This window comes from Microbacterium sp. NPDC079176 (genome assembly GCF_040686675.1).
GTDB lineage: Bacteria > Actinomycetota > Actinomycetes > Actinomycetales > Microbacteriaceae > Microbacterium.
In genome coordinates this window covers 56623-113538 of the sequence record NZ_JBFBLM010000002.1, presented here as the reverse complement: position 1 = coordinate 113538, position 56916 = coordinate 56623, and the positions used below count along the sequence as shown (strand labels likewise).

Here is a 56916-nt window from a genome sequence, read left to right as displayed (position 1 = left end):
TCGCGTGCCCGTGACCGGTTCGAGCCGTCCAGCGCTGATCACCTCGTCTCCGGCGACGGCGGTCCACAGCTCCACCGTGTCGTCCTCGCGGATGCGCTGCAGCGTCGTCTCGACCCGCACCCGCCACCGGGGATCGCCGAACACCCTGCCCTGCATCTCCTCCATCGCGAACACCTCGGTCTCCGTTCGCGCGCGCCGAAGCTCGACTCCGGCGGGGAGCGACACCGGCTGGGCGAGCAGCTCCGCCTCGCCGATCATCACCGACTCCGTCTCCTCCGGCACGAAGCCTCGGCTTTCGAGAGTCCCGCCGAGCCCCGGTGCCCGGTCATGCCCGCGCGTCTTCCACTCGATCGAGTCGATGTCGCTCCGCCTCCCGAAGTGCGCGAGCGCGGCATCGACGAGCGCCTCGATGCCGCCCTGATCGACCCCGCCGAGATCGGCGTAGGACACGAACCCGCGCCCGCCCGGAAAGGCGGCGAGACGCAGCGGTCCGTGCGTCGCCACATCGAGGGCATGCACCACTTCCGCATCCGTGCGCAGCTCGTGGTCGTACGCTGCAAGATGCCTCATGCGCATGGTGCTGGTCCTTCGGGTCGGTCGCGCCGACGAGCGGCTGCGCGGCGGTGCCGCCTCGCGATCATATGCGTCCAGTCGGCGACGACCGGAGCGCGCGCGCCGCGAGTGCCGCCGACACCGCGCACATCGTGATGATCGCGCCCACGAACCACGCCCAGTCCGCCCTGCCGAACACGATTCCCAGCGCCCATCCGAACAGGCTCGAGCCCGCGTAGTAGCCGAAGTAGTAGAGCGACGATGCCTGCGCACGACTGTCCGGCGTGGCAGCGGCCGGAGCCCACCCCGACGCAACCGCATGTGCGCCGAAGAAGCCGCCCGTGAAGAGCAGCAGTCCGAGGACCACCGGCAGCGCGGCCTGGCTGAGCATGGCGAGCGCTCCGATGCCCATCATCGCGATCGAGCACAGCAGCACCGGGTACCGACCGAAGCGAGATGCGAGAGCACCGGCGGTCGGTGACGAGACGGTGCCCGCGAGGTAGGCGAGGAAGAGCAGGGTCACCAGCCAGCTCGGAAGAGAGAACGGCGCGTCGATGAGGTGGAATCCGAGGTAGTTGTACACCGCGACGAACGCCCCCATGAGAAGGAAGCCCTGCGCGTAGAGGGCGAGTTGCGGTGCGGAGCGCATCGGCGACACGAGACGCGCGAGCATCCCGCTTGTCGCACCCTGGCGAAGCCGACCGGGCACGAACCCCCGGGCCTTCGGCGTCAGCCAGAGGAAGAGAGCGGCCGCCATCGCGCAGACACCGGCCACGACCCAGATTCCCGCACGCCACCCCCACTGCTCGCCCGCCAATCCGGACACGACGCGACCGAGCAGACCACCCACGGTCGTCCCGGCGATGTAGCTCCCCGCGGCCGCCGCGGCATGCCGCGCACTCACCTCCTCGCTGAGGTACGCGAGCGCTACGGCCGGCACGGCGCCGAGTGCGATGCCCTCGAGCAGGCGCAGCGCCAGCAGCATCTCCATGCCGGTGCTGAGCGGAGCGACCAGACCCAGAACGGTAGCGGCGAGGATGCCGGTCCCCATCGCCGGCACTCGGCCGATGCGATCCGCGACCATCGACCACGGGATCACCGCCGCCGCGAGACCGAGCGTCGCGGCCGATACAGCGAGTGCCGCGGTGGCAGGCGTGATCCCGAGATCGGACGAGAGCTGCGGCAGAACGGCCTGCGGCGAATAGAGCTGGGCGAATGTCGCGATGCCGGCGAAGAAGAGCCCGACGATGAGACGCCGATAGGCAGGGGATCCGGGTGCGTGACCGGTGAAGGTCACGACGAGCGGATCCGCTCCCACAGGGCATCGGTCTGCAGCATCGTCTGCTCCAGGGATCCGGATGTGTCGACGACCTCGTCGGCGATCGCCAGCCGACGCTCGTCCGAGACCTGCGCATCGATCCGCTCCTGCGCAGCCTGTTCCGCCATGCCGCGCAACTCCACGAGCCTCCGTCTGCGCTCCTGGGCAGGCGCATGGGCGACGACGATCAGGTCCCAGGGGTCATCGACGCGCGCCTCGACCAGAAGGGGCACGTCGTACACGACCACACCGTCCGGATCGGCGGCCGCTGCCGCCTCGAATCGTCGCTGCGACTCGGCACGGACGGCCGGATGCACGATCGCGTTCAGCCGCGCCAGCCGCTCCGGATCGCCGAAGACCTTGGCCCCCAGGGCGGCGCGGTCGAGTGCGCCGTCCGCCGAGATGACGTCCGCGCCGAAGGCATCCTCGATCCGAGCCAGAACCTCGGAGCCGGGCGACTGCACGTCACGGACGATCTGATCGGCGTCGACGACCACCGCGCCGAGCTCTGCGAGTCGTCGTGCGATGGTCGACTTGCCCGAGGCGATGCCGCCGGTGAGCGCGATGAGAGGCATCTCGCCAGTCTAAACGGGGCTGAGATCGCGGATCAGCGGGCCAGCAGCTGCCGTCGCGAGCTGATGACGCCGGTGTCGAAACCGGCCAGGTGGAGGCCTCCGTGGAACCGGGCGTGCTCGATCTTGATGCACCGATCCATCACCACGGAGAGCCCCGCGCCCTCGGCGATCGCCGCGGCATCCTCATTCCACGATCCCAGCTGCAGCCACAGGGTCTGTGCCCCGGCTTCGATCGCCTCCTGGGCGACGCCGGGCAGGTCGTCATGGCGGCGGAAGACGTCGACGATGTCCGGAACCACGGGCAGGTCGGACAGCGAGGCGTAGACCGGCTGACCGAGGATCTCCGATTCCCGCGGGTTGACGAGATAGACGTCGTATGCGGTGCTGGAGAGCAGGTACGTCGCGACGAAATACGAGGCGCGCGCGGGATTGTTCGACGCGCCGACGATGGCGACCGACTTCGCGCGTCGCAGTATGCCGAAGCGCTGCTGCTGGCTGGGGCCCTCCCAGGTCCGATCCGGGTGCGCCGGCGCGGATGCGGGCAGGGCGCAGGCCACAGAATCCTGGGCGGTCGGCAGCGCGCAGGCGTCGGCGCCGGTGGTCTCGATTCCGCTCATCGAGTGGCTCCTGTCGCTGTCGTGAGGGCCTGGTCAAGATCCCAGATGATGTCTTCTGCGTCCTCGAGGCCCACCGAGATGCGGATGAGGTCCGGTCGCACGCCCGCCGCGACGAGCTGCGATTCCGTGAGCTGACGGTGGGTCGTCGATGCCGGGTGGATGACGAGCGTGCGCGCGTCCCCGATGTTCGCGAGGTGCGATGCCAGCTGAAGATTCTCGATGAGCGTCTCGCCCGCCGAGCGACCGTCGTCGGCCTTGACCCCGAACGCGAACACCGAACCAGGACCGAGCGGCAGATACTTCGCTGCGCGCTCGTGGTGCGGGTGATGCTCGAGACCCGCCCACGTCACATACTCCACCCGGGGGTCGGAGTCGAGCCATTCGGCCACGATCCGCGCGTTCGCAAGGTGCGCATCGATCCGCTGCGGCAGCGTCTCGACTCCCTGAAGGAGGTTGAACGCCGACTGCGCGCTCAGCGCCGGGCCGATGTCACGCAGCTGCTCGGTGCGGAGCTTGGTGAGGAAGCCGTACTCGCCGAAGTTGTCCCACCACTTGATGCCGCCGTACGACTCGACCGGCTCTGTCATCTGCGGGAAGCGGCCGTTGCCCCAGTCGAAGGTGCCCTTCTCGATGACGACGCCGCCGAGCGTCGTCCCGTGTCCGCCCAGGAACTTGGTGACCGAATGGATGACGATGTCCGCGCCGTGCTCCAGAGGGCGCGCGAGGTACGGGGTGGCGAGCGTGGCGTCCACGACCAGCGGCACACCTGCGGCGTGAGCGACCTCGGCCAGCCCCTCGATGTCGGCGATCTCACCCGAGGGATTGCCGATCATCTCCACGTAGACGACCTTGGTCTCCGGACGGATGGCGGCGGCATAGTCGGCGGGATCGGTCGACGCGACGAATGTCGTCTCCACGCCGAAACGACGCAGGGTCACGTCGAGCTGGGTCACCGTGCCCCCGTACAGCTGCGCCGCGGCGACCACATGGTCGCCCGCTCCGACGAGCGCCGCGAACGTGATGAACTCCGCGCTCATCCCCGAGGCGGTCGCGACCGCGCCGATGCCGCCCTCGAGCGAGGCCAGACGTTCCTCGAGCGCGGCGACGGTGGGGTTGCCGATGCGCGAGTAGATGTTCCCGTACTTCTGGAGGGCGAAGAGGTTGCCGGCGTCCGCCGCGTCGTCGAACACGAACGACGTCGTCTGGTAGATCGGCACGGCCCTGGCGCCGGTCGCTGCGTCGGGAGTCCCGCCGGCATGCAGCGCCCTCGTGCGAAACCCGAAGCGATGTTCTTCCGTCATGATGTCCTCAGTTCAGCGTTCTCGAGCACGGCGGCGATCTCGCCGACGGCCCACGGATTCTGCAGCGATGTCGTGTCTCCCAGCGGAGCTGGGGCTCGTCCCGAGCGACGATCCTGCTCGGCCTCCCACAGCTGGGCGAGAAGTCGGCGCATGATCTTCCCCGAGCGGGTCTTCGGCAGGTCGGCGACCACGACGATGTGCTTCGGCTTGGCGACAGGACCGATGGCAGCCGCCACCTGCGATCGCAGCGCGGCGACCGACACCTCGGATCGTCCGGAGGGAGTCACGAAGGCGACCACCGCCTGGCCTGTGATGGGGTCTGCGACGCCGGCCGTTCCCGCTTCGCCGACCGTCTCGTGCGCCACCAGCGCCGACTCGATCTCGATCGTGGACAGCCGGTGGCCCGACACGTTCACCACGTCATCGAGCCGCCCCAGGATCCAGATGTAGCCGTCGGCGTCTCTCGTCGCACCGTCGCCCGCCACGTAGTAGCTGCCGTGTTCGCCGTGCCCGGCGTAGGCGGACCAATACGCATCGCGGTAGCGCTGAGGGTCGCCCCACACCGTCCTCGCCATACCCGGCCACGGGCGGCGCACCACGAGGGTGCCCGACCGACCGGGAGCGACCTCGTGGCCGTCCGCGTCGACGACCGTCGCATCGATGCCGGGCAGCGGCACGGACGCGGACCCCGGCTTGAGGGTCGTGACTCCGGGCAGCGGCGCGATCATCGCCGCCCCGGTCTCGGATTGCCACCAGGTGTCGATGACCGGCAGCTCATCGCGTCCGAAGTTCCGGCGGAACCAGATCCAGGCCTCCGGATTGATCGCCTCGCCGACGGTCCCGAGCAGACGGAGGGTCGAGAGATCGTGACCCGACGGGAGTTCGGGCCCGAACCAGGTCATGAAGGTGCGGATCAGCGTCGGCGCCGTGTAGTACACCGTCACGCCGTACCGCTCGATGATCTCGAGATGACGTTCGCGATCGGGGGTGTCCGGCGTTCCCTCGTAGATCACCTGGGTCAGCCCGTTGGAGAGAGGCCCGTAGATCTCGTAGGTGTGAGCGGTCACCCACGCGAGATCCGCCGTGCACCAGTGCACGTCGTCGGGCTTCGCGTCGAAGTGCGCCCAGTGTGCCCAGCTCGCATGCGTCAGGTAGCCACCGGAGGTGTGCACGAGGCCCTTGGGCTTTCCGGTGGTCCCCGATGTGTAGATGATGAACAGCGGATGCTCGGAGTCGAACGCCTGCGCGATGTGGTCGGACGAGGCTGTGCCGACCGTGTCGTGCCACCAGACGTCTCTGCCGTCGGTCCACGGCACGTCCTGGCCGGTGCGCCGCAGGACCAGCACATGCTCGAGGTCCGGCAGATCCGCTGCGGCGATGTCGGCCGTCGACTTCACCTCGGTCGCGGTGCCGCGGCGGAACTGCCCGTCGCTCGTGACGAGCAGCTTGGCGCCGGTGTCGATCAGACGGAAGCGCACCGCTTCGGCCGAGAAGCCGCCGAACACCAGTGAGTGCACGGCGCCGATCCGCGCGCATGCGAGCGTGATCACGACCGTCTCGATCAGCACGGGCAGGTAGACGACCACCCGGTCGCCCGGTTCGATGCCGAGCGCGGTCAGCGCGTTCGCCGCCTGCGAGACGCGACGCTGGAGGTCCGCGTACGTGACCGAAGCCCTGTCCCCCGGCTCTCCTTCGAAGTGGAGGGCGATCTTGTCCCCGCGCCCGGCGTCGACATGACGCTCGACGCAGTTGTACGCCACGTTGAGGCGCCCGCCCACGAACCAGCGCGCCGCCGGGACGGCATCGCCCGCAGGCGGATCCCACTCGTGGGCCGTGTGCCAGTGCTCTGCCCAGTCGAGTCGGGACGCGGCCTGCTCCCAGAAGGCCGTGGGATCCGCGGCGGCCCTCGCATACGCCTCATCGGCGACGTTCGCCTGAGCGGCGAACGCAGCAGGGGCCGGGTACGCACGGGTCTCGTGCAGGCGCGCCTCGGTCATCGTCACATCCACCGACGGAGCAGGTACTTCTCGACCACCACGAGGATCGCGTTGGTGATCGTGCCGAGCAGCGCCAGCAGGACGATCGAGAGGATGATCCGATCGACGCGGCCGCTGTTCTGCGAGTCGGTCAGCAGGAAGCCGAGTCCCATCGACGACGCGATCAGCTCGGCGGCGACGAGGAACAGCCACGCCTGCGCGAGCGCCAGCCGGAGCCCCGCGGCGACCGACGGCACGACGGCCGGCAGCTGCACCGTGCGGAAGAGAGACCATCCGCGAAGACTGAACGAGCGTCCCGCCTCTACCAGCTGCGGGTCGACGTGGCGGAGTGCGGACGCGACAGTCGTGTAGACCGGGAAGAAGGCGCCGATGGCGATCAGCGTCACCTTGGACTCCTCGCCGATCTGCATCCACAGGATCAGCAGCGGCACCCAGGCGAGCGACGGCACCGCTCGGATCGCGGAGAGCGTCGGACTGAGCAGCACGTCGCCGACCCGTGACAGACCGACGATGCCGGCCACCGCGAGTCCGATGACAGAACCGACCGCGAACCCGAGCAGGACCCGTTGCACCGAGATGGCGACGTGCGTCCACAGCGTGCCGCGCTCGGCCAGCTCGACCCCCGCGGTGAAGACGGATGCCGGCGAAGGGAGCAGGTAGGGCGCGACGAGCCCGGTGGTCGTGACCAGCTGCCAGGCACCGACGATGATGAGCGGAAGCAGCAGTCCGCCGACGAGACGCACCGCGGGTCGATCCCACGCATGACGGGCACCGGCCTCGTCACGACGCCGGACTCCGCGCGCCGCGTCGATCGCGTCCTGCGCATCCGCGGGCACCACCACGCGCTGGTCGGGAGTGATCACTCGCCGCCGACCGCCTTCTCGGCGAAGGTGGCGTTGATGAGGGAGTCGAGCGCCTTCTCGACCGAAGCCTCGCCACCCTGGACATCTCCGGATTCGACCAGCACCGGCGCGATCTTCTCGAGCACGGCGATCTGCGCCTCACCGGGGATGCCGCTGACGTCGAGGTTCGACCGCTCCTCGATGACGGTCGTCGCGACCGCGGGGTCGATCCCTGCGACCTCGGCGAGCAGCGCCGCGGTCTCGTCGGGGTTCTCGAGGGCCCACTCGCGCGCCTGCTCGTATGCGTCGACGACCGCCTGCGCGAGGTCCGCGTGGTTCTCGATGAAGTCCTCGGTGGCGTTGAGGAAGCCGTAGGTGTTGAAGTCCACGTTGCGGTAGATGAGCTCATCGCCCGATTCCACCTCGGCCGCGGCCATGATGGGATCGAGGCCCGCCCAGGCGTCTACCGAGCCGCTGTCGAGAGCGGCACGGCCGTCGGCGTGCTGGAGGTTCTGGACCTCGACGTCGTCGACCGAGAGGCCTGCTTCCTCAAGAGACTGGAGCAGGAAGAAATAGGGGTCCGTTCCCTTCGTCGCCGCGACCGACTTGCCCGCGAGGTCCTCGACCGAGGTGATGTCGCTGCCGGGGCCGACGACGATCGCCGACCATTCGGGCTGCGAGAAGATGTCGATGACCTGGATCGGTGAGCCGTTCGATCGGGCGAACAGTGCCGCCGAGCCGGCCGTGGAGCCGACGTCGATCGAGCCGGAGCGCAGCAGCTCGTTCGCCTTGTTGGATCCCGCGGACTGCACCCACTCGACCTCGACATCGTCGCCGAGGATCTCCTCGAGGATCCCCTGGTCGCGGATCACGAGGCTGAGCGGGTTGTAGGTCGCGAAGTCGATGGACAGAGTGTCCGCCGACCACTCCCCCGAGGCTGCCGCGTCGTCGGACGACGAGTCCGAGGCGGTGGCGTTCTCACCGGCGACGCAGCCGGTGGCGACGAGCATCATCGTCCCTGCGATCGTGATCGCGGGGATGATTCGTCGGGTGATGGTGCTCATCGGGTCTCCTCGGTGGCGGTGCGGTGGTGGGTGTCCACGCCGAGTCCTTCGAGGAGCTCTGCGCGGAGGTCGGCGAGACCGCGATCGGCGCGGTCCCGGGGTCGGATGCCGGGGACGGTGATCGCGCGCACGATGGACGGCGCTTCCGTGTCGGCGTCGCCGAGCGTGCGCAGCAGCAGCACACGATCGGCGAGATAGAGGGCTTCTTCGACATCGTGCGTGACGAGGAGCACGGTGGTCGGCTCAGCCGCATGGATCTTGAGGAGCAGATCGTGCATCCGCAGGCGGGTGAGCGCATCGAGCGCACCGAACGGCTCGTCGAGCAGCAGCACGCCGGGATTGCGAGCGAGGGCGCGTGCGAGCGAGGCGCGCTGCGCCATGCCACCCGACACTTCGCGTGGCCGCTGATCAGCGGCCTTCTCGAGGCCGACGAGCTCGATGAGCTCCCGCACACGTTCCCGGCCTTCGCGGCGCGCGGTGCCACGGGGCAGACCGAGTTCGATGTTCTGGGCGATGGTCCGCCATGGCAGCAGGCGGGGCTCCTGGAACGCGACGGCGGTGCGCTCGTCGACGTCGGCCACGCGCGTGTCCTGGATGCGGATGCTGCCGCCGGTCGGCGCATCCAGTCCCCCGACGAGCCGCAGCAACGTCGACTTGCCGCACCCGGAGGGACCGACGATGGCGACGATCTCACCGGCGGCGACGTCGACGTCGACCGCGCGGAGGACGTCGCGCCGGCCGCGGGAGAGCGTGAAGCTGCGCTCCACCCCCTGCAGGCGCACCGGCTGTGCGGTGCCGGCGATCGCCGACGCGCCGGCCGTCGAGGGCGCCGAGAGCAGAGAGGTCATGTCCCCATGCTGTCCAACCCGCCGGAATGTGACGAATGCGAGCGTAATGATCGGTCATGGAGATCCGAGGACGCGTCGAGACGCAGAACGGGCCGCCATCCCGAAGGATGACGGCCCGTTCAGAGCGTGATGCTTAAGCGTTGCCGCCCGAGAGCTTCTCGCGGAGAGCCGCGAGAGCCTCGTCATCCGCGAGCGTGCCCGCGCCTGCGGCCTCGCTCGAGAAGACCTGACCACCGAAGTCGTCGCCAGCGGCCGCCTCGGCCTCGGCTGCCTTGGCAACCTGAGCCTTGTGCGCCTCCCAGCGAGCCTGGGCTGCAGCGTACTCCTGCTCCCATGCCTCGCGCTGGGTGTCGAAGCCTTCCTTCCACGCACCGGTCTCGGGGTCGAAGCCCTCCGGGTACTTGTACTCGCCGGCCTCGTCGTACTCGGCGAGCATTCCGTAGAGCGCCGGGTCGAACTCGGTGCCGTTGACGTCGACTGCCTCGTTCGCCTGCTTCAGCGAGAGCGAGATGCGACGACGCTCGAGGTCGATGTCGATGACCTTGACGAAGACCTCTTCGCCGACCGACACGACCTGCTCGGCCAGCTCGACGTGCTTGCTGGAGAGCTCGGAGATGTGGACGAGGCCCTCGATGCCGTCTGCGACGCGAACGAACGCACCGAACGGAACGAGCTTGGTGACCTTACCCGGCGTGACCTGTCCGATCGCGTGGGTACGGGCGAAGACCTGCCACGGGTCCTCCTGCGTAGCCTTCAGCGACAGGGAGACGCGCTCGCGGTCGAGGTCGACCTCGAGGATCTCGACGGTGACCTCCTGGCCAACCTCGACGACCTCAGAGGCGTGCTCGATGTGCTTCCAGGACAGCTCGGAGACGTGCACGAGGCCGTCCACGCCGCCCAGGTCGACGAATGCACCGAAGTTGACGATCGACGACACGACACCCTTGCGGACCTGACCCTTGTGCAGGTTGTTCAGGAACGTGGTGCGCGACTCCGACTGCGTCTGCTCGAGCAGCGCACGGCGGCTGAGCACGACGTTGTTGCGGTTCTTGTCGAGCTCGAGGATCTTGGCCTCGATCTCCTGGCCGAGGTACGGCGTGAGGTCGCGGACGCGGCGCAGCTCGATGAGCGAGGCCGGCAGGAAGCCGCGGAGGCCGATGTCGACGATGAGTCCACCCTTGACGACCTCGATGACCGTACCGGTGACGACGCCGTCGTTCTCCTTGATCTTCTCGACGTCTCCCCAGGCACGCTCGTACTGAGCACGCTTCTTGGAGAGGATCAGACGGCCTTCCTTGTCCTCCTTCTGGAGAACCAGGGCCTCGACCTCGTCGCCGACCTTGACGACCTCGTTCGGGTCGACGTCGTGCTTGATCGAGAGCTCGCGCGAGGGGATGACGCCCTCGGTCTTGTATCCGACATCGAGGAGGACCTCATCGCGGTCGATCTTGACGATCGTGCCTTCGATGATGTCGCCGTCGTTGAAGAACTTCAGGGTCTTCTCGACCGCGGCCAGGAAGTCCTCAGCAGATCCGATGTCGTTGATGGCGACCTGCTTGGTGGCCGGGGCGGTCGTTGCGGTAGTCATGTAGTGGGTTGTCCTTGTGAATGGAGACTCGGGCTGAGGGCTCCGGCCGCGCACGGCCGATCATGAGCTCTGCAGCGATTGATTGGTTTCTGCCTCCCGGGCATGCATAGGCACGCCACGAGTGACAGTCAAGGTTATCAGATCCCGAGACGATATGACGGACTCGATACCATCCGCGTTCGGCGCGCTGACAGACTGTCTGCATGCCCCGCGCCGACAAGCTCCTCCTGCTCGACACCGCAAGCCTCTACTTCCGTGCGTTCTACGGGGTGCCCGACAAGGTCACGGCGCCGGACGGCTCCCCGATCAACGCCGCACGAGGACTCCTCGACATCATCGCGAAGCTGGTGACGCTGTACGAGCCGACCCATGTGGTCGCGTGCTGGGACGACGACTGGCGACCCCAGTGGCGAGTCGACCTGATCCCCAGCTACAAGGCGCACCGTGTCGTCGAGGTCGTGCCCGCGGGGCCCGACGTCGAGGAGGTCCCCGACCCCCTCGAGGCGCAGATCCCCCTCATCCGCGAGACTCTCGCCCTGCTCGGCATCCCGATCATCGGCGTCGCGGAGCACGAAGCGGACGACGTGATCGGCACGCTCGCGACGCACGCCACCATGCCGGTCGACATCGTCACGGGCGATAGAGACCTGTTCCAGCTCGTCGACGACGCGAGGAACGTGCGCGTCATCTATACCGCACGAGGCATGAGCAATCTCGAGATCGTCACGGATGCCGTGGTCGTCGCGAAGTACGGCGTGCTGCCGAGCCAGTACGCCGACTTCGCGACGATGCGCGGCGACGCATCGGACGGACTTCCCGGCGTGGCCGGCGTCGGCGAGAAGACCGCGGCCACGCTCCTGCAGGCCCATGGCGATCTCGCCGGCATCCGCGCGGCTGCCGAGGCGGGTGAGGGGATGAGCGCCGGGGTCCGGGCGAAGGTGCTCGCCGCCGCGACGTACCTCGAGGTCGCCCCCACCGTCGTCGCCGTCGCGACCGACCTCCCGATCACCTCGCCGAGCGACCCGCTGCGTCCGCTCGACCCGTCCGAGGCGGATGCTGCGACCGCACTGGCTGAGCGGTGGAACCTGGGCGGCTCGATGACCAGGGCCGTCGCCGCGATCGCGACGATCGACGCCTGACTCAGCTCGCCCAGGCCAGCAGTCGGTCGAGACCCCAGGTCGTGATGATGCGGGAGGCAGGCACCCCCGCCTTCTCGGCACGCTCGGCACCGTGATCGAGGAGCGAGAGCTGACCCGGTGCGTGCGCATCCGAGTCGATCGAGAAGAGGCAGCCGGCCTCGAGGGCGATCGCGATCAGATCGTCGGGCGGGTCCTGACGCTCCGGCCGGGAGTTGATCTCGACCGCGACGCCGTTCTCGGCGCATGCGGAGAAGACGGCACGGGCATCGAACTGCGATTCCGGACGAGTGCCTCGGTCCCCCTGCACCAGCCGTCCGGTGCAATGCCCGAGCACGTTCACGCGCGGGTGGCTCACGGCGGCGATCATCCGTGCGGTCATGGGCCGGGCGTCCATCCGCAGCTTCGAATGGACGGATGCGACCACGATGTCGAGCTCCCCGAGGAGGGCGTCCTCCTGATCCAGCGCGCCGTCTTCGAGGATGTCGACCTCGATCCCCGCCAGCAGCGTGAACCCGTCACCCGATTCCGCCCTCACGAGCGGCATCTGCTCGCGCAGCCGCTCCGCGGAGAGTCCGCGGGCGACCCGCAGACGCGGCGAATGATCTGTGATCGCCTGATACTCGTGACCGAGAGCCCGCGCCGCTGACGCCATCACGCCGATAGGCGTGGTTCCGTCCGACCAGTCGGTGTGCGCGTGCAGGTCCCCTCGCAGCTTCGCTCTCAGGGCCGACACGCGCTCGGGCTCCACGTCGCCTCGGAGCTCCACGAGATAGTCGGGAACCTCTCCGCTCTGCGCCTGTCGGATGACTCCGAAGGTCGATTCGCCGATCCCTGTCGCCGCGCGCAGCCTCGTCGGATCCGAGCGCACGTCCTCCGGCAGCTGCTGCAGGGTCGCAGCTGCCTGACGGAAGGCCTTCGCCCGGTACCGCGACGCGCGTTCCCGCTCCAGCAGCGAGGCGATCTCGAGCAGGGCGGCGATCGGGTCCATCACATCTCCTATGCGGATGCCAGCTCGCGGCTGACGCCGATCCATTCGTCGAGCTTCGCTATGGCGCGACCGTCGTCGACCGCCGCGGCTGCCCGCTCGTAGCCCTCGCGGAGACGCTCGAGGATCGGTCGCTGTACCTGAGTCGCGTCCTGGGACAGCTCGAACGCGACGATCCCGGCCGCCGCGTTGAGGAGCACGATGTCTCGCACCGCGCCCGTCTCCCCCTCGAGCGTCCGGCGCAGCACCGCCGCGTTGTGGTCGGGCGTTCCGCCGATCAGATCCGCGAGGTCCGCGATCGGGATCCCGAGATCTCGAGGATCGAGATCGTGCTCGTGGATGTCACCGCGCGTGACCTCCCAGATGCGGCTGTGCCCCGTGGTCGTCAGCTCGTCGAGGCCGTCGTCTCCGCGGAACACCAGGGCCGTGGCGCCCCGCGTCCGGAACACTCCCGTGATGAGGGGGACGCGCTCGAGCTGCGCCACCCCGACGGCGTTCGCCTCGGCCCGAGCCGGGTTGCAGAGGGGGCCGAGCATGTTGAAGATGGTGGGGACGCCGAGTTCGGCACGGACGGCGCCCGCGTGCTTGAACCCGGGGTGGAAGGCGCCCGCCCAGGCGAACGTGATGCCCGTGCGGTCGAGGATCGACGACACCGCCGCAGGATCGAGGGTGAGCTCCAGCCCGAGCGCGCTCAGCACGTCGGATGAGCCGGAGGCGGAGCTGGCTGCGCGGTTGCCGTGCTTGACCACCGGGATGCCGGTCGCCCCGATGATGACCGCCGCGGTGGTCGACACGTTGACCGTGCCGACACGGTCACCGCCGGTGCCGACGATGTCGAGGACGTCGGGCGACACGGGCAGCGGGACCGCCGCCTCGAGGATCGCATCACGGAATCCGACGATCTCATCGATCGTCTCTCCCTTGGCGCGGAGGGCGACGAGGAAACCGGCGAGCTGCGCCTGCGTGACGTCGCCGCGCATGATCTGACGCATCGCCCACGTCGATTCCCAGACGCTGAGGTCGCGACGCTCCAGGAGAGTGGTGAGCACGTCGGACCAGGTCAGGGAATCAGCCATGTGTGCGATCCTATCGGCGCAGGGAAAACGTGCAGACTCTTGCAGAACGGGCGCCGGGCGTCGATCATCCCTCGTTTCCCGCGTATTCACCGAGGATTCGCAGCGTTTTCTTAGGGTCCCCTAAGTCGTTCGCGGGCGAAACGAGGGCCTCCGGTGCGAGAATCACGCCCGGAGATCGGCCATAATGGAATGGTGACGACCTCAGCGACGTATGCCCCGGCGGCAAGAACGATCAAGCGCCCCAACCCGGTAGCTGTCGGCACCATTGTGTGGCTCGGCAGCGAGGTGATGTTCTTCGCGGGACTCTTCGCGATCTACTTCACGCTCCGCAGCACCTCCCCCGAGCTCTGGGCCGACCGCACCGAACTGCTGAACGTCCCGTTCGCGTTCGTGAACACGGCGATCCTCGTGCTCTCCTCGTTCACGTGCCAGATGGGCGTGTTCGCGGCCGAGGACCTGCAGCCGTACCGCATCACCAAGGGACAGAAGAACGGCGCCGGCCGCCGTCGCCTGTTCGGCTGGGGCATGGTCGAGTGGTTCTTCCTCACCTTCGCCCTCGGCGCGATCTTCGTCTCCGGGCAGGTCTGGGAGTACGCGCAGCTCGTCGCAGAAGGCATGCCGATCAGCGCTGACTCCTACGCATCCGCGTTCTACCTGACGACCGGCTTCCACGCCCTGCACGTCACCGGCGGTCTGATCGCCTTCCTCCTCGTCATCGGCCGTGCGTACGCCGTCAAGAATTTCCGGCACAAGGAGGCGACCTCCTCGATCGTGGTGTCCTACTACTGGCACTTCGTCGACGTCGTCTGGATCGTGCTGTTCGTCGTCATTTACTTCCTGAAATAAGAGCGGAGCTGATCCCCGAGATGGCACGAGAGAAGAAGCGCCGTTCGAATGGCCGTCGCAGTCCCCTGGCTGCGGCAGCCCTCATCGGAGCAGGCCTCATGATCACCGGCGCCGTGTACGCCGGAACGTCCGCAGCCTTCGCTGCGACCGACACCCAGACCACCGCGGCGAGCACGCTCACCGTCGAGGACGGCGAGAAGCTGTTCACGGCCAACTGCGCCACCTGCCACGGTCTCGATCTGCAGGGCACGGCGAACGGACCGAGCCTCTACGGCGTCGGCGAGCTCGCGGTCGAGTTCCAGATGTCGACCGGCCGCATGCCGCTGCAGATGCAGGGGCCCCAGGCGCCGCAGAAGGAGCCGCAGTTCACCGAGGAGCAGATCCTCGCGATCTCCTCCTTCGTGCAGGAGTCGGCTCCCGGCCCCACCTTCCCCGAGGACCACATCCTCGACGGTGAAGGCGACGTCGCCAACGGCGCGGAGCTGTTCCGCGTCAACTGCGCGATGTGCCACAACGTGGCGGCCGCCGGAGGAGCACTCACCGAGGGCAAGTACGCCCCCGCACTGACCGAGACCAGCGCGCTGCACATGTACGCGGCCATGGTCACCGGCCCCCAGAACATGCCCGTCTTCGGCGACATGAACCTGTCGGACGAAGACAAGCGCGACATCATCTCGGCTCTGCTCTACCAGCAGCAGTCCGTGCAGATCGGCGGTTTCTCGCTCGGTTCGCTCGGTCCCGTCTCCGAGGGCCTGTTCGTCTGGATCTTCGGCATCGGCGCGCTCGTCGCCATCACCGTGTGGATCACGGCGAAGTCCAACTGACGCTTATTCATCGAAGAGGAACGTACGAGGAGCACCATGGCACACGACGACGACTCGCAGGCTCTTGACAGGGCCTACCAGCCCTCTCCGGGGCTGGGTGTCGCAGTCAGCGATCCCGTGCAGAACCCGGGGCTGCCGCCGCACCGCGCGCGGATGACCGACAAGGACCCGCGCGCTGAGAAGGCTGCAGAGCGCACGGTCTACACGCTGTTCTATCTCTCGCTGGCAGGAAGCATCTGGGCGGTCGCCGCCTACATGCTCTTCCCCATCGAGAGCGGCGCGCTCATCGACATCCGTCAGAACAACCTCTTCATCGGTCTGGGCATCGCACTCGCGCTGCTCTCGATCGGCATCGGCGCGATCCACTGGTCCAAGGCGCTGATGAGCGACAAGGAGCACATCGAGCACCGTCACCCCACCCGGGGCAAGGACTCGACGCGAGAGGCCGTCGTCGAGGCGTTCGCCACGGCCAACGAGGAGTCCGGTTTCGGACGACGGACGATGATCCGCAACTCGCTGTTCGCGGCGATCGTGGCCTCGATCATCCCCGGTGTCACGCTCTTCCGCGGTCTCGCTCCGCACAGCACACCCGACGACCCCACCGCGGGCGATCCGGTCACGCTGCTGAAGCACACCATGTGGGAGAAGGGCCAGCGTCTCGTGCGCGACCCCGACGGCACCCCGATCCGCGCAGCGGATGTGACCCTCGGATCCGCATTCCACGTGATCCCCGAGGATCTCGCAGAGCTCAGCCACCACGACGGCTACCTCGAGGAGAAGGCCAAGGCCATCGTGCTGATGATGCGCCTGCGCCCCGAGCAGCTCATCGAGGCCGAAGACCGCAAGGACTGGTCGTACGACGGCATCGTCGCGTACTCGAAGGTCTGCACGCACGTCGGATGCCCGGTGGCACTCTACGAGCAGCAGACGCACCACCTCCTCTGCCCCTGCCACCAGTCGCAGTTCGACGTCACGGATCACGCCAAGGTCATCTTCGGACCTGCCGCGCGTCCGCTGCCGCAGCTGCCCATCACCGTCGACGACGAGGGCTACCTCGTCGCACGCAGTGACTTCACCGAGCCCGTCGGCCCGAGCTTCTGGGAGCGCCATTGAGCACCGCAACGCTGTCCAAAGAGGACAAGGACAACAAGGCGCCTCTCGGCGGCCGATTCGTCGGCGCCGCGTCGAACTACATCGATGAGCGCACCAGCATCTCCGGCTTCGTCAAGGAGCTCGGACGCAAGATCTTCCCCGACCACTGGTCGTTCATGCTCGGCGAGATCGCGCTGTGGAGCTTCGTGGTCGTGTTCCTGTCTGGAACCTTCCTGACGTTCTTCTTCCAGGCCTCCATGGTCGAGACGCACTACACGGGCGCCTATGCTCCGATGCGCGGCATCGAGATGTCGGCGGCACTCGAGTCGTCGCTGCACATCTCGTTCGACCTCCGCGGTGGTCTCCTGGTTCGCCAGATCCACCACTGGGCCGCACTCGTCTTCGTCGCGGGAATCGGCGTGCACATGCTGCGCGTGTTCTTCACCGGCGCGTTCCGCAAGCCCCGCGAGCTCAACTGGGTGATCGGCTTCGTGCTGTTCGTCCTGGCGATGGCCGAGGGCTTCACCGGATACTCGCTTCCCGACGACCTGCTCTCGGGCAACGGCCTCCGCATCATCGACGGCATGATCAAGGGCATCCCCCTGATCGGCACCTGGACCTCGTTCCTCCTCTTCGGCGGCGAGTTCCCGGGTACGGACATCGTCGGACGCCTGTACACGCTGCACATCCTGCTGCTGCCGTTGCTGGTGATCGGCCTCATCGCCGTGCACCTCATGCTGATGATCGTCAACAAGCACACGCAGTTCGCCGGCCCCGGCCGCACGAACGACAACGTCGTCGGCTACCCGATGATGCCGGTGTACATGTCGAAGATGGGCGGCTACCTGTTCATCGTCTTCGGCACGATCGTGCTGATCGCGACGTTCTTCCAGATCAACCCGATCTGGAACTACGGCCCGTACGACCCCTCCCCCGTCTCCGCCGGTACTCAGCCTGACTGGTACATCGGATTCGCGGACGGCGCCCTGCGTCTCGCTCCGTCCAACCTCGACGTGGTCTTCCTCGATCGCACCTGGTCGTTCGGGATCCTGCTGCCGCTGGTCGTCCTCGGGCTCTTCATCGTGCTCGTCGCGATCTACCCCTTCATCGAGGCGTGGATCACGGGAGACAAGCGCGAGCACCACATCGCTCAGCGCCCGCGCAACGCGGCGACCCGCACCGCGATCGGCGTCGCCGGCGTGATCTTCTACGCCGTCCTGTGGGCTGCAGCATCCTCCGACCTCATCGCGACGCACTTCATGCTGACCATGGAGGGCGTGATCCACGCGCTCCAGGCGCTGCTGTTCGTCGGACCGGTCCTCGGCTACTTCATCGCCAAGCGGATCGCCCTCGCGCTGCAGAAGAAGGACCGCGAGATCGTGCTGCACGGTTTCGAGTCCGGCCGCATCGTCCGCCTTCCCGGCGGCGAGTTCATCGAGGTGCACCAGCCGGTCGACACGTACGACCGCTGGAAGCTCATCGATGTGGACAACTACGAGCCTCTGGTCGTGCGTCCGAACGCGAAGGGACGAATCTCGTGGACGGAGAACCTCCGTTCTTCCATCTCACGGTGGTTCTTCGAGGACCGGCTCGCGCCGCTCACGCAGGCGGAGATCGAAGCTGCGGACGCTCACCAGCACCACGTCACGGCTCAGAACGATGAGACCGAGGCGGCGGAGATCCAGGGCGCCCATGAGCGCGCCGGCGTCCCCGACGCTCCGATCACCGTCAGCGAGACGCACGTCGACGAGACGGCGAACACTCCCAGCACGGTCATCGCGACCGAGCCGGTGAAGAAGCCTCGCAAGAAGAAGTCCGAGGACGACGAGTAACATCGCCGCTCCCCCACAAGAAGGCCCTGTCCGTTTCGGACAGGGCCTTCTTCATGTCCGGGAGGGTCTCAAGTGAACGTGGAAGGATCGTGCCATGAGCTCCGCAGTCCAACTCATCCGATCCGCCGATCTCGCTGCCGCCCCCTATGCCTACGCCGCCACTGCTCCGGCGGGCTCCCGACTCATCTTCCTCGCGGGCGCCTGCCCGCTCGAGGACGACGGATCCACCACGGCCCCCGGCGACTACGCCGCGCAAGCGTCACGTTGCCTGGAGACCCTCGATCTCGCGCTGCGCGCCAGTGGCGCCACGATCGCCGACGTCATCAGCACGCGGGTCCTCGTGGCGTCGTCGTCTCAGGCTGATCTGGTCACGGCATGGAACGTCGTTCACGAGGCCTTCGCGGAGCACGACGTACCGAGCACACTCATGGGCGTCACCGTGCTGGGGTACGACGACCAGCTGGTGGAGATCGAAGCGGTCGCTGCGATCGCGGAGGCGAACCGATGAGCGCTGCGATCAGGCCCGCCACGTCCGAGGATGCGGAGCTCCTGACCGCCATCGAGGCCCAGGCTGACGCTCTCCTGATCGACAGCCTGGGGGCGCCAGTCTGGCCTCCCGCTGCGAACGGTGCCGAACGCCTCGCCGAGCCGGGATTCGTTCTCGTTCTGGAAGAGTCAGAGGGCTCCTCCCCTGTGGGTTTCGTCCATGTCCTGGACTCCGACGGTCATGCGCACCTCGAACAGCTGTCTGTCCTCCCCACCGTGGGACGACAGGGATTCGGTCGCCGCCTTGTGAGCGCTGCACTCGATGAGGCGCGGGATCGCGGCTACACGCGCATGACCTTGCGGACCTATGCCGAGATCCCGTGGAACGCGCCCTTCTACGCGTCGTGCGGGTTCCTCGAGAGCATCCCCGAGACGCCGTTCCAGCGCGGCCTGGTGGAGACCGAGGCCTCCCTCGGCCTCGACCGATACGGACGCCGCGTCCAGATGACAGTGGAGCTCTGAGCCTGCAGTCCACATTGGCGGATTCCAGTGCGCCGCCGTCCGGATGATGACGGCGGGACCTCGCGCCGTTGCCTAGGCTGAGCGCATGATCGATCGCGCTGACTACTACGCCGCCAAGCTCACCTACGAGACCGATGCGAGCGATGTGTATGCCGCTCTCCGCTCCGAAGACGACATCGTCATCATCGATGTCCGCTCAGAGGAAGCGTGGGCGCAGGGACGCGTCGCTGGAGCGACACAGATGCACTACAGCGAGATCGCGAGCCGCGCTCCTGCCGAGATCCCCCTCGACGCCGCCGTCGTCGTCTACTGCTGGAGCCCGGGGTGCAACGCCGGCGCGAAGGGCGCTCTGGAGTTCGCGAAGCTCGGCTACGCCGTTCGCGAGATGATCGGCGGGTTCGAGTATTGGGTCAGGGAGGGCTATCCCGTGGAGGACGCCGACGGCGTCCACCGTCGGCCTGTCGACCCGCTGACGGGCATCGCCCGTGTCCGCAGCCGCGCGTAGCGACAGGACATGCAGAAAGCCCCTGGGATGGAGATCCCAGGGGCTTTCTGCATGCAGATCAGCGGGCGAAGTTCCCGCGGTAGTACTCGTAGACCCAGCCGACGATCGCGACGACGAAGATCGCCAGGCCGATCGGAAGCAGGAAGTGTCCGACGGCCAGTCCCACGACGAAGACGGCAGCGGAACCCGCGAGGACGATCGGCCACCAGGACCAGGGGCTGAACTCGCCGAGCTCGGGGTCTCCGTCGTCGATGTCGCTCGTGAGGATGTCCTCAGGCAATTCGCCGTTCTGAGCCTTGTGCGTGCGGTCGAGGTAGAACGCGATCATCGCGCCCATGAACGCGGCGAAGAACAGCGCCACGGTGCCGACCCATTCGATCCGCGCGGCGAAGTTGTCCGACGGCGTGGCGAGGATATGCCAGCCGGTGTAGACGACGCCGACCAGGGCGAAGAAGGCGGTCAGGACCCACCAGAGGATGACATTGTCGCGCATGGCTCAGTGGCCCTCTCGCTCGCCGGGCGCAGCGGGCGTGAACTCCGCAGCCTCGGGATGGTTCAGGTCGAACGCGGGACGCTCACTGCGGATACGCGGGATCGACGTGAAGTTGTGACGCGGCGGCGGGCAGGACGTCGCCCACTCGAGCGAAGCGCCGTAGCCCCACGGGTCGTTCACCGTGACCTTCGGAGCCTTGCGAGCCGTGATCCACACGTTCAGGAAGAAGGGCAGCATCGAGGCACCGAGGATGATCGCGCCGATCGTCGAGACCTGGTTGCCCCACGTCCATCCGTCTTCCGGCGAGTAGTCGGCGTAGCGACGCACCATGCCATCGACGCCCAGCCAGTGCTGGATGAGGAACGTCATGTGGAAGCCGATGAACAGCATCCAGAAGTGCACGTAGCCCAGGCGCTCGTTGAGCATGCGTCCGGTCCACTTCGGCCACCAGAAGTAGAACCCGGCGAACATGGCGAACACGACGGTGCCGAAGACGACGTAGTGGAAGTGCGCGACCACGAAGTACGAGTCGGACAGGTGGAAGTCCAGCGGCGGAGCCGCGAGGATGACACCGGTCAGGCCACCGAAGACGAACGACACCAGGAAGCCGAGTGCGAACACCATCGGGGTCTCGAAGGTCACCGATCCACGCCACAGCGTGCCGATCCAGTTGAAGATCTTCACACCCGTCGGCACTGCGATGAGCATCGTCATGAGGGCGAAGAACGGCAGCAGCACAGAGCCGGTCACGTACATGTGGTGAGCCCACACGGCGACGGACAGTGCGGCGATCGCGATCGTCGCGTACACGAGCGTCTTGTATCCGAAGATCGGCTTGCGGCTGAAGACCGGGAAGATCTCGGAGACGATGCCGAAGAACGGCAGAGCGATGATGTAGACCTCAGGGTGACCGAAGAACCAGAACAGGTGCTGCCAGAGCAGGACACCGCCGTTGGCCGGGTCGTAGATGTGAGCGCCGAGCACGCGGTCCGCACCTGCGGCGAAGATCGCGGCGGCGAGCACCGGGAAGGCCATCAGGATGAGGAGGCTCGTGATGAGCGTGTTCCACGAGAAGATCGGCATGCGCCACATCGTCATACCCGGTGCGCGCATCGTGATCACCGTGGTGATGAAGTTCACGGCGCCGAGGATGGTTCCGAAGCCCGAGATGCCGAGACCCAGCATCCAGAGGTTTCCACCGGCACCCGGAGAGAAGGACGCACTGGCGAGCGGCTGATAGGCGAACCATCCGAACGAGGCCGCACCCTGCGGGGTGAGGAAGCCGGCGACGGCGATCGTCGAGCCGAAGAGGAACAGCCAGAACGCGAACGCGTTCAGACGCGGGAAGGCGACGTCCGGGGCGCCGAGCTGCAGCGGCAGGATCGCGTTGGCGAAGCCGGCGAACAGCGGTGTCGCGAACATCAGCAGCATGATCGTGCCGTGCATCGTGAAGAGCTGGTTGTACTGCTCCTTGGTCGGGATGATCTGCATTCCCGGAGCGAAGAGCTCAGCACGGATGACGAGTGCCATCACGCCGCCGAGGAGGAAGAACAGCACCGAGGCGATGAGGTACATGTACCCGATCGTCTTGTGGTCGGTGGAGGTGATCCACTTGACGACGATGTTGCCCTTCTGCTCGACACGCGACGAGCTCATGAGAGCAGCCTGACGTGCGGGCAGGGTGGTGGGTCGAGAGCGAGGGGCCTCGTCGGTGCGGGGGGCTTCAGTGGTCGACATGGCTTACTCCTCTCCTTCCTCGGAGGTCGGGGCGGTGGTCCCCGGGTAGTTCGACAGACGGTCGTACGCGTCCGTGATGTCTCCCGTGTTGCCTTCCTCCTCGAGAGTCTGGAGGTAGGCGTCGTACTCGTCCTGCTCGACGACCTTGACGTTGAAGAGCATCATCGAGTGGTACTCGCCGCAGAGCTCGGCGCACTTGCCGGCGTACTCGCCGACTCGGGTCGGGATGAAGGACCAGGAGTTGTCCTTCCCGATGTACATGTCCTTCTTGTACAGGAAGTCGATGATCCAGAACGAGTGGATGACATCGCGGGACTGCAGGTTGATCGTGACCTTCTGGTCGACCGGCAGCACCAGCGTCGGGAGCTGCGCCTGATCGATGGTGCCGTCCGCGTCCGGCTGGGCCTGGATTCCCATCGTCCAGACGGCGTCGGAGTTGTCCTCTTCTTCCCCGTCGTACTGGAAGTCCCACGCCCACTGCTTGGCGATGGCCGTGATCTCGACGTCGGGTTCGTCCCACTTCGTCTCGATCGCCGACTGGTCACGCGCGGTGAAGAAGAACATGCCCAGCACGAGGATCAGCGGCACGACCGTGTAGAAGATCTCGATCGGCATGTTGTACCGCATCTGCACGGGCAGTCCGGTCTGACCCTTCCGGCGACGGTAGGCGATCGCGGCCCAGGCCATCAGGCCCCAGGTGATCACGCCGACGGCGAGGAGGACGATCCAGGAGTTGACCCAGAGCGACGAGACGCGCTCGGTCTGGTTGGTGGCCGCAGGCTCACCCTCCACGAAGCCCGGGAGGTAACCGTTCAGCTCAGTGGCAGTACATCCCGCCAGGGCCACGGCTGCCGCTACTCCCAGGGGGAGAGCGGCCCAACGAAGGCGGCGTTTCGAGGGCACGATGCACCTTTCAGATTGCGGACAGGGCACACCCAAGTCTAGGGCAACCTCACACCTGATTCATGCCAACCACGCAGGTTGGCGGAGGGGTTCGGATCAGTGGAAGCTGTCTCCGCAGGCGCAGCTGCCTGCGGCGTTGGGGTTGTCGATCGTGAAGCCCTGCTCCGAGATCGTGTCCTTGAAGTCGATGGAGGCGCCGTCGAGGTACGGGACGCTCATGTTGTCGATGATGACCTCGACGCCGTCGAAGTCGACGGTCTCGTCGCCCTCGAGGAATCGCTCGTCGAAGTACAGCTGGTAGATCAGGCCGGAGCATCCGCCGGGCTGAACGGCTACGCGCAGACGCAGGTCATCGCGGCCCTCCTGCTCGAGAAGGTTCTTGACCTTCGTGGCCGCGGCATCGGTCAGCTTCACGCCGTGCGCCTGGGTGGTCTCTGCCGAAGTCAGTGTGGTGTCGCTCATGTCGCTCCTTGTGACGGGCCGTGCTCGCACGGCTGGTATCTCGATTTTACCCTCAGGCTCGCGGATACGGCTCAGATGATGATGTCGTTCATGCGCGAGAGCAGCAGAGCCTCGGTCGCGACCGCATGGCGGAACGTGTCGAGGTGCAGCGATTCATTCGGGCTGTGGGCACGCGAGTGCGGGTCCTCGACGCCGGTCACGAGAATCTGCGCATCGGGGAACTCCCGCACCAGATCTGCGATGAACGGGATCGAACCGCCGACGCCGAGGTCGACCGGCGGCACACCGTACCCGTCGCGCATCGCATCGCGGGTGAGGGCGACCGCCCAGCCGCTGGTGTCGACGAGGAAGCCGTTTCCCAGGTCGACGTCGGTGAAGGTCAGCTCCGCACCGAACGGCGCGTTCGCGCGCAGATGCGCCTCGAGGGCGGCATACGCCTCCTCCCCCGTCTGACCTGGCGCGACGCGCGCGCTCACGACCACCGTCACCTCGGGAAGGAGGGTGTTCGACGCCGCGGCGACGCTCGTCGCATCGATCCCGATGACCGTGACCGCCGGCTTGTTCCAGATCCGGCTGAGAATGCTGCCGCCGCCGACCGGAGACGTGCCAGGAAGAAGACCCGCTTCATCGCGGAGCGTGTCCTCGGTGTACTCCGGCGTCGGCGCGTCGCGCTCGGTCATCCCCTCGACGGCGACGGAGCCGTCCTCGTTCCAGAGCGTGGCGAGCATCCTCACCGTGGCCATCATGGCGTCCGGAACCGCTCCGCCGAACATGCCCGAGTGGGACGCGTGGTCGAGGGTGCGCACGCGCACGGTGAAGCGCGCATTGCCACGGAGCGAGACGGTGAGGCCGGGGGTGACCGAATCCCAGTTGCCCGAGTCGGCGACCACGATCGCATCCGCCCGGAGCGCTTCCTTGTTGTCCGCGAGGAACTGAGCGAAGGAGCGCGATCCGTACTCCTCCTCCCCCTCGATGAACATCGCGATCCCGAGCTCGAGATCGTCGCCCACGACCTCGGCCACAGCGCGGATCGCGGCGATGTGCGCCATGATGCCCGCTTTGTCATCGGCGGCTCCGCGCCCGTACAGGCGTCCGTCGCGCACCGTTGGTTCGAACGGCGGCGTCTCCCACAGCGCGTCGTCTCCCGGAGGCTGCACGTCGTGGTGCGCGTAGAGCAGGATCGTCGGCTTGCCGTTGCGCGCAGCACGCGTCGCGAGCACGGCAGGCTGCCCGTGCTCGTCGGTGCCCGGGATCGCGGCGCGCAGCACCCGCACGTCGTCGAAGACCCCCGTCGCCGTCGCGAGCGCGGCGACCGCCTCCGAGCTGCGTTCGAGTTGCGTCTGGTCGAACGCAGGCCAGGCCATGCCGGGGATGCGGACGAGTGCGCCCAGGTCGCTCAGCGCGGCCGGGAACCCTGTGGCTGCGGCCTCGAGGACGGCCGGCTCGCGTTCGCTGGACAGATTCTGGTCACCGGGCTGGGCAGGAGATGTCATGCGAGTAATCTTAAGGTGATCCGCCTTCACTGAACCGAGGAACCTCGTGGCCACTACCCCTGTCCCCCCTTCGACGAACGACGACGCCGCCGAGACGACCGCGTCGGGCAAGGGACGCGCGACGCCGACCCGGGCCGAGCAGGAAGCGGCCCGCCGCCGTCCTCTGGTCGCGAACACCAAGGAGGCCAAGGCCGCAGCGCGCGCCGAGCTCAGCGAGCGACGCAACCGCGCGCAGGCCGGTCTGGCGGCCGGCGAGGAGAAGTACCTCCCGGCTCGCGACAAGGGCCCGCAGCGCCGCTGGGTCCGCGACTACGTGGACGCCGGATGGCACCCCGCTGAGTTCGTGATGGGCGTCATGGTGCTCGTCATCCTCATCTCGCTCCTTCCGGCCAACCTCGCCATCGGCGGCTTCGCGATCGCCGGCTGGGCGTACCTGGTCATGATGGCGTACCTGATCCTCGCGATCGGCGGCATGATCCTGCTGGGGATGCGCGTCAAGCGCAAGGTCGCCGCGAAGTTCGGCAAGGACCGCATGGAGCGCGGTCTCGGCTGGTACGCCGCGATGCGGTCGCTGCAGATGCGGTTCATGCGTCTGCCCAAGCCGCAGGTCAAGCGCGGCGACCGCCCCGCCTGATCCCCTGAGTAATCGAGAGAGGCGCCTCGTGCTCTATGAGCACGAGGCGCCTCTCTCGTTCGTATGCGCAGCTTCTCAGCGTGCGACCAGGCCCCGGTTGATCTCGCGTCCCCAGAACGGACCGCGGTACAGGAACGCCGTATAGCCCTGCACGAGCGTCGCGCCCGCTTCGAGTCGCTCCTGCACGTCCGCGGGCGTCTCCACTCCCCCGACGGCGATGACGCAGAACTCGGCGGGCACGGTCGAGCGAACCAGACGCAGCACCTGAAGCGAGCGCTCCTTGAGGGGCGCGCCGGAGAGGCCGCCCGCTCCGATGCCCGCGACCGTCGCCGCGTCCGTCGTGAGTCCATCCCTGCTGATCGTGGTGTTGTGCGCGATGATGCCGGCGAGGCCCTCGGCGACGGCGAGCTTCGCGATCGCGGCGATCTCGTCGTCAGCCAGATCGGGGGCGATCTTGACGAGCAGCGGAGTCTTTCCGGATGCCGCGCGCACCGCCCGGAGCAGCGGAGCCAACGTCTCCACCGCCTGCAGTCCCCGAAGACCCGGGGTGTTCGGGGACGAGACGTTGACGGCCAGGTAGTCGGCCAGCGGGGCCAGCCGCGTCGCCGAAGCGACGTAGTCGGCAGTGGCGTCCTCGACGTCGACGACACGGCTCTTGCCGATGTTGACTCCGATGACCGTGTCAGGGGCGCCGCGACGCAACCGCGCGAGGCGCCGGGCCGCGGCATCCGCGCCCTCGTTGTTGAATCCCATGCGGTTGATGACCGCACGATCGGCGATCAGCCGGAACAGTCGGGGCTTCGGGTTGCCCTCCTGCGGGATCGCGGTGACGGTGCCGACCTCGACGTGGCCGAAGCCGAGCGCTGCAAGGCCGCGGACACCGATCGCGTTCTTGTCGAACCCGGCGGCGATGCCGAAGGGCGAGGAGAAGCTCAGTCCGAGTGCGTCCACCCGCAGCGACGGGTCCGGCTTCGTCAGTGCCCGCGTCGCCCAGGAGAGCGGCGGCACTCCGAGCACGCGGATCACCGCCATACCGGCGTGGTGGGCGAACTCGGGGTCGAAGCGCGACAGGACAGCGCGAAAGAGCAGCGGATACATCCCTGCCAGATTACCGGTCGGCAGGCTCCGGCTTGACGTGGTCGGCACGCAGATCCGTGATGGCGCTCTCGAAATCCTCGAGCGAGTCGAAAGCCTGGTACACGCTCGCGAACCGCAGGTATGCGACCTCATCGAGGTCGCGGAGGGGTCCGAGGATGGCCAAGCCGATCTCGTTCGTATCGAGCTGCGAGACACCTGTCTGCCGCACGGCCTCCTCGACACGCTGAGCGAGGACCGCCAGATCGGCCTCGGTCACGGGGCGCCCCTGACACGCCTTGCGCACGCCGGAGATCACCTTCTCGCGACTGAACGGCTCCATGACGCCCGAACGCTTGATGACGTTGAGGCTGGCCGTCTCGGTGGTCGTGAAACGCCCGCCGCACTCAGGGCACTGACGACGGCGCCTGATCGAGAGACCGTCGTCGCTGGTGCGGGAATCGATGACGCGAGAGTCCGAGTGACGGCAGAAGGGGCAGTGCATCTGACCGATCCTACGCGGTGAAACGCGCCTCGATCGCCTCGCCGTGCGCGGGGAGCACTTCGGTCTCGGCGAGGGCGACGACCCCCTCACGGACCTCGGCCAGGGCGGCCCGATCGTAGGAGATCACCTGCTGCGGACGAAGGAACGTGTAGGCGCCGAGTCCCGGCGCATAGCGCGCCTGTCCCCCGGTCGGCAGAACGTGGTTGCTGCCCGCCATGTAGTCGCCCAGACTCACCGGCGTGTGGTCGCCGACGAACACCGCACCTGCGCTCGTGAAGCTGTCGGCGGCGTCCTCGGCATCCTCGAGGTGAAGTTCGAGGTGCTCGGGAGCGTAGGCATTGCTGAACGCCGTGGCCATGGCACGGTCGTCGACGAGCACGATCGCGGACTGCGGTCCGTCGAGAGCTGCGGCCACCCGGGTCGTGTGACGGGTCGCGCCGGCCTGCTGCGCCACCTCTTCGGCGACACGATCGGCGAGCTGAGGCGAGTCGGTGACGAGGACGGCCGAAGCCTGCTCGTCGTGCTCGGCCTGACTGACGAGGTCGGCGGCGATGAGACGCGGGTCGGCGGCGGCATCTGCGACGACGAGGATCTCGGTGGCCCCCGCCTCGGAGTCCGTGCCGACGACCCCCGCCACCGCCCGCTTGGCGGAGGCGACGTAGTTGTTGCCGGGCCCTGACAGCACGTCGACCGGGTCGAGTCCGATGCCGGCGACGCCGTGCGCGAAGGAACCGATGGCGCCGGCGCCGCCGATGGCGTACACCTCCGTGATGCCGAGGAGGCCTGCCGCGGCGAGGATCGTGGGGTGGACGCGACCTCCCTGGTCCGCCTGGGGCGGTGAAGCGAGCGCGATCTGCTCGACGCCCGCGACCTGGGCGGGGACGACGTTCATGATGACGCTGGACGGATACACCGCCTTGCCGCCGGGGATGTACACGCCCGCGCGGTGCACAGGCTGCCAGCGTTGGGTGATCGTCGCGCCGGCGCCGATCCGGGTGATCCGACGTGCGGGAACCTGGGCTTCGGAGGCGATGCGCACCCGGCGAATCGCCTCGTCGAGGGCATCGCGGACAGCAGGCGCGAGGGTCTCGAGAGCATCGGCGATGTGCTGCGCGGGCACGCGGATCTCATGACCCGTGACACGATCGAAGCGTTCAGCCTGCTCGCGCAGCGCCTCTTCGCCGCGCTCGCGCACGTCCTCGACGATGCGCGTGGCGGTGTCGAGAGCCTCGGCCCGTGCCTGGGTGGCTCGCGGCACGGCCGCGAGCATGTCAGCCGGCGAGAGCGTGCGCCCTCGCAGATCGATCGTGCGCAAGATCAGCCCTTCGTGATGTCTGAGATGTCGTGCAGGTAGCCGATGCGACCGTCGTCGTGTCGGATGACATAGGCGCCACCGCGGTCCTCGATGACGAGCGCCCACGCATTCGGTCCGATTCGGAAGATGACCTCGCCGCGTTCGTCATGCACGTCCCGCTCGGTCGGCGCGAGGATCCAGAAGGGCTGCGGGGTCGAGTAGGCGTCCTGAGGGCTCGTCGCGGCGAAGTCCGAGTCGTGTTCGACGGCGGGGAACGCGGTCGTCTCGGGCGACGAGACATCGCGCGCGGTCGCACCGAGAAGCGACTCGATGCTTCCGGTGTCGGACACGATCTCGGGTTCCTGGCCGCGCGACCGGCGCGAGTACGCCGGGGTGTACTCCTCATCGGAGGTCGTCTCCTCGGTCCCGGTCCCCCCGCCCGACGCGTGGGAGGACAGCGGCACCTGCTCGGCGACATCGAGACGGGCGACCTCATCGGTCGCCTGCTCACGGGACAGTTCGACGTCGATCCCCTCCGCCGAGGGTGTCGTGTAGGCGGTCGGTGCAGCGTCCGTCGCGTAGGCCGTCGGTGCGGCGTCCGTCCCGTAGGCCGTCGGCGCGGCGTCCGTCCCGTAGGCGTCCGTCACGTAGGCCGTCGGTGCAGCGTCCGTCGCGTAGGCCGTCGGCGCGGCATCCGTCGCGGCGGTGTGGGCCTCAGGAGCGACATCGCTCGACGAGGCGGGCGATGCGTACGACGCAGGTCGCAGGTCCGTGTCGGCCGAAGTATCGGCCTCGACGGCGACGGGAGCGTCGGCGCCCGGGGCGGCAGGCTCGGGGCGAGGACGCGCGATGACCGGTCGGACCGGATTGGCGTTGCGGTGCGCGAGCGTGACGAGTCGGCCCTGGAAGTCTTCCTTGAGGCCGGGCACCAGCGGAGCGAAGACCGTGAGGACGACGAGCGCGAGCGCTGCGAGCAGCTGAACGACGCCGTTCCAGGGCAGCCCGAAGACACCGAACTCGATCGCGAACGCGACGGCGTTCCAGAGTGCGCCGAGCCAGAAGACCGCTGAGACGGAGAACGCCACGGAAGCGAACTGGTCGATCCCCAGCGAGCCGACCCGGCGGATGCCGTCGGGTGAGAAACGGCGGAGGACCAGCAGGAACACGGCGACCGTCGGCACGCCGATCGGGAGGACCCACTGGATTCCGGCACCCCAGATGGACGAGTCTCCGACGTACGGGAAGAACGACGCGATGAAGGCGATCAGCCACACGCCGACGATGAGCAGCTCCCGCAAGGTGAATCCGAGGATGCCGTACTCCGGCGTCACCTCATCGTCATAGAGCACGCCGTCGTCATCGGAGAAGTCCTCGTCGAGAGGTGACTCGTCTGACGCCGACGACCGGTCTGCAGCTGAGTCGTCACTGTTCAGGAAGGGTGATTCCGTGCTCATGGGGAGGGTCCTTTCGCCACGGTGCAGAGCCTTAGTCGTCGTGCACCCGAACGCGTCCCGATACTACCCGGTGCGTCCGTGAGGACCCGTCGAGCGGCAGCGTCCGCTGGTGCTCAGCCCAGGCAGGTCGGCCCGAGCAGCGATTTGAGATCGCCGAACAGATCGGCCGAGACCTTGACCGGCATCGGCACGTCGAAGACCTTCGCCGTGCCGCCGCGGTGCACCCGCAGCACGACCTCGGTGTCCCCGTTGTGACGGCGCAACACGTCGGCGAGCTCGTGCATCACCCGCTCCGTCGCCCTCTGCTCGGCGAGCACGAGCGAGAGCGGACCCGCGGCGTCGAAGGAACCGACATCCGGCGCGAACGCCGACTGCGCATGCAGGTTGAGTCCGTCATCACGCTTCGACACCCGGCCGCGCACGGCGAGGATCGAGTCCTGCTGCAGGATGTGCTGGAACTCGGTGTACGTCTTGCCCATGAACATGACCGTCACCTCGCCGTTGAAGTCCTCGACGGTGATCATTCCGTACGGATTGCCACTGGCCTTCGCGACGCGATGCTGCACGCTCGTGACGAGACCGGCGACGGTGACCTGCTCACCGTCCTGCATGTCCTCCGAGTTGATGAGGTTGTGGATCGAGATCGACGCGTGCTTCGCCAGAGGCACCTCGAGCCCGGCCAGGGGGTGGTCCGACACGTAGAGCCCGAGCATCTCGCGCTCGAAAGCGAGCTTGTCCTTCTTGATCCATTCGGGGCGGGCGGGCACCTTGGCAGGCGGCGCCTCTTCCATTCCGTCGTACAGACTGTCGAAGTCGAAGCCGATCGCACCCTGTGCTTCGTTCCGCTTGCGATCCACAGCCGCCTCGACGGCATCCTCGTGGACTTCGAGCAGCGCACGGCGCGAGTCGCCCATCGAGTCGAACGCGCCGGCCTTGATCAGAGACTCGACCGTGCGCTTGTTCGAGACGTGCAGCGGGACCTTCTCGAGGAAGTGATGGAACGAGGAGAATCGCTCATCCTTGCGGGCCGCGATGATGCCCTCGACCACGTTGCTGCCGACGTTGCGGACGGCACCGAGCCCGAATCGGATGTCGTCGCCGACAGCGGCGAAGTACTTGATCGACTCTGAGACATCGGGCGGCAGCACCTTGATGCCCATTCGACGGCACTCGTTGAGATAGAGCGCCATCTTGTCTTTCGAGTCGCCGACGCTGGTGAGCAGCGCGGCCATGTACTCGGCGGGATAGTGCGCCTTGAGGTAGGCGGTCCAGTACGAGACGACCCCGTATGCCGCCGAGTGCGCTTTGTTGAAGGCGTAGTCCGAGAACGGGAGGAGGATCTCCCAGATCGCGTTGACGGCACCGTCGGAGTACCCGTTCGCGTGCATGCCGGCTTGGAAGCCCTCGAACTGCTTGTCGAGCTCGGACTTCTTCTTCTTGCCCATCGCTCGGCGCAGGATGTCGGCCTGGCCGAGCGAGAACCCGGCCACGCGCTGGGCGATGGCCATCACCTGCTCCTGGTAGATGATCAGGCCGTAGGACTCGTCGAGGATGTCGGCGAGCGATTCGGTGAACTCCGGGTGGATCGGTGTGATCGGCTGCTGGCCGTTCTTGCGCAGCGCATAGTTCGTGTGCGAGTTCGCACCCATCGGACCCGGGCGGTACAGCGCGATGAGCGCGGAGATGTCGCCGAAGTTGTCCGGACGCATCAGGCGCATCAGCGATCGCATCGGCCCGCCGTCGAGCTGGAAGACGCCGAGCGATTCGCCGCGACCGAGCAGCTCGTAGGCGCCGCGGTCATCCAGGGCGAGGTGTTCGAGGTCGAGCTCCTCCCCGCGGTTGGTGCGGATGTTGTCGAGAGCGTCCGAGATGATCGTGAGGTTGCGGAGCCCCAGGAAGTCCATCTTGATCAGCCCGAGCGACTCGCAGGACGGGTAGTCGAACTGGGTGACGATCTGGCCGTCCTGCTCGCGGCGCATGATCGGGATGATGTCGAGCAGGGGCTCGGACGACATGATCACACCGGCGGCGTGCACGCCCCACTGGCGCTTCAGACCTTCGAGACCGAGGGCGCGGTCGAAGACCGTCTTCGCCTCGGGATCGGTCTCGATGAGCGCACGGAACTCGCTCGCCTCCTTGTAGCGGGGGTGCGCCGAGTCGAACATGCCGTCGAGAGGCATGTCCTTGCCCATGACGGGCGGCGGCATCGCCTTCGTCAGCCGCTCGCCCATGCTGAACGGGAATCCCAGCACACGCCCCGCATCCTTCAGAGCCTGCTTCGACTTGATCGTGCCGTAGGTGACGATCTGAGCGACGCGCTCGGAGCCGTACTTCCTCGTCACGTAGTCGATGACCTCGCCGCGGCGACGGTCATCGAAGTCGACGTCGAAGTCGGGCATCGAGACGCGGTCGGGGTTGAGGAAGCGCTCGAAGATGAGACCGTGCTCGAGCGGGTCGAGGTCGGTGATCTTCATGGCGTAGGCGACCATCGACCCGGCGCCCGAGCCACGGCCCGGACCGACGCGGATTCCGTTGTCCTTCGCCCAGTTGATGAAGTCGGCGACGACGAGGAAGTAGCCGGGGAACCCCATCTGCAGGATGATGCCGGTCTCGTACTCGGCCTGCTTGCGCACCTTGTCGGGGATGCCGCTCGGGTATCGGTAGTGGAGGCCCGCTTCGACCTCCTTGATGAGCCAGCTGTCCTCCGTCTCGCCGTCCGGCACGGGGAAGCGCGGCATGTAGTTGGCCGCGGTGTTGAATTCGACTTCGCACCGCTCGGCGATGAGCAGCGTGTTGTCGCAGGCCTCGGGGTGGTCGCGGAACAGCTGACGCATCTCTGCGGCGGTCTTGATGTAGTACCCGTCGCCGTCGAACTTGAACCGGTTGGGATCGTCGAGCGTCGAACCGGACTGCACGCACAGCAGCGCCTCATGGGCATCGGCCTCATGCTGGTGCGTGTAGTGCGAGTCGTTGGTGCCGACGAGCGGGATGTTCAGATCCTTGGCGAGCCGGATCAGATCGGTCATCACCCTGCGCTCGATGGAGAGACCGTGATCCATGATCTCGGCGAAGTAGTTCTCCTTGCCGAACAGGTCCTGGAACTCGGCGGCCGCCGCACGTGCGGCGTCGTACTGGCCGAGGCGCAGTCGCGTCTGGATCTCACCCGAGGGGCATCCTGTGGTGGCGATCAGGCCCTTGCCGTATGTCTGCAGGAGCTCCCGGTCCATGCGGGGCTTGAAGTAGTAGCCCTCCATGCTCGACAGCGAGCTGAGACGGAACAGGTTGTGCATCCCCTGCGTGCTCTCGCTCCACATCGTCATGTGGGTGTAGGCACCGGAGCCGGAGACATCGTCGCTCTTCTGATCCGGGGAGCCCCATTGCACACGCGTCTTGTCGCTGCGATGCGTGCCGGGAGTCACATAGGCCTCGAGACCGATGATCGGCTTGATGCCCGCGGCGTTCGCCGCCTTGTAGAACTCGAACGCCGCGAAGGTGTTGCCGTGATCGGTCACGGCGATGGCCGGCATGTCGTAATCTGCCGCCGCCTGCGTCATCGCCGCGATCTTCGCCGCCCCGTCGAGCATCGAGTACTCGCTGTGCACGTGCAGGTGGACGAAGGAGTCGGATGCCATGCCTTCGAGTCTACTTTCGGCATCCGACATCGAGCGTCGCCGCACCTGCCGCTCCGGGGTCCCGCATCGCTTCAGGGGAGCGAGTCCACGACGCTCACGGTGAAGACGTGCCTCTCGTCTGCCAGGGAGGCGGGGATCAGCGAAGAGGCGACGTCGAGCACCGCGGTCGCCTCCGTGACGAGCCCCGTGGTCGTGTCGATCGTGATCGAGCGCCGCTGAACCGCTGGCTGACCCGACAGAGCCTCTGTCGACGCCGAGAACCGCAGCGTCGCCGAGGTCGCATCGGCGGACACGATCTCAGACCCGGAAAGCATGCTGAGGGCGTCGTACATCGTCGCCCGCTCAGCCCCCGACCCCATGTTGTACGACAGAAGCTCGATGAGGACCCACCCGACCTTGTAGTCCTGATCGCCCGCGACGATCCCCTGATTCTCTCGGATCCACGCGATGAGCGCCGCCGGGTCCGTGGGCATCGCCGAGAAGAACGCCACGAGCCCGTACCCGTCCGGGGTGGCCCAGGGTGCTGACGGCCCGTTCGAGAAGTACGGATCGCCGCCCGAGGCCATCGCCTCCTTGTGCGCCTGGGCGAGCGCCGCGGCGTCCGGCCCGAAGGTGTCGCTCACTGTCCAGGGCTGATCGGTGGCGAAGAACCACTGCTGCGTCGGGTCGGCCGGCGCATAGGAGTTCCAGGAGGAGCTTCCGCGCCAGGCGTTCTGAGCGTTCGACCGATCCGCCTGATACTGCCCGCCGTTCGGATCGGGCTGGTGATAGACGATCTGCTCCGACTGCGTGTGCACGCGCAGGTACTGTCCCGGTGCCAACGTCAGGCCGGTGAACGACCGAGCCGCAGTCGCGGCGGCGCCGAAGGCCCCCGCAGCCGTCATCGGCTCCTGTGTCGGCGCGGGCGTCGGCGACGGCTTCAGCGTCTGTCCTGGCTCCCGCGTCGGAACGGCCTCGATCACGGGCTTCGGCTGTTCGGTGAGTCCCGTGATCACCAGCACGCCCGCCGTGGCCGCCAGTGCGGCGCCCACGAGCACGCCGGCCACGAGCCGCTTCGGTGCGGCAGGGCGAGCGGACACCGAGGTCTTCCCCGCGGCGATCTCGCTCATCAGTCGAGCGCGGGCCGAGTCGAGATGCGAGTCCACACCATCGACATCCGGCTTGGTCTTCTGAACCTTCTCAAACACGTCCACGGACTTCTCCTTCCTGCTGCATCTCGAACGAACGGGCCTTTCGCGCCGGATCGAGTCGCGTGCGAACGCGATTCAACCGGGAGCGCACGGTGCCCACAGGCACACTGAGAGTCTCCGCGATGTCTTCGTAGCTCAGCCCCTGCCAGGCGTAGAGCAGAAGCGTCTCCCGATCCTTGGGGGACAACGCCGCGATCTTCTGCCGCAGGGCACGCACTTCGCGCTCGGCGTCCACGCGCCGCATCGCGTCATCGAGTCCACCGAGCGACGTATGGTCCTCCCCGACGACCGCGGCGAACGAGCGCCAATGCCGTGCCTCGACGGCTCTGTGCCGACGGATGAGCCGCGAGGCGATTCCGAGCAGCCAGGGAGAGGCTGAGTGCTTGCTCAGGTCGAAGTCCCCTCGACGGCGGAAGGCGACGAGAAAGGTCTCGCTGAGCACGTCCTCGGCGGCATGGGCACCCACCCGATATGTCGCGAACGCGTTCACCGCACGTGCATGTCGGTCGAACAGCTCGGCGAACGCCTCAGGCCGACTCAGCGACCGCCGGATGATCTCACTGTCTGTGCTCACACTATGTATTGCCTCTGACGTGCAGTCGGGTTCACGCTTTCTTCGATCCGTTGCGCGGATCTCGCAGATCGAGTCGCATGAGCACCCGCGGGAAGCCGTCGAGCGTCGAGCCGGTGTCGGCCGCCTTCGCGAATCCGGCACTCTCGAAGAGCCCCATCGTGCCGACGTAGGCCATTGTGAGATTCACCGTCTCGCCACGGTTGTCGACCGGATACCCCTCGATCGCGGGGGCGCCGCTCTTCTTCGCATGAGCCACCGCTCCGTCGATCAGAGCGTGCGAGATGCCCTGTTTCCGATGGCCTGGACGGACGCGGATGCACCAGAGCGACCACACATCGAGATCGTCGACATGCGGGATCAGTCTGTTGCGCGCGAAGCTCGTCTCCCTGCGCGGATGCACCGCCGCCCAGCCCACCGGTTCATCGTCGAGGTACGCGATCACGCCTGGAGGCGGATCCTGGTGGCAGAGCTCACGCACGCGCTCCGCTCGCTTCTCGCCTCGCAGCGCCCTGTTCTCGGCGCTGCCGATGCGGTAGCTCAGGCAGAAGCACACGTTCGACGTCGGCTTCTTGGGGCCGACGAGAGCGGCCACGTCGTCGAAGTCGGTAGCAGGTCGCACCTCGATGCTCATGGGCTCAGTCTGACCCACATCGCCGACATCGACGGCGTCGATTCACTCGCCGCGCAGGATCTCCAGGGCACGTTCGAAATCCGCGGGGTACCCCGACTCGAACTGCACCCACTCCCCCGTCGCCGGGTGGGTGAAGGCGAGCTTGTGCGCGTGCAGCCACTGTCGGGTGAGTCCGAGCCGTGCCGACAGCGTCGGATCTGCTCCGTAGAGCGGGTCGCCCGCGCACGGGTGCCGCAGGGCCGCCATGTGCACGCGGATCTGGTGCGTGCGTCCGGTCTCGAGATGGATCTCGAGCAGCGAGGCTCCCGGGAAGGCCTCGAGGGTCTCATAGTGGGTCACCGACGGTTTGCCGTCGGGAACGACGGCGAACTTCCAGGAGTGATTCGGATGCCGGCCGATCGGAGCATCGATCGTCCCCGTCAGCGGGTCGGGGTGCCCCTGGACGACGGCGTGATAGATCTTCTCCACCGTGCGCTCCTTGAACGCGTGCTTCAGCGACGAGTACGCCGTCTCGCTCTTGGCGACGACCATGAGCCCGCTGGTGCCGACATCCAGACGATGCACGATCCCCTGCCGCTCCGGAGCGCCACTGGTGGCGACCCGGAACCCCGCCGCTGCGAGAGCGCCGACGACGGTCGGCCCCTCCCATCCGAGCGAGGGATGAGCGGCGACGCCCGTGGGCTTGTCGACCACGACGATGTCGTCATCGTCGTAGACGATTCCGAGTTCCGGAACCGCGATCGGGATGATCCGCGGCTCCTCCTTCGGCTGCCACTCCACCTCGAGCCACCCTCCGCCGCGCAGGCGATCGGACTTGTCGAGCGTCACCCCGTCGACGCGCACGCCGCCCGCCGAGGCGACCTCGGCGGCGAAGGTGCGCGAGAAGCCCAGCATCTTCGCGAGTGCCGCGTCGACGCGCGTCCCGTCCAGCCCGTCAGGAACGGGGAGGGTGCGGAATTCCATGCTCAGCGTCCGTCCGCGGCGGCGGCATCCGGAGAGGCGGTACCCGGGCGAGAGGTCTCGCCTCCGGTCTCCTCGGCCAACGCGGCAGCCTCGGCTTCGTCATCGGTCTCCACAGGAGCGTGGTCACGCTCGCGGGTGCCGTCGAAGCGGAGTCCCAGCACGACGAGCAGCGCGACCGAGATCATCCCGGTGACGATGAAGATGTCGGCGACGTTGAAGATCGCCGGCATCATCCACGGCATCGAGATCATGTCGACCACGTGCCCCATGGGGAAACCAGGATCGCGGAAGAGACGATCGGTGAGGTTTCCGAGCACTCCACCGAGCAGGCAGCCCAGGACGACGGCCCAGAGGCGTGACTGAAGACCCAGGGCCTTCCACACGATCACACCGGCCACCACCGCCAGAGCGATGGTGAAGATCCATGTGACATCGGATCCGAGCGAGAACGCTGCGCCGGGGTTGCGCACGTAGTACAGCTGAAGGAACTCACCGAGCACCGGCACCGGCTGCTGGAGCGGCAGGTTCTCGGTCGTGAGGTACTTCACAAACTGATCGGCGGCCAGCACGATCGCTGCGAGAACCGCAACTATCGCGCCGGCCGCCGACCGACGAAGGGGACGGCGTCCTGGCAAAAGGACGACCTACAGTCCGATCGCGGAAACCGGAGTCGAGTCCGTCGACGCCGATTTCTCGTCGAGATCGCGGAGCTGACCCTCGATGTAGCCGCGCAGCTGCGAGCGGTAATCGCGCTCGAAGTTGCGTAGCTCGGTGATCCGGGCCTCGAGGGCGTTGCGCTCGCGCTCGAGACGAGCCGACTCTTCGCGCTGCTTGGCCTCGGCCTCCGTGCGGATGCGGTTGACCTCGCCTTCGGCCTCGGCGATGAGCTGGGCGCGCTTGGCCTCACCCTCGGCGACGTGCTCATCGTGAAGGCGCTGAGCGAGCTCGATGATGCCGGCGGTCGCAGTCGCCGAACCCGACGGAGCGGGCTCCGCGGGAGCGGCAGCAGCAGGCGCAGGAGCCTCTTCGACCACGGCGGCGGGTGCCTCTGCAGCGGCTGCGGGAGCGGCCGGTGCATCGCCGGACTCGTACGCGGCCAGCTTGGCCTTGAGTTCGACGTTCTCTTCGAGGGCCTTGCGCCACTCGATGACGATCTCGTCGAGGAAGTCGTCGACCTCGTCCGGGTCGAAGCCGTCCTTGAAGCGGACGTGCTGGAACTGCTTGGTGACGACGTCATCCGGGGTAAGTGCCATGGTGGCTCCTTCGATGAGTTCGGTTGCCAGTTTGGAATGGCGTGGTCGAGATTCGGCGCGAACCCGGGGCGCGCACCTGGGAGCCAAGCATAGTCCCCGAGCCTGTCAGTCGCGATCCCGCGACACTCCAGAGCGCCGAAGTCCCAGGGGTCTCAGATGAAGCTTCGGACGACGCTCATCAGGATCAGCACGATCAGGATGGTGATCGAGAAGCCGAAATCCAGGGAGAGCGAGCCGATTCGCAGAGGAGGGATGATCCGCCGGAAGAACCGGACGGGCGGATCGGTCACCGTGTAGACGAGCTCAGCCGCGACGAGTCCGGCGCCCTTCGGTCGCCACTCCCGATTGAACATCGGGATGTAGCTGAGAATGAGTCGGGCGAAGAGCACCAGTAGGTACAGCAGCAGAGCCAGATGTACGATGCTGGCGACGATGGAGACGACGAACCCCACGGTCTACGACTGGTCGAAGCCCGCGGACTCGGCGTCCGCGTGCGCGATTCCCCCGTGACCCGAGACCGCGATGTTCTCCGGCGACAGGAGGAAGACCTTCGACGTGACCCGCTCGATGCGGCCGTATAGGCCGAGCGAGAGTCCGGAGGCGAAATCGATCAGACGGCGGGCGTCTGCGTCGCTCATCTGCGAGAGATTGATGATGACCGGCACACCTTCGCGGAAGCTCTCCGCGATGAGCTGAGCATCGCGATACTGCTTCGGGTGCACGGTGAGGATCTCGTTCACTGCCCCTCCTGCGGGCTGGCGCACGGCGACGGGGCGCCGTAGCGGGGTCACGGGCGCGGGAGCGGGCTCCTCGCGTTCGCGCTCGCGGTGCGAGCGGGCCGGGGTCGGCTCCTCCTCGTAGACCTCTTCCTCGTCAGCGAGGCCGAGATACACCATGGTCTTCTTCAGCGGGTTACCCATCGTGTCCTCCGGTTCGAACGTGTCGGGTTGGTCTGTTCACAGGTTAACCCCGGTCGGGGCGGGGTCCCGTGATTGCGGAGCCGATCCGCAGGTGTGTCGCGCCGGCCTCGATGGCCTCGACGAAATCGCCCGTCATCCCTGCGGACATCCAGGTCGCCGACGGCTCGACGGCGCGCACGCTCTCTGCGATCGAGTGCAGGCGCGCGAACGCGGAAGCGGGTTCCTCATCGAGCGGCGCGACCGCCATCACACCGCGAAGCCGCAGCGAGGGCAGCGTCATGATGTGCTCGGCGAGAGAGGCCGCCTCGGCGGGCGCGACGCCGCCGCGTCCGTGATCATCGGTGAGATTGACCTGCACGAGCACGTCGAGAAGGTCATCCCCGTCGGCCGCCCGATGCAGTGCGTCGGCCAGCCGGTCGCGGTCTACCGAGTGCACGGCATCCGCGCTGCGGCGGATCGCACCGGCCTTGTTGGTCTGCGCCTGCCCGATGAAGTGCCACCGGAGGTCGAGGTCCGTCAGCTCGGCGGTCTTCGACGAGAGCTCCTGCTGGCGGTTCTCCCCCACGTCGCGCACACCCAGCTCGTGCAGCTCGCGAACGAGCGACGACGGGTGGAACTTGGTCACGACGATGCGGGAGATCTCCGCCGGGTCCCTGCCGGCCAGGCGCGCGGCGTCGGCGATCCGATGATCGATCGCCGACAGCCGCGCTGCCAGACCGGACCCGGCCTGGCCCTGCGCCTGCGTCACTTCAGGAATTCGGGGATGTCGATGTCGTCGTCCGCGAAAGCAGGCTCGATGCTCGTCGCTGGGACGCGCTGCTGCGGCTTCTCGGGCGCGGGCGCCTCGGCAGCGGGCTTGCTCTCCTCGCCGTTCGAGAGCGCCACCTCGGGCAGCGTGCTGGCCGCGGCGGGCCGCGAGACGACCATGGGGTCGAGGCGCAGCGAAGGCTCACCGCTGTCGAAGCCGGCCGCGATCACGGTGACACGCACCTCGTCGCCGAGCGTGTCGTCGATGACCGTACCGAAGATGATGTTGGCCTCGGGGTGCGCGGCTTCCTTCACGAGATCCGCAGCGTCGTGAATCTCGAAGATGCCGAGGTTCGAACCACCCTGGATCGAGAGCAGGACTCCGTGAGCACCCTCGATGCTGGCCTCGAGGAGCGGCGACTCGACCGCGAGTTCGGCGGCCTTGATGGCACGGTCGGCACCGCGTGCCGATCCGATTCCCATCAGTGCCGAACCGGCGCCCTGCATGACCGACTTGACGTCGGCGAAGTCGAGGTTGATGAGACCGGGAGTCGTGATGAGGTCAGTGATGCCCTGGACACCGGCGAGGAGCACCTGGTCCGCGGTCGCGAAGGCCTCGATCATCGAGATGCCGCGATCGCTGATCTCGAGCAGACGGTCGTTCGGCACCACGATGAGGGTGTCGACTTCTTCCTTCAGCTTCACCACACCGGCTTCAGCCTGGCTCTGACGACGACGGCCTTCGAACGAGAAGGGCTTCGTCACGACGCCGATGGTCAGTGCACCGATCGACTTCGCGATGCGCGCGACGACGGGGGCTCCACCCGTTCCCGTTCCACCGCCCTCGCCTGCGGTCACGAAGACCATGTCGGCACCGGTGAGCGCCTGCTCGATCTCCTCGGCGTGATCCTCGGCGGCGCGACGGCCGACCTCGGGGTCAGCGCCGGCGCCGAGTCCGCGAGTGAGCTCGCGACCGACATCGAGCTTGACGTCGGCATCGCTCATGAGCAGCGCCTGCGCGTCGGTGTTCACTGCGATGAACTCGACTCCGCGGAGCCCGAGATCGATCATGCGGTTGACGGCGTTGACGCCGCCACCGCCGACGCCGACGACCTTGATCACGGCGAGGTAGTTCTGGTTCTGGCTCATGGCCGGCCTCCGAATAGTCGAGCCTGTCTGGGGTGAGATTCCGCGGGCCGAACCTTAAACCTCAACTAGAGGTGTAAAGTATTTCCCGGTATTGGTTTCTCTTGTTCGAAGGTAAGCGTCACGTCCCCGCGCACACGCAGCGACACGGGCGTGTCGCCCGTTTGCCGTCGAAACCTCAGCCCACGACCACCGCATGCGGCGATGTGACATCGATCGTCGACGCCTCAGGATTGCTGAGCAGCGTCTTCGTGAGCACTTCGCTCTTCATCGGGGAGTCATCCGAGCTGCCCCAGACGACCGTCAGCCCGCTGCTGAGCGTCAACGTCACGTCATCAGCTGTCGTGGCCTGCACTCCGGTCAGCAGCGCGCGCAGATCAGCGGGCACCGAGCGCACCACGAGACCCGCACTCTCGAAGGCGACCGAGTCGGTGCCTCCGTCGATGTCGAGCACCGGCTGTCCCGCCGGCTGATCGGAGGTCGTCGCCAGCGCGACGCCCGCGGCGTCGACGAGCGTATAGCCCGCATCCGAGCGGATCACGCCGACCGGCGTGCGCTCGACGATCCGCACCGTGAGATCGTGCGGCGGCTTCGCCTCGAGCGCATAGGTCTCGATCAGCGGGAATCCCAGCAGCGCGGCCTTGACCTCACTCGAGTCGACCAGCGCCAAGGGGGTGCCCACCTGCTCGCCGAGGGCGGCCTCCACCGCCGCGGCATCCAGCGTCGTCGCGCCCACGACCGTGATCTTCTCCACGGCGAACAGCGGGCTGTACGCCGCGGCGGTGGTGCCACCGATCAGCAGGACGACAGCACCGACCGCGCTCAGCCAGACGATGCGACGCCGTCGGGAGCGCTGCGTGAACCGTCGGATCTCGGCCCGCAGCGCCTTGCGTCTCGCTCGCGCCGCCCGCCAGACGTCCCGCGTCGATGTCGGCCGCACCCCGGCATCCCCGTCGATGTCCGCACGGACGTCGGAGTCGAGGCCGACCGCCGCGGCCTGCGGACCTGTGCGTTCGTCCTGCTCGACGTCCCGCGCGCGCCCTCGCGTCGCCGGACCCTCCCGTCGCCTGGGCGTGTCCTCCGCGGTGCCCGCGGGAGGCGTGGGAAGCGGAGGCGGACGACGCATGCGTCAGACCTCGGTGGTCCGCAGAGACTCGAGCACCTGCGGGATGATCTGGTAGACGTTGCCGCAGCCGAGCGTGACGACGAAATCGCCGTCGCGAGCGACGGACGCCGTGTAATCGGCTGCCTGCTGCCAGTCGGCGACGAAGTGGACGTGCGACGGGTCGTGGAACGCCCCGCTCACGAGCTCTCCCGTGACGCCCGGGACCGGATCCTCGCGAGCACCGTAGACGTCGAGCACGACCGTGTGGTCTGCATACGTCTCCAGCACGTCCGCGAACTCGCGGAACATGTGCTGCGTTCGCGAGTAGGTGTGGGGCTGCTGGATCGCGATGATCCTGCCCGTGCCGGCGATCGATCGCATCGCCTCGAGAGCCGCCCGCACCTCGGTCGGGTGGTGGGAGTAGTCGTCGTAGACGGTGACGCCGCGCTCGACGCCGTGCTGCTCGAGGCGGCGGACCGTGCCGGCGAAGCCTTCGACGGCCTTGGCGGACTCGGTCAGGCCGAAGCCCACCGAGAGGAGGACCGCGATGGCGCCTGCCGCGTTGATGGCGTTGTGCACGCCGGGCACGGCGAGCTGGAGGCGCACGCTCTCGGCTCCGGTGCTCACGGTGGCCGAGACGGGCCCGGCCGCCACGATGTCGGTCACCCTGACATCGGCATCCTCCGCCTGTCCGAACGTCACGACGTTCGGGTGCGAGAGCCCCGCTCCCACTCGCAGGGCGCCGGCGTCGTCGCTGGAGATCACGACCGCCTCCGTGGCCGCGTCGGCGAACCGCACGAACGCGTCGTGGAACGCGTCGTCGGACCCGTAGTGGTCGAGGTGATCGGGGTCGACATTGGTGATCAGCGCGACAGCCGTGTCGTAGAGCAGGAACGTGCCGTCGGACTCATCCGCCTCGATCACGAAGAGCTCACCCGATCCGGTGGCGCTCGAGACGCCGAGCTGCTCGATCACGCCGCCGTTGACGAAGTTCGGGTCGGCTCCGAGCTGCTGCAGCGCGGTCACGATCATGCCCGTCGACGTCGTCTTGCCGTGCGCGCCAGCCACGGAGACCAGTCGACGCGATCCGATCAGCCAGTGCAAGGCCTGCGAGCGGTGGATCACGTGCAGCCCGCGCTGCTTCGCCGTGACGAACTCGGGGTTCTCCGGCCAGATCGCTCCGGTGTGGACGACCGTGTCGGCATCGCCGAGATGCGCCGCGTCGTGCCCGACGTGCACATCTGCTCCGGCGGCCGCGAGTGCGCGCAGGTTGTCGCTGTCGGCTCGATCGCTTCCCGAGACGCGGATCCCCGCGTCGAGGAACATCTTGGCGAGGCCGCTCATGCCGGATCCGCCGATGCCGATGAAGTGCGCGGAGGAGATCGACTCGGGGATCGGGAGGGAGAGGTCAGGTCTGATCATGTCGGTTTCAGTCTACTTTTCGGTGAGGACGATTCGGCGTCGAGGAGCCGTGTCGACGGTGAGATCAGGAGGACCGGAGGGCGCGATCCACGAGTGCGACGACGTTCTCCGTGCCGGTGCGGGTGCCCACCTGCTCGGCGGCGGACTGCATGGCCGTGAGCTGCTGCGAATCGTTCATGACGGGGATCACGAGGCGGCGCACCGCGTCGCCGTCGAAGGTGGCGTCGTCGAGAAGACGAGCGGCCCCGGCTGCCACGGCGGACGCCGCGTTCAGCCGCTGCTCCCCGTTGCCGACGGAGTACGGCACGTACAGCGCGGGGATCCCCAAGGCGCTGATCTCGCTCACGGTGGCTGCGCCGGAACGGGAGACGATGAGGTCGGCGAGCGCGAAGCCGAGGTCCATCCGGTCGACGTATCGGCGCATGGTGTATCCCGGCACCTCGGGGTCGGCCAGATCACTGCGTTCGCCCGTGACGTGCAGCAACTGCCAGTCGGCGGCCAGGATGTCGCCCCAGGAGTCTGCGATGGCGTCGTTCAGCCTCTGGGCACCCAGCGACCCGCCGAAGACGAGAAGGACCGGGCGCGCCGGGTCGAGCCCGAAGTGCGCGGCGGCCTCATCGCGAGAGGCCGCACGGTCGAGCTCGATGACCTCTCGACGCAGCGGCATGCCGACCACCTCGCCACCGCGCAGAGGGGTTCCGGCGAATGCGACTCCCGTGGCGGCGGCACGTCGAGCACCCAGCACGTTCGCGAGGCCCGGCTTCGCGTTGGCCTCGTGCACGACGAACGGCACGCGCTCACGGCCTGCTGCCACGTAGGCCGGGGCGGAGGCATAGCCGCCGAAGCCCACGACGACGTCGACGCGGTGAGCGCGGATGTGATCGCGCACCTGGGCGACGGCGCGGCGGAACCTGGCGGGGAACAACGCGGCCTGCTTGTCGGGCCGCCGCGGGAACGGCACCTTGTCGACGATGAGGAGCTCATACCCTCGAGCCGGCACGAGTCGGGACTCGAGTCCTTCGGCCGTTCCGAGCACCAGGATCGACGCATCGGCGTCCCTGGCGCGCAGCGCATCGGCGACGGCGAGCAGGGGGTTGACGTGACCGGCGGTTCCACCGCCGGCGAGAAGGTACGTGGTCACCGTGTGACCTTACCCCGCCCTGCTGAAGGAGTCCGTGCCACCGAACGACCCTCGGCGACGGGGATGGTGCGCGCGAACGACAGCAGCACTCCGCACGCGATGAGGACTGCGAGGAGAGCCGTTCCTCCCTGCGACATGAACGGCAGCGGCACTCCCATGACGGGGAACAGTCCGATCACGACGCCGATGTTGAACACGGCCTGACCGGTGATCCAGACGGTGATCCCGCCGGCCGCGACCCGGATGAACGGATCGGCGGTCTTGCGGATGATGTGGAAGGCACCGATGGTGAACAGCGTGAAGAGGGCCAGCACGACGATGCAGCCGATCAGGCCGAGCTCTTCGCCGACGATGGCGAAGATGAAGTCGTTGCCGGCGGCGGGCAGCCAGCCGTACTTCTCCTGCGAGTTGCCCAGCCCCACGCCGAAGATTCCTCCCGACGCCATTCCCCAGATCCCGTGGATCGACTGGTAGCAGTCGCCGGTGTACGCCGACATGTCGGAGCACGTCGCCGTGATGCGACGCATGCGGTCAGGGCTCGTGACGGCCAGCGCGATGACGGCGACGACGCCGAGCAGCACCGGCAGGATGAACAGCCGGAGCTTCACCCCCGAGAAGAAGAGGCAGCCGAGCAGGATGATGACCAGCACCATCGCGGTGCCGAGGTCCTTGCCGGCGATCACCGTCCCGATCGCCAGGGCTCCCACGGGCACCACGGGGATGAAGACCTGATGCCAGGTGCCGAGCATGGTCTGCTTGCGCATCAGGACGTAGCCGATCCACAGCGCGAGGGCGAGCTTGAGGAACTCCGACGGCTGCAGGGTGAACCCGGCGATCATGATCCAGTTGCGGTTTCCGCCGTCCTCGATGCCGAGCGGGGTGAAGACCAGCAGCTGGAGCGCGATGGATCCGAACAGTGCCGGCCACGCCATGCGCTTGAGGAACGTGATCGGGAGTCGGGAGATCAGGAACATCAGCGGCACGCCGAGCACGGCGAAGATGCCCTGCCGAAGCGCGCCGTCCATCGGATTCTCGCCCTTCGAGACCGCGGTCGCGCTCGTCGCCGAGAGCACCATCACGAGGCCGAAGATCGTCAGCATCAGCGCCGCCGATGCGATCATCAGGAACTCGGTCGACACGGGGGTGAAACGACGCCCGAGCGACACTCTCGCCGCGAGACCGCGGGAGCCGGTGCTGCCGGGATCAGAGCGCGGGGGGCGTTCGACCTGCGTCATCGGTGCTCCCCCGGTCTATCCAGTCCCGCACCGCTTCGGCGAAGCGGTGTCCTCGATCCGCGTAACTGGAGAACTGATCGAAGGACGCGGCGGCGGGGGCCAGCAGGACTGTTCCCTCGCCATCGACGATTCCCGCGGCGATCTCCACGACGCGATTCATGACCTGACCAGTCTCGCCAGCATCCACCTCGAACACCGGAACCCCCGGCGCGTGTCGCTCGAATGCGGCGACGACGGCTGAGCGCTGGACTCCGATGACGACCGCCGCCCGGGCGGTGGTCCCGGCCGTGGCGACCAGCTCGCCGATGTCGACGCCCTTCAGGTCGCCGCCGACCACCCAGACCGCACCGGGGTATGCGCGGAGCGATGACGCGGCAGCGTGCGGGTTGGTGGCCTTGGAGTCGTCGACCCAGGTGATGCCGCGATGGCGGGCGATGACCTGGATCCGATGCTCGTCGAGACGGAACGACTGCAGAGCCGAGTGGATGGCGCGCGGCTCGACGCCCAGAGAGCGAGCGAGCGCACTCGCCGCCAGGATGTTCTGCACGATGTGCGGGGCGGCCAGGCCGGCTTCTCGCAGGTCGGCGACGGTCGTGAGCTCGAGTGCGCTGCTGGCCCGGTCGTCCAAGAACGCACGATCGACGAGCAGCCCCTCCACCACGCCGACATCGCTGGGGCCGGGGATGCCGAGATCGAATCCGATCGCGCGGGCACCCTCGACCACCTCGGCGTCCTCGACCATGAGCCTGGTCGCCTCGTCGGCCTTGTTGTAGACGCAGGCGACTCTCGTGTTGCGGTACACCAGGGCCTTCGCATCGCGGTACGCCTGCGCACTGCCGTGCCACACCAGGTGGTCGTCCGCGAGGTTCAGGCACACCGAGGCGTGCGGATACAGCTCGCCTTCGGTCTCGGAGAGTCCGAGGTACCAGAGCTGGTGGCTGGAGAGCTCGACGACGAGCACGTCGAAACCGGCGGGGTCGCGGACCGCGTCGAGAACGGGCACGCCGATGTTGCCGCACGGCGCCGCACGCAGACCTCCCTCGACGAGGAGCGACGCGGTCAGCTGCGTCGTCGTCGTCTTGCCGTTGGTGCCCGTGATGAGCACCCAGTCGGCCGGGGAGCCGTCGGCGCGGGTCACCTTGTCGCGCAGACGCCAGGCGAGTTCGACATCGCCCCAGAGCGCGATGCCGGCATCTTGCGCCCAGCGGATCACGGTGTGCGAGGGAGGGAATCCCGGCGAGGCGATGATGACCTCCGGCGCGAACTCGGTCAGAGCTTCAGGGACCCGGTCCAGCGTTCCCAGCTCCAGACGAGCACCGATCACGGGCAGGAGCTTGGCATACTTCTCCTCCGCCGACTCGGTCAACACCAGGACGTCCGCACCGAGTTCGGTGAGCGTGTCCGCCACCGAGAAGCCGGTCATGGACAGCCCGAGAACGGCGACGCGCAGGCCCGACCAGTCGGCGTTCCAGCTCGTCAGAGTCGCGAGCCTCTCGTCAGTCGACACGAGTCAGCCACTCCACGTAGAAGAGTCCGACTGCCGAGATCGCGAGCAGGCCCGCGATGATCCACATGCGGACCACGATCGTGACCTCGGACCATCCGCGCATCTCGAGATGATGGTGGAACGGACTCATCAGGAAGAGTCGCTTTCCGCGCGTGATCTTGAAGTAGGCGCGCTGCAGGATCACCGATCCGGAGGCGAGGACGAAGACGCCGGCGATCACGAACAGCAGCAGCTCGGTGCGGGTGAGGATCGCCATCGCGGTGATGACGCCTCCGATCGCCATCGAGCCGACATCGCCCATGAAGACCTTCGCCTTGGGAGCGTTCCACCACAGGAAGCCGATCAGGCTCGAGGCGAAGGAGGCCGCGATGATCGCCAGGCTGAACGGGTCGCGGACCTCGTAGCATCCGCCGAGCGCGGCGGTCTCGACACCCTCGCCCACGCACGACTGCTTGAACTGCCAGAACGCGATCAGGCTGTACGCCCCCACGACGATGACCCCGGCGCCAGCTGCGAGACCGTCGAGCCCGTCGGTGAGGTTGACGCTGTTCGAGGTCGCGACGCCGATGATCGAGATCCACAGCAGATAGAGCGCCCAGCCGAGGATCGCGGTGAACGCGAACAGGTTCAACCACGGGATGTCGCGGAAGAGCGAGATCGAGCCGGATGCCGGAGTCTGATCGAAGGCGTTCGGGAAGTTCAGCGCGACGATGCCGAACGGGATCATCACGACGAGCTGCCCGATGATCTTGCGCCACCCCGAGAGCCCGAGGCTGCGCTGACTGCGCACCTTCATGTAGTCGTCGATGAAGCCCACTGCGCCGAAACCGACCATGAGCCAGATCACGAGAAGCGCGGACAGCGCGGGAGTCCCCCCTCCGACGTACGTGGCCGTGAAGTAGCCGACCATCGTGCCGACGATGAAGATGACGCCGCCCATGGTCGGCGTGCCGCGTTTGGCTTCGTGGTTCGGGTTCTCGATGGCCTCCGGGGTGCGGATGACCTGGCCCCAGCCCCACTTCCGGAAGAGCCGGAGGAAGACGGGAGTAAGAAAAAGAGTGAAGGCGAGCGATATGGCCGCCGCCATGATGAGAGATCTCACGAGAACAATTCTCCCAGACGATCGCCGAGGTGCCGGAGCCCTACGGAATTGGAGGACTTCACGAGCACCCGGTCGCCGTCGCGGAGTTCGGAGCGCAGGTACTCGAACGCGGCATCCTGGTCAGCGAAGAACACGGCCTCGCTGTCCCAGGACCCTTCGCCGATCGCGGAGATGAAGAGGCGGCGGGCCTCGGGGCCGACCACGACGATGCGCTGGATGTTCAGACGCACGGCGAGCAGACCGATCCGGTCGTGCTCCTCGCCCGCGGTCTCGCCGAGCTCGCTCATGGCGCCGAGCACGGCGACCGTCCGCTCGCCGGGACCGGTGATCTGCGCGAGAGTCCGCAGGGCTGCGGCCATCGAGTCCGGGCTGGCGTTGTAGGCGTCGTTGATGATGCGCACGCGGTCGCTGCCCATGGGCTGCATACGCCAGCGCTCCGCGATCTCGACCGTCTCGAGACGGTCGATCGCGTCGGCCGTCGACACCCCGAGAACGCCCGCGGCGGCGATGGCCGCCAGGGCGTTGCCGACGTGGTGGGCGCCGAGCACCTGCAGGCGGAGGGGAAGACGCTCCCCCGCCGCTTCGATGATGCACGAGGTGCCGGATGCCGTGACCTCGAGGCCGTGCGCCTGGACATCGGCCGCGTCGCTCTGACCGAAGCCGACGACCCGCATCCCGCGGGACGTCGCGAGCGCGCCCATCGCCGCGACGCGTGAGTCGTCGACGTTGAGCACCGCCGTACCCGTGGGCCTCGCGGCGGCGACGAGCTCGGACTTGGCCTTGGCCGTCGCCTCGATGCCACCGAAGCCGCCCGCGTGCGCCATGCCGACCATCAGCACCACAGCGACGTCCGGCTCGACGAGTCCGGCGAGGCGGGCGATGCTGCCGGGCCCGTCGGCTCCGAACTCGCTGACCAGGAACCGCGTGCCGTACGTGATGCGCAGCATGGTGACGGGCGCGCCCACCTCGTTGTTGTACGAGTTGATGGGGGCGACCGTCTCGCCTTCGTCGGAGAGGATGCGGGCGAGGAAGTTCTTCGTCGTCGTCTTGCCGTTCGACCCCGTGATCCCGACGATCTTGAGGTCTCCGGCTGCACGAACGCGGGCGACGACCTCGCGGGCGAGATCGGCGAGGGCGACGATGACGTCAGGGACGACGATCTGGGTGATCTCCTCGTCGACCTGGTGCTCGACGATCGCGAGCGCTGCCCCCGCAGCGAGCGCAGCGCCGACGAACCGGTGTCCGTCCGTCTCCGCGCCCGGCTTCGCGACGAACACGGAGCCGGGGGCCATGGTGCGCGAGTCCGTGTCCACGACACCGTCGATGACGGTGTCGGCGGTGGCAGAACCGGCGAGGCGGAGATCACCCCCGAGGACGGCGGCGATCTCAGCAAGCGACAGGGCGATCATGACGTCTCCAGGCGCGGCGGGGCGCCGTCTATTCGAACTTCGGAAGCAGTGCGTCCATCGGGCTGGAGGACGGCATCACGCGGTAGGTCTTCATGGTCTGGGTCATCGCCTTCTGGAAGGCAGAAGCGGTAGCAGCAGACGATGTAACTCTAGTCGGCTCGTCGAGAGTCACCACCACGACGTACTGCGGATCGTCGACCGGCGCGAAGCCCACCATGCTCGTGTAGTAGACGCCCGACTTGTAGCCGCCCTTGCCGTCCGGGATCTGCGCGGTACCCGTCTTGCTGGTCACCCGGTAGCCGGGAACCTGGATGCGGTCGGCATTGCCGCCCTGGACGGCCACGTTCTCGAGCATCCGCGTGAGGTCGGCCGCGGTCTGGGGCTTGATGATCTGCTCGGACTCGGGAGCACCCGGCGTGACCACCGTGCCGTCAGCGGCCGTGCAGGACTCGATCAGCGAGAGACCGATCTTCTCGCCGCCGTTGGCGATCGCCTGGTAGGCGCCGGCGAGCTGCGGCGCCGTGACCGTGAAGTACTGACCGAACGTGGTGGTGTAGAGCGACTGGTTGTCCCACTCGCTCGTGGGGTGGATCTCCCCCGAGGTCTCACTGGGGAAGCCGATCGTCGTCTCGCCGACGCCGAAGCGCTCGAGGTAGTCGTGACGGACATCCGGGCTCACCATCGTGCCGAACTTCGACAGCGCGACGTTCGATGAATCGATGAGCGCGCCGGCGAGGGTGTACTGGAAGGTCGGGTGCACGAACGCGTCGTTGATCACGGCGCCGTTGTCGAACTTCTCGTGCGAGGAGGCCGACACCGTGGGACTCGTCATCGTCACACCGCCGTTCTCCATCACCGCAGCGGCCGTCACGGCCTTGAACGTCGATCCCGGCTCGAACGGGTAGGTGAAGAGCTTGCTCACCCACGTCTCGGGCGCTGAGGCGTCGAGATCGTTCGGGTCCATGGTGGGCCATTCGGCCGCGGCGCGGATCTTTCCGGTGCCCACCTCGACGACGGTGACGGTGCCGCCCTTGGCGCCCTGGGCCTGCGCCTCTTCGGCGATCATCTGCTGCATGTACCACTGCAGGTCGCTGTTGATCGTGAGCTGCACGGTGCCGCCGTCGACCGCGTCCACCCTGCTCTCACTGCCGGGGATGACGACGGAGTTCTTGCCGGTGCGGTACGACTCCTCGCCGTCCGTGGGGGCGAGGCACTTCTCGTCCATCTTCTCGATGCCGGCCTGCGCAGTGCCGGTCCCGTCGAGGTATCCGAGCAGGTTTCCCGCCACGGCGCCGTTCGGGTAGACCCTGACCTCGCGCGGCTTCATCACGAGATACGAGCCGACCTTGAGGTCGCGCAGCTCGATGTACTTCTCGGTGCTGAGGCCCTTGACCAGCGGCAGGTACTGCGAATCGGGGTTCTCGGCGAGGGCAGCGGCGACATCGGCACGCAGCTCGTCCGCATCCAGCCCCATGATCTCGGCGATGCGCGTCGACGCCTCAGCCCAGGGCAGTGGCGGCGGGTTCTTCTCGTCCTCCTCCAGGAGGCGGATGACCTGGGGGCTGAGCTGCGCGTCGTAGACCATGACGCTCTCGGCCAGCACGGATCCGTCGCTGTCGACCACCGAGCCGCGTTCACCGGGAATCGCGGTGCGGTGCGCGATGAACTCGAGCGACTGTGCGACGTGCTCGTCGGCCTTCACCACCTGGATGTCGACGAGCCGCACGACGAAGGCGGCCAGGATCGCCAGGATCACCGCGAGAGCGACGACCGTGCGTCGCCGGGGTGTCCGGGTGGCTCGTGTCGTCATGGACTCTCTCCGTCAGGTCTCGATGGTGGGTGTGGTCGTCTAGCGAGTGCTGGGGCTCGGGAGTCCGTCGGTGATCGCCGGCGGAAGCTCCTGCGCAGACTGCCCGGCCGCTCCGTCGGGCGCGGGGTCGTCTGCCGTGGAGGCGTTCACCGGCACGTCGTTCAGCAGAGAGTTGCTCACCGCGCCGGCGCCGTTCGGATCGATGGTCGACGAGCCGGTCGCGCCGGTTCCCTGGCCGAAGACGGCTCCATCGCTCAGGCGGAGGTAGGACGGGGCCCCTGCCACGACCATGCCCAGGGATGCGGCACTGGCGGCGAGCGACTGGGGTGAGCTCATCCCGGTGAGATCCTCCTGCAGCGCGTTCGTCCGCAGATCCAGTTCGTGCTGCTGCGACGTGAGGCCTGCCAGCACGAAGGAGTCCTGGGTGATCGCCAGCGAGAGGCCGATCTGCACGCCTCCGATGGCCATGGCTCCTGCGAGCGCCACCAGCGCGTAGGCGAGCTTCGGCTTGCGGCGGACGGGGGTTCCCGTCACCGGCTCGAGACGCCGACGCGGTGCGCGTTCGGGTGCCTCGGGGAGCGCCCTCGGCCTCGGCGCTGCGACGTTCAGACTCATGAGCTCTCACGCACTTTCTCTGCGGCACGCAGTCGGACGGGGATGGCGCGGGGGTTGCGAGCCCGTTCGGCGTCGTCGGCGAGCTCCGCACCCTTGGTGATGATGCGGAACCGCGGCGCGTGCTCCGGCAGCTCGACGGGGAGTCCCCGCGGTGCGGTGGAGGCTGCACCGGCGGCGAAGGCCTGCTTCACGAGTCGGTCCTCGAGAGACTGGTATGACATCACCACGATGCGTCCGCCGACCGCGAGCGCATCCATGGCTGCGGGAATCGCATCCGCGAGTACGTTGAGCTCGGTGTTCACTTCGATCCGCAGAGCCTGGAAGACGCGCTTGGCCGGGTGCCCGGCCCGCTGAGCAGCTGCGGGCGTCGCCGCCTGGAGGATCTCGACGAGTTCGCCGGAGCGCGTGATCGGCTTCTTCTCGCGTGCGGCGATGATGAAGCGCGCATAGCGTCCCGCGAGCTTCTCCTCGCCATAGCGCTCGAAGATGCGACGCAGGTTGCCTTCGGTGTAGGTCGCGATCACCTCGGCGGCCGTCACGCCCTTCGTCTGATCCATCCGCATGTCCAGCGGCGCATCCTTCGAGTAGGCGAAGCCGCGTTCGGCTTCATCGAGCTGCAGGGACGAGACGCCCAGGTCGAAGAGGATGCCCGATGCGCCCTGAGCGTGCAGTCCGATCTCGTCATAGACCGTGTGCACCAGCGTCACCCGATCACGGAAACGAGCGAGACGCTCCCCCGCGATGCGCAGAGCGTCGGTGTCGCGATCGAGGCCGACGAGGCGGATGTTCGGGAACCGCTCGAGCAGCGCTTCGGAGTGACCGCCCATGCCGAGGGTGGCATCGACGAGCACCGCTCCGTCCGCCTGCAGCGCAGGGGCGAGAAGCTCGACGCAGCGTTCGAGGAGTACGGGGGTGTGGATGTCGCGGAGGTTCATGATCTTTCTCGGGTGATCTCTGTATCTCGGTGACCAGGGCCCTGATCCCCCTCCGCTTCACGACCCGGCACCGGGGAAGTGTGTCGGGGCAGGAGCGGCGGGGCATCACAGCCGTGGTCAGAAGAGGCCCGGAATCACCTCCTGCTCGAGATCTGCGTAGGTCTCCTCGCCTGCTGCGAGGTAGGTGTTCCAGCTCTCCGCATCCCAGATCTCGGCGTGGGCGCCGACTCCGGTGACGATGAGCTCCTTCTGCAGCCCCGCGTATTGACGGAGGTGCACGGGGATGGTGATGCGGTTCTGACTGTCGGGCATCTCCGCACTCGCACCGGAGAGGAACAGGCGCATGAAGTCACGCGCCTGCTTGTTCGCGAGCGGCGCCTGGCGGATCCGCTCGTGCATCGTCTCGAACTCGGCCGTGCTGAAGACGTAGAGGCAGCGTTCCTGCCCTCGGGTGACGACGATGCCGCCACCGAGGTCTTCGCGGAACTTCGCAGGAAGGATGACCCGTCCTTTGTCGTCCAACTTCGGAGAATGCGTTCCCAGCAACATCAGCCATCACCCCCTCTCCGTCCGGCCAACTCGAGGTGCGCCCCACTTTACTCCACTTTCCTCCACAAACCTACGGTCAATCCCTGTCCAGACCGCTCCTGTGAGTACGCGTACAACAAAGAGCCGCGGATTTCCGCGGCTCAAGGGCGGTGGAGGATGGTGGAGCGCGAGTGGAGGACGGAGCCCGGCATCACGACGCAGCCCCGGGCCGGCATACGGGTCCGAACGCACGAATGCCCGGATGCTCAGAGCATCCGGGCCTTCGTGAAGGTGTGTGGGTCAGTTGCCGTCTTGGCGGCGGTCCCATCGATCGTTCATGCGATCCATGAAGGACGCTGAGCTCTGCTGCTTCGCCGCGCGTTCGCGGGGTGCAGCGGAGAGGGGCTTGCGGACGGGAGTCACAGCGATCATGACGCCGCCGAGCATGGCGGCGAATCCGATCACTCCGACCACGACTCCCCAGACGTCCCCGAGGACGACTCCGACGATCAGCCCGCCCACACCGGCGAGGAGCAGAAGCGCTCCGTACACGAGGTTGCGGTAGCTGAGAGCGCGGTCACCAGACGGCGCAGTGACGACATCGGCGTCGTTGTGGAGGAGATGGCGTTCCATCTCGTCGAGCAGACGCTGCTCCTGTTCGGAGAGTGGCATTTCGTCCCCCTCGGGTATTCGTCCGTCCATTCTACGCGCGGTATGCCGCTGCGGGCTAGCTTCAAGGGCCTCCGTTGGCTTTACGTATGCTGGGAGTCGTGCCGTCCCCCTCATTTGTCTCCGACGCCGTCGCCGCACGCCTGCGCCTCTTCCTCGACCGGATGCGAGGCGAGTCGGCCGAATACGGCCCGGATGCCGAAGGCCTGATCGACGCGGCAGCCGACACCCTGGTGGGTGGCAAGCGCCTGCGGGCCCGTTTCTGCCACGCGGGATGGCAGTCGGTCGCACGTTTCCGCGACCGCGACGCCGAAGAATCGACGGGCCTCTGGGATGTCTGCGCGGCTCTGGAGATCTTCCAGTCGGCCGCACTGGTGCACGACGACCTGATCGACAACTCCGACATGAGGCGGGGACGTCCGGCGGCCCACCGCGCGCTCGAAGGCGCGCACGTCGCAGCCGGATGGCGAGGCGACCCCGCCGCCTTCGGCCGCTCGTCGGCGATCCTGCTCGGTGACCTGCTGGTGGCCTGGAGCGACGACCTCCTCGAGGATGCGATCGAGCCGCTCCCCCATGCCTCGGCGGTCCGCCGCGAATACGGACGGATGCGCCGGGACGTCACCGTGGGCCAATTCCTCGACATCGCGGAGGAGTCCGCCTGGAGCGTCCACGCCACGGACTCGCACGTCGAGCGTGCGCTTCGCGTCGTCTCCCTCAAATCCGCGAGGTACAGCATCGAGCAGCCCCTCGTGCTCGGAGCAGCGATCGCGGATGCCGACGAGGACCAGCTTCTGGCGCTTCGCGAGTTCGGCCATCCGGTCGGGATGGCCTTCCAGCTGCGCGACGACCTGCTCGGCGTCTACGGCGACGCCGCCGTGACCGGCAAACCTGCCGGTGACGACCTGCGCGAGGGCAAGCGCACCGTGCTGGTCGCTCTGACGAGGCAGACTCTCGACGCGTCCGCTCGCACCCTGTTCGATGAGATGCTCGGCGATCCCGACCTCACCAGCGAGCAGGTCGCATTCCTCCAGGCGACGATCACGGCCTCCGGCGCCCTGGAGCGCGTGGAGCGGATGATCGACGACTATGCGCGGGAAGCAGATCGCGCTCTCTCCGGAGCGCGGCTCGACAACACCGCTGTCGGAGACCTGCGCGACCTCGCACGCGCTGCGACGGTGCGCTCGGCCTGAGCGCGAACCGCTCCAGAGACCTCGGTTCAGGCGAGGGTGCGGGCGACCCTGCGGACAGCACTCTTGTGTCCGGCCAGGAGCGCATCGATCGGCGAGCGACCGAGTTCCTCCTCGGGAGCGAGGAGCCAGTCGATGACCTCGTCGTCGGAGAAGCCCGCATCCTGAAGCACGATGATCGTGCCGCGCAGCGAGGGCAGCGGGTGGTTGTCGACGATGAACACCGACGGAACCGCGAACACGCCGGAGCGGCGCGAGCCGATGAGGTAGTGCTCGTCGATGAGCCTGCGCACACGTCCCAGGGCCTCGTCGAGGACCTCCACGAGGTCGGGCATCGTGAGCCACTCGGTGGCGGTGACGCCGGCGGCGCTCACGGCGTTCGCGGACGCAGCCTCGGGCTGCGAGGTTTCAGACGGGTTGCTTTCAGACGGCACAGACACGTTGCAACTATCTCACCTCTGAGCGCCGATCGCACTTTCCGCATCGGGGCTTCGGTTCACATCGGCACCATTCGCACCATCCGTCACTCCTGTTGACATCCGTTTACATCCGTGTCAGCGTGGGCGGACGCCGAACAAGGGGGATCCCCGTGAGAACGCCTGCCGTCGCGCGACGAACGCGCACTCTTCAGCTCGGGGTGCCCGCCGCCCTCTTGGGCACGCTGTCTGCGGGGATCGCTGCCACCCCCGCATCCGCCGACGCGGTCTCGTCTCCGATCGAACGACTGCAGGCGACGCCGACGCGGATCGCGCCGACCGAGGCGCCTCCTGCCGTGTACACGGTGCGGCCGGGCGACACGATCTCGTCGATCGCGAACCGGTTCGGTCTGCGCACCGTCGATGTCCTGGCTTGGAACGGACTCAGTTGGCGTTCGGTGATCTACCCGGGGCAGACGCTGTCGTTGGCAGGAGCGAGTGCCCCCTCGCCGACCCCGGCCCCGGTTCAGGCGGCTCCGCCGGCGACGCACACCGTCGTCGCCGGCGAGACCGTGTTCGCCATCGCGCAGAAGCACGGGACGAGCGTCGACGCTGTTCTCGCCGCGAACGGCCTCGACCGGTCGTCCGTGATCTACCCCGGCCAGCAGCTCGCGCTCAGCGGCGCGTCAGCTCCGTCGGCCGCACCACCGGCATCCCCCGC

The 56916-nt window shown here is 67.5% G+C and carries 56 protein-coding genes (2 of these 56 cut by a window edge); 11 read left to right on the top strand and 45 right to left on the bottom strand.

All coding sequences use genetic code 11. The annotated features are described in order from the left end of the window. From AB0P11_RS04545 to rpsA, 10 genes are all read right to left on the bottom strand, one after another. Nucleotides 1–570: the 5' portion of a GNAT family N-acetyltransferase gene (locus AB0P11_RS04545; protein ID WP_056279123.1), read on the bottom strand. 216 nt of this gene lie to the left of the window's left edge; 570 of the gene's 786 nt are visible here — the first part of the coding sequence; it begins with the start codon at nt 568–570; its stop codon lies beyond the left edge, outside the window. 67 nt (nt 571–637) lie between these two features. Then, nucleotides 638–1849, bottom strand: coding sequence for an MFS transporter (locus AB0P11_RS04540; RefSeq protein WP_082586632.1), 1212 nt, complete (start codon nt 1847–1849; stop codon nt 638–640). Continuing rightward, entirely contained in the window at nt 1846–2445 is a 600-nt protein-coding gene (gene coaE / locus AB0P11_RS04535; RefSeq protein ID WP_285363340.1) for a dephospho-CoA kinase, read from the bottom strand. Before coaE ends, AB0P11_RS04540 begins: the two co-directional genes overlap by 4 nt. Before the next feature lie 32 nt (nt 2446–2477). Next, complete coding sequence (locus AB0P11_RS04530) at nt 2478–3062, bottom strand: CoA-binding protein (protein ID WP_285363341.1); 585 nt, start codon at nt 3060–3062, stop codon at nt 2478–2480. After that, entirely contained in the window at nt 3059–4363 is a 1305-nt protein-coding gene (locus AB0P11_RS04525) for an O-acetylhomoserine aminocarboxypropyltransferase/cysteine synthase family protein (RefSeq protein WP_056278941.1), read from the bottom strand. Before AB0P11_RS04525 ends, AB0P11_RS04530 begins: the two co-directional genes overlap by 4 nt. Further along, complete coding sequence (gene acs / locus AB0P11_RS04520) at nt 4360–6360, bottom strand: acetate--CoA ligase (protein ID WP_363520109.1); 2001 nt, start codon at nt 6358–6360, stop codon at nt 4360–4362. The genes AB0P11_RS04525 and acs overlap by 4 nt, the downstream gene beginning before the upstream one ends. A 2-nt stretch (nt 6361–6362) precedes the next feature. After that, the gene (locus AB0P11_RS04515; RefSeq protein WP_053099160.1) at nt 6363–7172 is read right to left on the bottom strand and encodes an ABC transporter permease; all 810 of its coding nucleotides are present in this window, start codon (nt 7170–7172) and stop codon (nt 6363–6365) included. Nucleotides 7173–7219: 47 nt separating this feature from the next. Beyond that, a complete protein-coding gene (locus tag AB0P11_RS04510; protein WP_363520106.1) occupies nt 7220–8266 on the bottom strand; it encodes an aliphatic sulfonate ABC transporter substrate-binding protein in 1047 nt (348 codons plus the stop codon). Then, nucleotides 8263–9114, bottom strand: coding sequence for an ABC transporter ATP-binding protein (locus AB0P11_RS04505; RefSeq protein ID WP_053096690.1), 852 nt, complete (start codon nt 9112–9114; stop codon nt 8263–8265). Before AB0P11_RS04505 ends, AB0P11_RS04510 begins: the two co-directional genes overlap by 4 nt. 133 nt (nt 9115–9247) lie before the next feature. Further along, nucleotides 9248–10702, bottom strand: coding sequence for a 30S ribosomal protein S1 (gene rpsA / locus AB0P11_RS04500; protein ID WP_053096692.1), 1455 nt, complete (start codon nt 10700–10702; stop codon nt 9248–9250). A 203-nt stretch (nt 10703–10905) separates the two neighbouring features. Between rpsA and AB0P11_RS04495 the strand changes: the two genes are divergently transcribed. Then, nucleotides 10906–11841, top strand: a complete 936-nt coding sequence (locus tag AB0P11_RS04495; RefSeq protein ID WP_056278945.1) for a 5'-3' exonuclease — start codon at nt 10906–10908, stop codon at nt 11839–11841. A gap of 1 nt (nt 11842) precedes the next feature. Here AB0P11_RS04495 and AB0P11_RS04490 read toward each other — a convergent pair whose 3' ends face one another. Then, on the bottom strand, nt 11843–12829 hold the full coding sequence (locus AB0P11_RS04490; protein WP_363520102.1) for a PHP domain-containing protein: 987 nt from the start codon (nt 12827–12829) through the stop codon (nt 11843–11845). Nucleotides 12830–12837: 8 nt separating this feature from the next. After that, nucleotides 12838–13902, bottom strand: coding sequence for an anthranilate phosphoribosyltransferase (trpD, locus tag AB0P11_RS04485; RefSeq protein WP_363520099.1), 1065 nt, complete (start codon nt 13900–13902; stop codon nt 12838–12840). Between the two features lie 189 nt (nt 13903–14091). Between trpD and AB0P11_RS04480 the strand changes: the two genes are divergently transcribed. From AB0P11_RS04480 to AB0P11_RS04450, 7 genes are all read left to right on the top strand, one after another. After that, a complete protein-coding gene (locus AB0P11_RS04480) occupies nt 14092–14748 on the top strand; it encodes a heme-copper oxidase subunit III (RefSeq protein WP_363520096.1) in 657 nt (218 codons plus the stop codon). Nucleotides 14749–14768: 20 nt separating this feature from the next. Next, nucleotides 14769–15572 (top strand): cytochrome c, encoded by an 804-nt coding sequence (locus tag AB0P11_RS04475; protein ID WP_053096702.1) that lies wholly within the window; start codon nt 14769–14771, stop codon nt 15570–15572. A gap of 36 nt (nt 15573–15608) precedes the next feature. Next, nucleotides 15609–16685, top strand: a complete 1077-nt coding sequence (locus AB0P11_RS04470) for a Rieske 2Fe-2S domain-containing protein (RefSeq protein WP_042538395.1) — start codon at nt 15609–15611, stop codon at nt 16683–16685. Further along, nucleotides 16682–18496, top strand: a complete 1815-nt coding sequence (locus AB0P11_RS04465) for a cytochrome bc complex cytochrome b subunit (protein WP_053096706.1) — start codon at nt 16682–16684, stop codon at nt 18494–18496. Before AB0P11_RS04470 ends, AB0P11_RS04465 begins: the two co-directional genes overlap by 4 nt. 94 nt (nt 18497–18590) lie before the next feature. Further along, nucleotides 18591–19004 carry a Rid family hydrolase gene (locus tag AB0P11_RS04460; protein ID WP_363520091.1) on the top strand — a complete coding sequence of 138 codons (414 nt, stop codon included), beginning with the start codon at nt 18591–18593 and terminating at the stop codon, nt 19002–19004. Then, on the top strand, nt 19001–19504 hold the full coding sequence (locus AB0P11_RS04455; RefSeq protein ID WP_285363345.1) for a GNAT family N-acetyltransferase: 504 nt from the start codon (nt 19001–19003) through the stop codon (nt 19502–19504). The genes AB0P11_RS04460 and AB0P11_RS04455 overlap by 4 nt, the downstream gene beginning before the upstream one ends. 85 nt (nt 19505–19589) lie before the next feature. Further along, nucleotides 19590–20009 (top strand): rhodanese-like domain-containing protein, encoded by a 420-nt coding sequence (locus tag AB0P11_RS04450; protein WP_363520088.1) that lies wholly within the window; start codon nt 19590–19592, stop codon nt 20007–20009. 58 nt (nt 20010–20067) lie between these two features. On the opposite strand, the gene AB0P11_RS04445 is transcribed toward AB0P11_RS04450, so the two are convergent. The 5 genes from AB0P11_RS04445 to AB0P11_RS04425 all read right to left on the bottom strand — a co-directional run bounded on the left by AB0P11_RS04445 (nt 20068) and on the right by AB0P11_RS04425 (nt 25097). Beyond that, on the bottom strand, nt 20068–20502 hold the full coding sequence (locus tag AB0P11_RS04445) for a cytochrome c oxidase subunit 4 (protein ID WP_053096714.1): 435 nt from the start codon (nt 20500–20502) through the stop codon (nt 20068–20070). Between the two features lie 3 nt (nt 20503–20505). Continuing rightward, complete coding sequence (gene ctaD, locus AB0P11_RS04440; RefSeq protein WP_053096716.1) at nt 20506–22239, bottom strand: cytochrome c oxidase subunit I; 1734 nt, start codon at nt 22237–22239, stop codon at nt 20506–20508. Nucleotides 22240–22242: 3 nt separating this feature from the next. Next, nucleotides 22243–23142 carry a cytochrome c oxidase subunit II gene (gene coxB, locus AB0P11_RS04435; RefSeq protein WP_053096718.1) on the bottom strand — a complete coding sequence of 300 codons (900 nt, stop codon included), beginning with the start codon at nt 23140–23142 and terminating at the stop codon, nt 22243–22245. Nucleotides 23143–23238: 96 nt separating this feature from the next. Beyond that, on the bottom strand, nt 23239–23604 hold the full coding sequence (erpA, locus tag AB0P11_RS04430; RefSeq protein ID WP_053096720.1) for an iron-sulfur cluster insertion protein ErpA: 366 nt from the start codon (nt 23602–23604) through the stop codon (nt 23239–23241). Between the two features lie 71 nt (nt 23605–23675). Beyond that, on the bottom strand, nt 23676–25097 hold the full coding sequence (locus AB0P11_RS04425; RefSeq protein WP_072591447.1) for a dipeptidase: 1422 nt from the start codon (nt 25095–25097) through the stop codon (nt 23676–23678). A 46-nt stretch (nt 25098–25143) separates the two neighbouring features. On the opposite strand from AB0P11_RS04425, the gene AB0P11_RS04420 reads away from it, so the two are divergent. After that, nucleotides 25144–25731 (top strand): DUF3043 domain-containing protein, encoded by a 588-nt coding sequence (locus tag AB0P11_RS04420; protein WP_053096724.1) that lies wholly within the window; start codon nt 25144–25146, stop codon nt 25729–25731. A gap of 75 nt (nt 25732–25806) precedes the next feature. Here the strand turns inward: AB0P11_RS04420 and AB0P11_RS04415 are convergent, their stop codons facing one another. The 27 genes from AB0P11_RS04415 to AB0P11_RS04285 form a co-directional block, all read right to left on the bottom strand. Next, entirely contained in the window at nt 25807–26829 is a 1023-nt protein-coding gene (locus AB0P11_RS04415; RefSeq protein WP_363520082.1) for a quinone-dependent dihydroorotate dehydrogenase, read from the bottom strand. A gap of 10 nt (nt 26830–26839) precedes the next feature. Next, nucleotides 26840–27310, bottom strand: coding sequence for a transcriptional regulator NrdR (gene nrdR, locus AB0P11_RS04410; RefSeq protein WP_053096729.1), 471 nt, complete (start codon nt 27308–27310; stop codon nt 26840–26842). A 10-nt stretch (nt 27311–27320) separates the two neighbouring features. Next, a complete protein-coding gene (hisD, locus tag AB0P11_RS04405) occupies nt 27321–28628 on the bottom strand; it encodes a histidinol dehydrogenase (RefSeq protein WP_363520843.1) in 1308 nt (435 codons plus the stop codon). Continuing rightward, the gene (locus tag AB0P11_RS04400) at nt 28628–30058 is read right to left on the bottom strand and encodes a hypothetical protein (RefSeq protein WP_230100720.1); all 1431 of its coding nucleotides are present in this window, start codon (nt 30056–30058) and stop codon (nt 28628–28630) included. The genes hisD and AB0P11_RS04400 overlap by 1 nt, the downstream gene beginning before the upstream one ends. A gap of 113 nt (nt 30059–30171) precedes the next feature. Beyond that, entirely contained in the window at nt 30172–33690 is a 3519-nt protein-coding gene (dnaE, locus tag AB0P11_RS04395; RefSeq protein ID WP_230100719.1) for a DNA polymerase III subunit alpha, read from the bottom strand. A 71-nt stretch (nt 33691–33761) separates the two neighbouring features. Further along, nucleotides 33762–34883 (bottom strand): hypothetical protein, encoded by a 1122-nt coding sequence (locus tag AB0P11_RS04390; RefSeq protein WP_363520077.1) that lies wholly within the window; start codon nt 34881–34883, stop codon nt 33762–33764. Beyond that, nucleotides 34870–35454 (bottom strand): sigma-70 family RNA polymerase sigma factor, encoded by a 585-nt coding sequence (locus AB0P11_RS04385; protein ID WP_363520074.1) that lies wholly within the window; start codon nt 35452–35454, stop codon nt 34870–34872. The genes AB0P11_RS04390 and AB0P11_RS04385 overlap by 14 nt, the downstream gene beginning before the upstream one ends. A 31-nt stretch (nt 35455–35485) precedes the next feature. Then, on the bottom strand, nt 35486–36085 hold the full coding sequence (locus AB0P11_RS04380; protein WP_363520071.1) for a GNAT family N-acetyltransferase: 600 nt from the start codon (nt 36083–36085) through the stop codon (nt 35486–35488). Between the two features lie 42 nt (nt 36086–36127). Beyond that, nucleotides 36128–37048 (bottom strand): RluA family pseudouridine synthase, encoded by a 921-nt coding sequence (locus AB0P11_RS04375; protein WP_053096743.1) that lies wholly within the window; start codon nt 37046–37048, stop codon nt 36128–36130. Nucleotides 37049–37050: 2 nt separating this feature from the next. Then, nucleotides 37051–37641: a signal peptidase II gene (gene lspA / locus AB0P11_RS04370; RefSeq protein WP_072592313.1), complete on the bottom strand. Its 591-nt coding sequence runs from the start codon at nt 37639–37641 to the stop codon at nt 37051–37053. Nucleotides 37642–37692: 51 nt separating this feature from the next. Further along, a complete protein-coding gene (locus tag AB0P11_RS04365) occupies nt 37693–38301 on the bottom strand; it encodes a DivIVA domain-containing protein (RefSeq protein ID WP_053096747.1) in 609 nt (202 codons plus the stop codon). 152 nt (nt 38302–38453) lie between these two features. Continuing rightward, nucleotides 38454–38753, bottom strand: coding sequence for a YggT family protein (locus tag AB0P11_RS04360; RefSeq protein WP_053096749.1), 300 nt, complete (start codon nt 38751–38753; stop codon nt 38454–38456). A gap of 3 nt (nt 38754–38756) precedes the next feature. Then, on the bottom strand, nt 38757–39221 hold the full coding sequence (gene sepF / locus AB0P11_RS04355) for a cell division protein SepF (protein WP_053096751.1): 465 nt from the start codon (nt 39219–39221) through the stop codon (nt 38757–38759). Nucleotides 39222–39264: 43 nt separating this feature from the next. Continuing rightward, nucleotides 39265–39969 carry a YggS family pyridoxal phosphate-dependent enzyme gene (locus AB0P11_RS04350; protein ID WP_363520066.1) on the bottom strand — a complete coding sequence of 235 codons (705 nt, stop codon included), beginning with the start codon at nt 39967–39969 and terminating at the stop codon, nt 39265–39267. Continuing rightward, entirely contained in the window at nt 39966–41117 is a 1152-nt protein-coding gene (ftsZ, locus tag AB0P11_RS04345; protein ID WP_056278956.1) for a cell division protein FtsZ, read from the bottom strand. The genes AB0P11_RS04350 and ftsZ overlap by 4 nt, the downstream gene beginning before the upstream one ends. A gap of 175 nt (nt 41118–41292) precedes the next feature. Continuing rightward, nucleotides 41293–42240, bottom strand: a complete 948-nt coding sequence (locus tag AB0P11_RS04340; protein ID WP_053096757.1) for an FtsQ-type POTRA domain-containing protein — start codon at nt 42238–42240, stop codon at nt 41293–41295. Between the two features lie 3 nt (nt 42241–42243). Continuing rightward, entirely contained in the window at nt 42244–43641 is a 1398-nt protein-coding gene (murC, locus tag AB0P11_RS04335; protein ID WP_363520061.1) for a UDP-N-acetylmuramate--L-alanine ligase, read from the bottom strand. Between the two features lie 64 nt (nt 43642–43705). Continuing rightward, the gene (locus AB0P11_RS04330; protein WP_363520058.1) at nt 43706–44782 is read right to left on the bottom strand and encodes a UDP-N-acetylglucosamine--N-acetylmuramyl-(pentapeptide) pyrophosphoryl-undecaprenol N-acetylglucosamine transferase; all 1077 of its coding nucleotides are present in this window, start codon (nt 44780–44782) and stop codon (nt 43706–43708) included. Beyond that, the gene (ftsW, locus tag AB0P11_RS04325) at nt 44779–46017 is read right to left on the bottom strand and encodes a putative lipid II flippase FtsW (RefSeq protein ID WP_056278959.1); all 1239 of its coding nucleotides are present in this window, start codon (nt 46015–46017) and stop codon (nt 44779–44781) included. Before ftsW ends, AB0P11_RS04330 begins: the two co-directional genes overlap by 4 nt. Continuing rightward, nucleotides 45986–47524, bottom strand: coding sequence for a UDP-N-acetylmuramoyl-L-alanine--D-glutamate ligase (murD, locus tag AB0P11_RS04320; protein WP_363520054.1), 1539 nt, complete (start codon nt 47522–47524; stop codon nt 45986–45988). Before murD ends, ftsW begins: the two co-directional genes overlap by 32 nt. After that, the gene (gene mraY / locus AB0P11_RS04315) at nt 47514–48626 is read right to left on the bottom strand and encodes a phospho-N-acetylmuramoyl-pentapeptide-transferase (RefSeq protein WP_053096767.1); all 1113 of its coding nucleotides are present in this window, start codon (nt 48624–48626) and stop codon (nt 47514–47516) included. The genes murD and mraY overlap by 11 nt, the downstream gene beginning before the upstream one ends. After that, nucleotides 48623–50035 (bottom strand): UDP-N-acetylmuramoyl-tripeptide--D-alanyl-D-alanine ligase, encoded by a 1413-nt coding sequence (murF, locus tag AB0P11_RS04310; RefSeq protein ID WP_363520050.1) that lies wholly within the window; start codon nt 50033–50035, stop codon nt 48623–48625. Before murF ends, mraY begins: the two co-directional genes overlap by 4 nt. Nucleotides 50036–50063: 28 nt before the next feature. Beyond that, on the bottom strand, nt 50064–51845 hold the full coding sequence (locus AB0P11_RS04305; protein ID WP_056278962.1) for a penicillin-binding protein 2: 1782 nt from the start codon (nt 51843–51845) through the stop codon (nt 50064–50066). 39 nt (nt 51846–51884) lie between these two features. Further along, a complete protein-coding gene (locus AB0P11_RS04300) occupies nt 51885–52460 on the bottom strand; it encodes a hypothetical protein (RefSeq protein ID WP_072591461.1) in 576 nt (191 codons plus the stop codon). After that, nucleotides 52457–53395 (bottom strand): 16S rRNA (cytosine(1402)-N(4))-methyltransferase RsmH, encoded by a 939-nt coding sequence (gene rsmH, locus AB0P11_RS04295; protein ID WP_053096775.1) that lies wholly within the window; start codon nt 53393–53395, stop codon nt 52457–52459. Before rsmH ends, AB0P11_RS04300 begins: the two co-directional genes overlap by 4 nt. A 117-nt stretch (nt 53396–53512) precedes the next feature. After that, the gene (mraZ, locus tag AB0P11_RS04290; protein ID WP_053096776.1) at nt 53513–53944 is read right to left on the bottom strand and encodes a division/cell wall cluster transcriptional repressor MraZ; all 432 of its coding nucleotides are present in this window, start codon (nt 53942–53944) and stop codon (nt 53513–53515) included. 279 nt (nt 53945–54223) lie between these two features. Beyond that, complete coding sequence (locus AB0P11_RS04285) at nt 54224–54595, bottom strand: DUF3040 domain-containing protein (protein WP_053096778.1); 372 nt, start codon at nt 54593–54595, stop codon at nt 54224–54226. A gap of 98 nt (nt 54596–54693) precedes the next feature. Here AB0P11_RS04285 and AB0P11_RS04280 point away from each other — a divergent pair, with 98 nt between their 5' ends. Next, nucleotides 54694–55782: a polyprenyl synthetase family protein gene (locus AB0P11_RS04280; RefSeq protein WP_363520044.1), complete on the top strand. Its 1089-nt coding sequence runs from the start codon at nt 54694–54696 to the stop codon at nt 55780–55782. A 26-nt stretch (nt 55783–55808) separates the two neighbouring features. On the opposite strand, the gene AB0P11_RS04275 is transcribed toward AB0P11_RS04280, so the two are convergent. Beyond that, nucleotides 55809–56153, bottom strand: a complete 345-nt coding sequence (locus AB0P11_RS04275) for an Rv2175c family DNA-binding protein (RefSeq protein ID WP_363520840.1) — start codon at nt 56151–56153, stop codon at nt 55809–55811. Between the two features lie 215 nt (nt 56154–56368). Here AB0P11_RS04275 and AB0P11_RS04270 point away from each other — a divergent pair, with 215 nt between their 5' ends. Further along, nucleotides 56369–56916: the 5' end (the start) of a LysM peptidoglycan-binding domain-containing protein gene (locus tag AB0P11_RS04270; protein WP_363520041.1), read on the top strand. Its footprint extends 649 nt past the window's final position; the window shows 548 of its 1197 coding nt (coding positions 1–548); its start codon is at nt 56369–56371; the stop codon falls past the right edge of the window.

What these genes read in the sequence shown, in the direction of transcription:
- erpA (WP_053096720.1), bottom strand. Translation starts at nt 23,604, where the DNA reads ATGAGCGACACCACACTGACTTCGGCAGAGACCACCCAGGCGCACGGC.
- trpD (WP_363520099.1), bottom strand. Translation starts at nt 13,902, where the DNA reads ATGGCTGATTCCCTGACCTGGTCCGACGTGCTCACCACTCTCCTGGAG.
- AB0P11_RS04450 (WP_363520088.1), top strand. Translation starts at nt 19,590, where the DNA reads ATGATCGATCGCGCTGACTACTACGCCGCCAAGCTCACCTACGAGACC.
- acs (WP_363520109.1), bottom strand. Translation starts at nt 6,360, where the DNA reads ATGACCGAGGCGCGCCTGCACGAGACCCGTGCGTACCCGGCCCCTGCT.
- rpsA (WP_053096692.1), bottom strand. Translation starts at nt 10,702, where the DNA reads ATGACTACCGCAACGACCGCCCCGGCCACCAAGCAGGTCGCCATCAAC.
- AB0P11_RS04470 (WP_042538395.1), top strand. Translation starts at nt 15,609, where the DNA reads ATGGCACACGACGACGACTCGCAGGCTCTTGACAGGGCCTACCAGCCC.
- ftsZ (WP_056278956.1), bottom strand. Translation starts at nt 41,117, where the DNA reads ATGAGCCAGAACCAGAACTACCTCGCCGTGATCAAGGTCGTCGGCGTC.
- AB0P11_RS04365 (WP_053096747.1), bottom strand. Translation starts at nt 38,301, where the DNA reads ATGGCACTTACCCCGGATGACGTCGTCACCAAGCAGTTCCAGCACGTC.
- AB0P11_RS04340 (WP_053096757.1), bottom strand. Translation starts at nt 42,240, where the DNA reads ATGCGTCGTCCGCCTCCGCTTCCCACGCCTCCCGCGGGCACCGCGGAG.
- AB0P11_RS04455 (WP_285363345.1), top strand. Translation starts at nt 19,001, where the DNA reads ATGAGCGCTGCGATCAGGCCCGCCACGTCCGAGGATGCGGAGCTCCTG.
- AB0P11_RS04380 (WP_363520071.1), bottom strand. Translation starts at nt 36,085, where the DNA reads ATGAGCATCGAGGTGCGACCTGCTACCGACTTCGACGACGTGGCCGCT.
- AB0P11_RS04400 (WP_230100720.1), bottom strand. Translation starts at nt 30,058, where the DNA reads ATGAGCACGGAATCACCCTTCCTGAACAGTGACGACTCAGCTGCAGAC.
- AB0P11_RS04285 (WP_053096778.1), bottom strand. Translation starts at nt 54,595, where the DNA reads ATGCCACTCTCCGAACAGGAGCAGCGTCTGCTCGACGAGATGGAACGC.
- AB0P11_RS04460 (WP_363520091.1), top strand. Translation starts at nt 18,591, where the DNA reads ATGAGCTCCGCAGTCCAACTCATCCGATCCGCCGATCTCGCTGCCGCC.
- AB0P11_RS04375 (WP_053096743.1), bottom strand. Translation starts at nt 37,048, where the DNA reads ATGGAATTCCGCACCCTCCCCGTTCCTGACGGGCTGGACGGGACGCGC.
- AB0P11_RS04475 (WP_053096702.1), top strand. Translation starts at nt 14,769, where the DNA reads ATGGCACGAGAGAAGAAGCGCCGTTCGAATGGCCGTCGCAGTCCCCTG.
- murF (WP_363520050.1), bottom strand. Translation starts at nt 50,035, where the DNA reads ATGATCGCCCTGTCGCTTGCTGAGATCGCCGCCGTCCTCGGGGGTGAT.
- AB0P11_RS04525 (WP_056278941.1), bottom strand. Translation starts at nt 4,363, where the DNA reads ATGACGGAAGAACATCGCTTCGGGTTTCGCACGAGGGCGCTGCATGCC.
- ftsW (WP_056278959.1), bottom strand. Translation starts at nt 46,017, where the DNA reads ATGACGCAGGTCGAACGCCCCCCGCGCTCTGATCCCGGCAGCACCGGC.
- AB0P11_RS04495 (WP_056278945.1), top strand. Translation starts at nt 10,906, where the DNA reads ATGCCCCGCGCCGACAAGCTCCTCCTGCTCGACACCGCAAGCCTCTAC.
- murC (WP_363520061.1), bottom strand. Translation starts at nt 43,641, where the DNA reads ATGATCAGACCTGACCTCTCCCTCCCGATCCCCGAGTCGATCTCCTCC.
- AB0P11_RS04530 (WP_285363341.1), bottom strand. Translation starts at nt 3,062, where the DNA reads ATGAGCGGAATCGAGACCACCGGCGCCGACGCCTGCGCGCTGCCGACC.
- AB0P11_RS04425 (WP_072591447.1), bottom strand. Translation starts at nt 25,097, where the DNA reads ATGACATCTCCTGCCCAGCCCGGTGACCAGAATCTGTCCAGCGAACGC.
- AB0P11_RS04415 (WP_363520082.1), bottom strand. Translation starts at nt 26,829, where the DNA reads ATGTATCCGCTGCTCTTTCGCGCTGTCCTGTCGCGCTTCGACCCCGAG.
- dnaE (WP_230100719.1), bottom strand. Translation starts at nt 33,690, where the DNA reads ATGGCATCCGACTCCTTCGTCCACCTGCACGTGCACAGCGAGTACTCG.
- rsmH (WP_053096775.1), bottom strand. Translation starts at nt 53,395, where the DNA reads ATGAACCTCCGCGACATCCACACCCCCGTACTCCTCGAACGCTGCGTC.
- AB0P11_RS04480 (WP_363520096.1), top strand. Translation starts at nt 14,092, where the DNA reads ATGGTGACGACCTCAGCGACGTATGCCCCGGCGGCAAGAACGATCAAG.
- AB0P11_RS04510 (WP_363520106.1), bottom strand. Translation starts at nt 8,266, where the DNA reads ATGAGCACCATCACCCGACGAATCATCCCCGCGATCACGATCGCAGGG.
- AB0P11_RS04490 (WP_363520102.1), bottom strand. Translation starts at nt 12,829, where the DNA reads ATGGACCCGATCGCCGCCCTGCTCGAGATCGCCTCGCTGCTGGAGCGG.
- AB0P11_RS04300 (WP_072591461.1), bottom strand. Translation starts at nt 52,460, where the DNA reads ATGAGTCTGAACGTCGCAGCGCCGAGGCCGAGGGCGCTCCCCGAGGCA.
- AB0P11_RS04445 (WP_053096714.1), bottom strand. Translation starts at nt 20,502, where the DNA reads ATGCGCGACAATGTCATCCTCTGGTGGGTCCTGACCGCCTTCTTCGCC.
- AB0P11_RS04505 (WP_053096690.1), bottom strand. Translation starts at nt 9,114, where the DNA reads ATGACCTCTCTGCTCTCGGCGCCCTCGACGGCCGGCGCGTCGGCGATC.
- AB0P11_RS04305 (WP_056278962.1), bottom strand. Translation starts at nt 51,845, where the DNA reads ATGACGACACGAGCCACCCGGACACCCCGGCGACGCACGGTCGTCGCT.
- ctaD (WP_053096716.1), bottom strand. Translation starts at nt 22,239, where the DNA reads ATGTCGACCACTGAAGCCCCCCGCACCGACGAGGCCCCTCGCTCTCGA.
- coaE (WP_285363340.1), bottom strand. Translation starts at nt 2,445, where the DNA reads ATGCCTCTCATCGCGCTCACCGGCGGCATCGCCTCGGGCAAGTCGACC.
- nrdR (WP_053096729.1), bottom strand. Translation starts at nt 27,310, where the DNA reads ATGCACTGCCCCTTCTGCCGTCACTCGGACTCTCGCGTCATCGATTCC.
- sepF (WP_053096751.1), bottom strand. Translation starts at nt 39,221, where the DNA reads ATGGGTAACCCGCTGAAGAAGACCATGGTGTATCTCGGCCTCGCTGAC.
- mraZ (WP_053096776.1), bottom strand. Translation starts at nt 53,944, where the DNA reads ATGTTGCTGGGAACGCATTCTCCGAAGTTGGACGACAAAGGACGGGTC.